This window comes from Lysinibacillus sphaericus (genome assembly GCF_006864135.1).
GTDB lineage: Bacteria > Bacillota > Bacilli > Bacillales_A > Planococcaceae > Lysinibacillus.
On sequence record NZ_SADV01000019.1, the window covers coordinates 1 to 57,671 of the forward strand.

Here is a 57,671-nt window from a genome sequence, read left to right on the forward strand (position 1 = left end):
ACGCATCGTTGCCTTGGTGAGCCGTTACCTCACCAACTAGCTAATGCGCCGCGGGCCCATCTTATAGCGACAGCCGAGACCGTCTTTCAGTATTTCACCATGAAGTGAAATAGATTATTCGGTATTAGCCCCGGTTTCCCGGAGTTATCCCAAACTATAAGGTAGGTTGCCCACGTGTTACTCACCCGTCCGCCGCTAACGTCAAAGGAGCAAGCTCCTTATCTGTTCGCTCGACTTGCATGTATTAGGCACGCCGCCAGCGTTCGTCCTGAGCCAGGATCAAACTCTCCATAAAAGAAATTTGATTAGCTCAAATTGTTTTGCTGGCATCATGTTTGATGTCCAAAATTTTGTTTCGTTCACTAACTCGAGGTTAGCTAGTAAAAACTTTATTGATTACGTTTTGCTTGTTCAGTTTTCAAGGTTCATTAATCTTTGTTTTAAGCATCACCTCTTGGCGACTCACTAATAATATCAAGAATCTAAAACCATGTCAACACTTTCTCAAAAATAATTAATAGTTTTTTAAAATCTATTATTATTCTTCTACACCACTTTGTTCAGAGGATTAGTTAGCCTTGCATCAACATTTCATTTAACCTCCTATAGAGATAAGAGACTTCTGTAGCTGACGCTTTGCTTTTGCTACAAAAGACATTGTAACTGCTGTTTCACTTACGTTACATAAAACATTTCTGAAAGAAGTTAAATTATTTCAAAGAGATCATTTTTTCTAGTTCACTTCGTTTATTTAAAATATCAATTTTCTCGTGCTTAGCTAGAGGTTAAAGTCTTTGTTGATACTTTAGTTTTATCACCATTTATCGATCGAATAAAAATAAAAAAAGGCGAACGCCAATGTTAATGGGTTGCCCTTCTAACTATTATAAATCCGTTATAATACGTGAAATATAGAAAGTACGATTTTTACCTAAATCAAATATCTCTCCTGAATGACATAATTTGATAAGTGGTCGGGTTGGTGCAAATTTATTTACAAACATTACTTCGCCTTGTTCCAGATTAGATAATTCAACTATTGTTCCTATAGGAAGGTCGGCAACAATATCTATTAGTGCACGAACTACTTTAATATCAAACTTTCCAAATTCAGATTCATTAATCATCTCTATGACTCTAAAGGAAGATTGCTTTGTTCTATACACTCGCTCACATGTCATTGCATGGAATACATCTGCAACAGCGATGATTTGAGCGAAAGTAGAAATATTTGCGATTTTTTCCCCTTTCGGATAGCCACTACCATTTAAACGCTCATGGTGCTGGAAAATAGCCTCTTTCATTGTATCCTTTAAGATCGTTAAATCTTTGACCATATTATAGCTATAAATCGGATGCTTATAAATTTCATTAAACTCTTCCTCTGTTAAGGTTGTTTTTTTATCGCGGATACGTGGATGAACTTTTGCCATTCCACAATCAGCTAGCAACCCTCCAATTGCAACTTGTATTGTAATTCCTTTATCATAGCCTAATTTTTGTGTAATTACGGAAGAAATCAATGCTGTTGCTACACAATGATGGTACAAATAGTCTTTGGGATTTGAATACTCATTTAAATCAAAAATTATTGTACGATCTTCTAAAACCATTTCTAATAATGGCAAAATAATTTTACGTGCTTTCGTAATATCTACCTTTGCACCAGCTTCCCAATTTTTAAATTCCCTTTTGAATTGTTCAATAGAATTGTCATAAATCTTTTTAAAAGATGGAATAGCCTCTATTGGAACAACTAATTCTGTTTCTTTTATCTCTGATCGAGCCTCTATACCATCTTTATAAACTGGGACTCTCGATATATTAAAAGCAAAAAAAACTGGTAAATGTTCATGGGAAATTATCGTATTTTTAAAAATTATTGGATATTGTGTATTAGCAAAAATATCTTCAGAAATTACTTTTCCAACGCGTAACTCTGAAATAGGGATATGTATAGTTTCCACGTAATTAACTCCTCTTCACTATTTCACTTATAAGGTTAATTTTATTTTATCATGGAATTCAAAATAATTACTTATTTTTCATGATTTATGCTAAAAAACCGATGAACGGCAACACTAGCTGTCGTCATCGGTCTTTTATTATTCTTCTACTTGATCATTTTCTTCATTAGATTCTTCGTTAGATTCTTCTTCTTTTTCAACCTTCGCTACAGTTGCTACAAGCTCGTCATCACCTAAACGGATTAAACGAACTCCCTGTGTACTACGACCAATTAAAGAGATATCATTCACATCCATACGGATTAGCATGCCATTAATTGTAATAAGCATTAAATCTTCTGAACCATCAACAGTTTTTACAGCTACCATTGGACCGTTTTTATCAGTGATTTGAATTGTTTTTAATCCTACACCACCACGGCTCTGTAAACGATATTCTTCTTCAGAAGTACGTTTACCGTAACCTTTTGCTGTAACAACTAAAATTTCCTCTCCTGGTTCAACGATTTCCATACCAACTACTTCGTCACCATCACGTAGTTTAATACCTCGTACACCACCTGCAGTACGGCCCATTGAACGAATATCCTCTTCTTGGAAACGTACAAGCATTCCATCACGAGTACCGATAATCACTTGTTTATCTCCATCTGTTAAACGAACAGAAATAAGATCATCGTCTTCTCGTAAACTTATAGCTATTAAGCCGTTTGTTCGGATGTTAGCAAATTGAGATACTGGTGTACGCTTTGTAATACCTGTTTTAGTAGTGAAGATAAAGTATGCATCTTCATCAAATGAACCAACACGGATCATTGCTGTTACTTTCTCACCTTTTTCAATATTGAGTAAGTTAACAATCGGTAATCCTTTCGCTGTACGGCCAAATTCCGGAATCTCATAACCTTTTGCTCTAAATACTTTTCCTTTTGTAGTGAAGAACAAAATTGTATCGTGTGTAGATGTATTCATAAGATGCTCTACAAAATCATCTTCATTTGTGCCCATACCTTGTACACCACGACCACCACGTTTTTGACTGCGATATGTATTCGCAGCTAAACGTTTGATATAGCCATTGTGCGTTAAAGTTATAACCGAATTTTCGACTGGGATTAAATCCTCGTCCTCAATCATTTCTAAGCCACCAGATGTTATTTCAGTACGGCGTATATCGTTAAAACGATCTTTTAGTTCGACTATTTCAGTACGAATAATATCAACAATTTTAGTCTCATCCGCTAAAATCGCTTTTAATTCAGCAATTAATATTTGAAGCTCTTGATATTCTGCCTCAATTTTTTCACGCTCTAATCCACTTAAACGAACTAAACGCATATCTAAAATCGCTTGCGCCTGACGTTCAGATAAATTAAATCGTTCCATTAATTGTGGTTTTGCTTCATCACCGCTTCGCGAACCACGGATAATAGCAATAATTTCGTCGATATGATCAAGGGCAATACGTAAGCCCTCTAAAATATGCGCACGATCTTCTGCTTTTCTTAAGTCAAATTCCGTACGACGGCGAATAATAACCTTTTGGTGCTCTAAATAATGATGCAGCATTTCTTTTAAGCCCATTACTTTAGGCTGACCATTTACTAATGACAGCATATTAATACCGAAGCTCGATTGCATTGCCGTTTGTTTATATAAATTATTTAAAACTACATTGGCATTTGCATCTTTGCGAACTTCGATGACTACTCGCATACCACGTCGGTCAGACTCATCGCGTAGGTTTGTAATACCATCAATTTTTTTATCGCGTACAAGCTCTGCTATTTTTTCAATAAGTTTAGCTTTATTGACCTGGTATGGTAATTCATGAATAAGAATCGTCTCTTTACCATTTGATTTCTGTTCAATCTCTACCTTTGCACGAATAATGATCGAGCCACGACCTGTTTCGTAGGCACGGCGAATACCGCTACGGCCCAAAATTAATCCACCAGTTGGGAAATCAGGTCCTGGGATAATCTCCATCAATTCTTCCGTTGTAATAGCTGGATTTTCAGAAAGTGCAATCACGGCATCTATCGTTTCACCAAGTTGATGTGGCGGAATATTTGTCGCCATACCAACCGCAATTCCTGCCGCTCCATTTACTAATAAGTTTGGATAGCGACTAGGAAGGACAATAGGTTCCTTTTCTGAACCATCATAGTTATCTGTATAGTCAATTGTGTCTTTATTTATATCGCGAAGCATTTCCATCGCTATACGAGACATACGTGATTCCGTATAACGCATCGCTGCCGCTCCGTCGCCATCAACAGATCCAAAGTTACCATGACCATCGACTAGCATGTAACGATAGCTGAAATCTTGCGCCATACGTACCATTGCATCATAGATGGATGAGTCACCATGTGGGTGGTATTTACCCATTACGTCCCCAACAATACGTGCTGATTTTTTGTACGCTTTATCTGCTGTATTCCCTAGCTCTTGCATGCCATATAAAATACGGCGATGTACAGGCTTTAATCCATCTCGTACGTCTGGTAATGCACGAGAAACGATTACACTCATCGCATAATCGAGGAAGGATGTTTCAATTTCTTTTGTTATATTAACTCCTTTAACACCGGAGCGTTCTTGTTCTGACAAAGTGTAGACCTCCTCTCAAGAAAAATTAAATATCTAAATTAGCGTATACAGCATTTTCTTCGATAAATTGACGACGCGGTTCAACTTCATCGCCCATTAAACGCTCAAATGCTTGGTTTGCTTTAATTGCATCATCTAATTCTACTTGTAACAATGTGCGGTGCTCAGGATCCATGGTAGTTTCCCAAAGCTGCTCTGCATTCATTTCCCCAAGACCTTTGTAGCGCTGTATATTTGGTTTTGGTATTTTTGGTAGTCGTTCTAAAATTTCTTTTAATGTTTCTTCATCATAGCAATATTCGACATGCTTTCCTTGCTTAACTTGATAAAGAGGTGGCTGTGCAATATAAATATAACCTGCCTCTACAAGAGGTCGAAGGAAACGGAAGAAGAATGTTAGTAGTAATGTGCGAATGTGGGCACCATCGACGTCGGCATCTGTCATAATAACAATTTTATGATAACGAGCCTTTTCTAAAGTAAACTCTTCTCCAATACCTGTGCCGAATGCTGTAATCATCGCACGAATTTCTGCATTCGATAAAATTTTATCTAAACGTGCTTTTTCGACGTTAAGGATTTTACCACGTAACGGTAAAATTGCTTGGAAGTGTCGATCACGTCCAGATTTCGCAGATCCTCCGGCAGAGTCACCCTCAACGATATAAATTTCGCATTCGGCTGGATTTGTTGAAGAACAGTCAGCTAATTTACCTGGCAAGCTTGATACTTCAAGTGCACTTTTACGACGTGTAAATTCACGTGCTTTTTTAGCAGCTACACGTGCACGAGCAGCCATTAAACCTTTTTCAACAACTTTACGAGCGACAGTTGGATTTTCTAACATAAATCGTTCAAAGCCATCTGAGAACAAGGAGTTAGTAATTTGGCTAACTTCAGAGTTACCAAGTTTTGTTTTTGTTTGTCCTTCAAATTGTGGATCAGGATGCTTAACTGAAACAATAGCTGTTAACCCTTCACGAACATCCTCACCAGTAAGGTTTGCATCTGATTCTTTTAATAACCCATTTTTTCGCGCGTAATCATTAATAACACGTGTTAGAGCCGTTTTAAAACCAGATTCATGTGTACCGCCTTCATACGTATTAATGTTATTAGCAAATGAAAAGATATTAGAAGAGAATCCAGCATTATATTGCATAGCAATTTCAACTGAAATACCATCCTTTTCTCCAAGAACATCTATTGGATCATGGATTGGCTCTTTAGTTTGATTCAAATGCTCAACATAAGAACGAATACCACCTTCATAATGATACGTAGTAGAACGTTCCTCACCTTCGCGTTCATCAGCAATTGTAATCCTAATACCGCGATTCAAATAAGCTAATTCACGAATACGATGTGCTAAAATATCAAATTCATAAACAGTCGTTTCTTTAAATATTTCAGGGTCTGCTTTAAAACGTGTAGTTGTTCCATTACGATCTGAATCACCGATAACCATTAGCTCTTGCACAGTTTTCCCACGTTCAAATTTAATTTCATGAATATGACCCTCACGATGAACTTGAACGATCGTCTCAATTGATAAAGCATTTACAACAGATGCCCCTACACCATGAAGACCACCAGAAACTTTATATCCTCCACCGCCGAACTTACCGCCAGCATGGAGCACTGTCATAATAACTTCAACAGCAGGCTTACCCATTTTCTCTTGAATACTTACTGGAATACCACGACCATTGTCTTCTACACGAATCCAATTGTCTTTTTCTATCGTTACTTTTATATCTGTACAAAATCCTGCAAGAGCTTCATCAATACTATTATCAACAATTTCCCATACTAAATGGTGAAGCCCTTTAGAGCTTGTTGAACCGATATACATCCCTGGTCTTTTACGTACCGCTTCTAAACCTTCTAATACCTGTATCTGATCGGCTTCATAAGCTTGATTTTGTAAACCTTCGTTCTCTATAGCCACGGCTTTCATCTACTCCTTCATAACATCATTGTGTGTAAATGAATGAACAGTCAACCGAGCTGACTATTACCATTCTTTTGTAATCTAAAAAACTCCCGGGCTAACTTTCTTCAATCGCGCCTTGTTTCACGTGAAACAGCTGTGCATGCTCCATCGTTTCATGGTGAATTCCATCAACACTTGTAGTCGTAACAAAGGTTTGAACTTCACCTTGAATGGTATTTAATAAATGCGATTGGCGATAATCGTCGAGTTCTGACAATACATCATCTAAAAGTAGTATGGGTGTTTCATTTGTTTCTTGTTTAATTAACTCGATCTCAGCAAGTTTTAATGAAAGAGCGGTTGTACGTTGCTGTCCTTGTGAACCATATGTCTGAACATCATAGCTATTTACCAAAAACTGCAAATCATCTCGGTGTGGACCAACTAGTGTTACACCCCGATCAAATTCACGCGGCTTAGCTTCTATTAGCTTTTTATGCAAGAAGTCTTCAATTTCACTGGAAGTATGTTCTTTTTCAATACCCGCTACTGTGCGGTATTTAATAACTAATGTTTCCTTCCCTTGTGAAATACCTGCGTGAATTGGCTCTGCCCACTCCTGCAATAAATCCATAAATTGAAATCTTTTTCGAATAATTTGGGTAGCTGCGTGAATATATTGTTCATTATAAACCTCGTACATCACGTCATCTGGCATTGCTTTCCCTTGATTCATTTTTAAAAAGTGGTTACGTTGCTTTAAAACTTTTTGGAAAGTTAATAAATCATGTAAATAAACAGGCGAAATTTGCCCAATCTCCATATCAATAAAACGTCGTCGTATTTGCGGACTTCCCTTTACGACATTTAAATCTTCGGGTGCAAACATCACGACATTCATTTGGCCAATATAATGACTTAGGCGACTTTGTTCTATGTGATTTATCTTACCTTTTTTGCCTTTTTTTGTAATCGTAAGTTCAATCGGTAAAATACCATGCCTTTTTTGAACGGCCCCTTCTATTTTACCATAGTCTGAATCCCAACGTATTAATTCTTTATCGTTCGTCGTGCGGTGGGATTTAGCCATCGCCAATACGTAAATAGATTCCATAACATTTGTTTTTCCTTGAGCATTTTCACCAATGAAAACATTAATTTTTGGAGAGAAGTTTAAAGCTAAGGCATCATAGTTACGGTAATTTGTAAGTTTTAATTGCTCTATATGCATAATCTACTGCCCAGCGGTACCAATGATACGAAATCGACCACATCCAGGAATATTTACAATGTCACCGTCACGTAATTTACGACCGCGGCGATCATCTATTTCTCCATTTACATATACATCATTTTCGTGTAAAAACCACTTGGCCATACCACCAGAGCTAATGGCATCGGTCATTTTTAAAAGTTGCCCTAATGTGACAAACTCTACATCAATTTCAATGTCCTTCATAGCTGAGTTCCCCTCCAAATACAGATCGTCTATCTCTCTATCATACCTAAAAATTCACCATAAGTAAAAAAAGATAGCCGCAATTAGCGACTATCAGTACATTTTTCAAGGTCCTTTGGGTTTGAAATGATGGAGTTTATTCTCTCCAACAAAAATTATTTACTTCTTTCACTGATTCCGGACACAATTTGGCCTCGATTTAATTGATTTTTTAATACGTACGCACAGGTAAAATCAATTGTAAAATAGCATCGTCATGAACAGAACGTAAAATAAATGGTCTCATTGCCCCTGTGAATTGAATGACTACTTCTTGACCATCAATTGCTTTTAGTGCTTCCATCATGTATTTCGCACTGAAAGAAATTTTTAAGTTCTCCCCTTCTAATGACTCAACAGGAATTTCCTCTTGTACTTTACCAATTTCTGGAGAATTAGAAGAAACTTCGACAGCTTGATTATCTAAAATCTCAAAACGTACAACATTGTTACGATCGCCACGAGCAACAAGAGATGCACGATCGATTGCTTGTAATAATGATTTACCATTAATCGTTAGATTTGTTTGGTACTCTTCTGGAATTAAACGTGATGTATCTGGGTAGTTACCTTCAAGTAAACGAGAGAAGAATAATACTTCTCCTGTTTTAAACAATACTTGCTGACTTGTTATAACAATTTGTACAAGATTTGTAGAATCCTCTAAAACTTTATTTAACTCATTTAAGCTTTTACCAGGAATGACAACACTATGTTCAACCTCAGGTAAATTTTCCAGTTGAACTTTACGTCTTGCCAAACGGTGGCTATCTGTTGCAACACAGATTAATGTTTCATTTTTTATCTGCCAGTTTACACCTGTCAACACCGGTCTACTTTCTGAAGTGGCAACAGCGAATACTGTTTCACGGATAATTGATTTTAATAGATCTGCAGGAATAGTAAATTTTTGATCTTCTGTTAATTCGGGTAATAAAGGATATTCAGTAGCATCAGAGCCAATTAAGTGGAATTCAGATTTACCTGAACGGATATGAGTTTGGAAACCAGTTGTTACTTGAATTTCAACCTCATTTGTTGGTAACTTACGTACAATTTCATTGAACATACGAGCTTGTACAACAATTGATCCTGTTTCTGTTATATGAATTATTTGTTGGCCATCTTCTTCAACTGGAATAAATGTTTGAATTGTAATATCAGCATCACTACCTGTTAAGCGAATACCCTCATCTGTTACATCAATTTTTATCCCCGTTAAAATCGGTATAGTCGTTTTTGAACTTACGGCTTTCATGACATCATTTAAACCCTCTAATAAACGGTCACGTAAAATATCAAATTTCATTCGTTTTCCCTCACATATTTATATTATTTATTTATATAAAATAAAAAGATATAGTAATAGGTCCTGTGGATTTGTGGATAAGTGCTTCCAAGTGAATAAAATCAGTCTATCCACATGTAGATAGACTGTGTATAAGTTTGTGTTTAAATGTTTGTGTTGTCCACAACATTATTTCCCTAACATGCTTCGAATTTGTTTAATATCTTGCTGTAGCTGAACGTCATTTTTCAACATAGAAGATATTTTTTCGTGAGCATGGATAACAGTAGTATGGTCACGTCCACCAAATTCTTCGCCAATTTTCGGCAGCGAAAAATCTGTTAATTCGCGAGATAAAAACATGGCGACTTGACGCGGGAAGGCAATTAACTTCGTACGTTTTTTCGCGACAAAATCTTCCAAACGAATGTTAAAGTGCTCTCCTACTGCATTTTGAATGTCTAATATCGTGACAGTTCGCGGCTTTGAATTAGGGATAATATCCTTTAATGCTTCAGCAGCCAAAGTTGCATTAATATCCTTGTTAACAAGTGATGAATAGGCAACGACGCGAATAAGCGCACCTTCAAGCTCCCGGATATTGGAGTCAATCTGGTTCGCAATATAGAGCATGACTTCATTTGGCACTTCTAGGCCATCAGCCTTTGCTTTTTTTCGAAGAATGGCGATACGAGTTTCCAAATCAGGGGGCGCAATATCTGTAATTAGTCCCCATTCGAATCGAGAACGTAAACGATCTTCCAAGGTCGGTATTTCCTTAGGAGGACGGTCACTAGAAATAACAATTTGTTTCGATTCTTCATGCAATGTATTAAAAGTATGGAAAAATTCTTCTTGAGTTGATTCTTTTCCAGCTAGAAATTGAATATCATCAATTAGCAGTACATCTACATTGCGATATTTATTGCGAAAATCAAGTGCCTTATTATCTCGAATTGAGTTAATAAATTCATTTGTAAATTTTTCAGATGATAAATATACCACCTTTGCATTTGGATTATGTTCAAGTACATAATGACCAATCGCATGCATTAAGTGTGTTTTGCCAAGCCCTACTCCCCCATAGATAAAAAATGGGTTATAAGCCTTCGCAGGCGCTTCTGCGACAGCTAGCGAGGCAGCATGTGCAAAGCGGTTACCAGAGCCAATAACAAATGTATCAAAAGTATATTTCGGGTTTAACATACCTGGTGAAATATCATGATGATCGTCATTTTTTGCTTGGATAATCGGCGCTGGTAAATCAAAATCGTCCGAATCCTGGTTTTTTTGAACAACAAACTTAATAAGCAAGTCTTCGCCTGTAAGCTCCGTTAATATACCTGTAATCAAATGAATATAATGATTTTCAAGCCAGTCTCGAGCAAACGAATTTGGCGCAGCAATTGTCACAGTAGAACCACTACCATTGTAGGAAAGTAGTTTAGTAGACTTTAGCCACGTTTCGAAGCTTGGTTTAGAAATTTTTTGTTCAACTTGAGCCAGGACATTATTCCATAGTTCTTCTAAATGTTCCAAGCTGCTAATCTCCTTTTCAGTTCAATACAATTAAAAGCGCATTTATAGAAACGGTAAATACGTTCATTTTACAACTAGTCCACAAACTCACAAGTTGTGGATAAAAGTTAACCAAAGGCTGTGATAAAAATTATCCACAGCATATTAACAGTTGTGGATAAAATTAAAGTTCATTTCAGTTTTCAACAAAGTGAAGCACAGATATCGTATCAGAAAAACAAAGCTATTTCAATAGTTTGTGAAACTTATCCACATACCTTTCATTTATGCACTTCCAAGTTGTCCACAAGGTCTGCGTATGTGAAAAAGGTGTAGATAAGTGTTGTGGATAAAAAAATATGCAAAAAATACTATACACAACTCTGTGTAAAAAAAACAAGTACTCTGTGGATAATTTATTTTTATTTAGTAGAAGATGATCGAAATAAAAAATAGACATAGATTTGCGTAAATATAGAAATTTATAAAATTCATTGACAAAATAACTAGTTACTTTATATAATATTCAAGTCTGTATGTTGAAAAATTCAACTCATCCAGGAGGTGTCTATATAAATGAAACGTACTTACCAACCAAAAAAACGTAAGCACAGCAAAGTTCACGGTTTCCGCGCACGTATGAGCACGAAAAACGGTCGCAAAGTTCTTGCTGCTCGCCGTCGTAAAGGAAGAAAAGTATTATCAGCATAAAATAAGTCCACTGAGACACATCAGTGGTCTTTTTTTTCTTTATTTTTGGTAAACCTAAAAATGAGGATCAAAGGATAATTATCGAGTAGCAGGTGAAAGTAATGAAAAAACGCCAACGAGTGAAAAAAAACGATGATTTTCAAAAGGTGTTTAAAAAGGGTAAATCTTTCGCTAATCGTCAGTTTGTCGTATATTTTTTAGAAAAAGAGGGACAAGCGGAATTTCGTATAGGATTATCGGTTAGTAAAAAGCTTGGGAATGCAGTAACACGCAACCAAATCAAACGCTATATTCGACAAAGTATTCATGAATTAAAAGATGAACTAAAGCCGAATATGGACTATGTTATTATCGCCAGACAACCGGCGGCCACGATGGATTTTCATGAAGTAAAACAAAGTTTGCAGCATGTGCTACGAATCGCAAAAGTATTGAAGAAAGCCTAATATGGATGGCAACCAAAGTGGTGAGATAGAATAGTTTAGTTTCTGCGCGAAAGTGAAGCCAATGTAAATACGTATAAGGGTATTTTAAAATTGGATTTTCACTGCAATATATGAATTATTAGTAACATTACTTAGCAAATATGTGCCCGTTGTTAGAATATTTAGTAGAGTGAAACGATATATGCATGATAAAATAACTGATAACTTTATTCAGTTGCAGGAAACTGTAATTGTCTAAAGAAGAGAATGCATATAGTTTTAGAAAAAGTGAATAGTATTTGTAGGGGGAAAAAGGTTGAAGAAACAACTTTGGGTAATTTTGTCGCTAGCATCAGTAGCATTACTACTATCTGGTTGTACAGAATTTAAAGAACCAATCTCCAAAGAAAGCACAGGCTTCTGGAATGAATTCATTGTTTGGCCTTTAGTGTCAGCGATTAAATACTTTGCTGAGTTGCTCGGTTCATATGCATGGGGGATCATTGTTGTAACGATTATCATTCGTTTAGCAATTCTTCCATTGATGATTAAACAAACAAAGAGCTCTAAGAAAATGCAAGAAATTCAGCCAAAATTGAAGGAATTGCAAAAGAAGTATGCTTCTAAGGATGCACAGACACAGCAACAGTATCAAAAAGAGATGATGCAACTTATGAGTGAGTCTGGTGTCAATCCACTTGCTGGATGTTTACCTGTATTCATTCAAATGCCAATTTTAATTGGTTTCTACCATGCGATTAGTCGTATGAATGCTACACCTGCTTTTGATTTAGGGAATTTCTTTATTTTCCCGTTAGCAGAAACTGCACCGACACTAGCAATTACGGCTGGTTTAATGCAATTTATCGTTTTACGTACGGGCCCAGCGATGGATAACCCTCAAATGAAAATAATGATGTACATTATGCCATTTATGATTATTGCTTTCGGTATGGCATTACCAGCAGCATTATCACTATACTGGGTAATCGGTAACATTATTTCGATTGCTCAAAACCTGTTTATTTACAAACCTTGGGAAAAAAATAAAACACAACCTGCTCAAAATGGAGGGGCTAAAAAGTGAAACAACATACGCAAATAGGCGCAACAACACAAGAAGCGATCTCATTGGCGTTACAGAAACTTGGCAAAACCCGTGAACAAGTAGATGTTGAAGTTTTACAAGAAGGTAAAAAAGGATTTTTAGGTTTTGGTGCACGATCTGCAGAAGTTCGTGTAACAGTAAAGGAAGTACAGGTTCGATCAACAATTGAAGTAGAAGAAGCTGAACAGCAAAATACGACTCAATTTGTCGAACCAACAGTAATAGATGATGTTGAAACAATAAGTTCACAAGTTTCTGAACAACCAAGTGATATCGAAACTGTTCAACAAATCGTAGAGGAACAAAAAGAGGAAGAAGAAACCTCGATAAACCCAATTGAAGATGCAAAGACTTATTTAGTAAATATTGCTGAACAATTGGGTATTCATGATCTTGAGATTGAAACGACACGTGAAGGGAAATATGTATTATTTCAACTGAAAAGCGAGAAAGCTGCACTGCTTATAGGGAAACGTGGTCAAACATTAAATTCCCTACAGCAATTAACACATCTTGTGTTAAATAAAAGTGCCAAGCAGTTCTTAATGGTGAAATTAGACGTAGAAAACTATCGTGAACGTCGTCAAGAAGCTTTAGAATTACTAGCAGATCGTATGGCGGATAAAGCACTTCGCTTAAATCAGCGTGTGACATTTGAGCCAATGCAGTCGTACGAAAGAAAAATTATTCATAATCAATTGGCAAATCGCCTTGATATTGAAACATATTCAGAAGGAACGGAGCCTAATCGTTATTTAGTTATTGAACCTGTAAAGAACGGCTAAACTTCGTAAAAAACATACAGACAAAAATAAAAAGTCATTTTATCGTCATGATAAAATGACTTTTTTTATGTTGTTGAAAAACTAGATGGTTAAGGGATTTTTATGAATGTTGTGGTGCCTTAGATAAGGGTAATTTCCATTCCAGGTTACTTGCTTGTCGCTGACGCTTCGCTTTCGCAAAGATAAACAATGCTGAAGTTTTCGTTTTATTACTATAAATTTTGAGTGACCTGCCAGAAGATATCTGCCAGGAGAAGTAGTTGATTGGAGTGGAGACTAAGCGTCTCCTCGGATGCCCCCAGGAAAGCGCTCAGTCGGAACGGAAATCAACCCCTCATTTTGCCGAAAAGCATACTTTATTCATTTGCACGATATTTTTAAAATCAAGTGTGAACGCTTTAGCATTTGTAGCCTTTGTCGAAATACGTGCTATAATGTAGAGCTTTCTGATTATCCACAATTGGAAATTATCCTTACTTTAGATTTTGCAGAAAATATGTTAGTCTAAGGTGTTAGTAAGTATTGGTCGGTTTTATTTATCCACATGTGGATAACGTTAAGGAGGTCATTAAATGGAGTTCGATACAATTGCTGCGATATCCACACCTATGGGTGAAGGAGCTATTGCTATTGTTCGTTTAAGTGGGGACGAAGCAGTCGCGATTGCAGATAAAATATTCAGATCGCCTGGTGGTAAAAGTTTAACAACGAAGGCTTCACATACAATTCATTACGGACATTTGGTTGATCCAAAAACAGATGAGATTGTAGAGGAAGTAATGCTGTCATTAATGCGTGGGCCTAAAACATTCACTCGTGAGGATGTAATAGAAATTAACTGTCACGGGGGACTAGTTTCGGTGAACCGTGTATTAAAGCTAGCATTAACAAATGGAGCAAGACTCGCAGAGCCAGGTGAATTTACAAAACGCGCATTCTTAAATGGACGTATCGATTTATCACAGGCTGAGGCAGTGATGGATTTAATAAGAGCAAAAACTGATAGAGCGATGAATGTTGCGTTGGGACAAATGGATGGCAAATTATCGCGTTTAATTGGTGACTTACGCCAAGCATTACTAGAGACATTAGCACAAGTAGAGGTTAATATAGATTATCCGGAGTATGATGATGTAGAAGAGATGACGGTACCAGTATTAGTAGAAAAATGTACATGGGTACGAAATGAAATTATTAAACTTTTGCAAACATCTTCTCAGGGAAAAATATTACGAGAGGGTCTATCAACTGTTATTTTAGGCCGCCCAAACGTTGGGAAATCTTCTCTTTTAAATAGCTTAGTACAGGAGAACAAGGCTATTGTGACAGATATAGCTGGTACAACTCGTGATATTATAGAAGAGTACGTGAATGTACGTGGTGTTCCGCTTCGTTTAGTCGATACAGCTGGTATTCGAGAGACAGAGGATATCGTCGAGCGAATTGGTGTTGAACGTTCACGTGAGGCGTTGCGTGGCGCAGATTTAATTTTATTTGTTTTAAACTACGCAGAGGAATTGACTGCCGAGGATGAACGTCTATTCGAAACAATTCAAGCGATGGATTACATCGTTATTGTCAATAAAACAGATCTACCGCAAAAAATAGATATAGCTCGTGTCAAAGAGCTAGCAGGCAATCATCGCGTTGTGACAACTTCTCTTTTACAGGAAGAGGGCATCGCAGAGCTAGAGGAAGCAATTGCCGCGCTATTCTTTGAAGGGCAAATTGAAGCGGGCGATTTAACATATGTTTCAAATGCAAGACATATAGCATTACTTCATCAAGCACAAGCAACGGTCGAGGATGCATTAGCTGGAGCACAAGCTGGTGTACCTGTTGATATGGTGCAAATAGATGTTACTAGAACTTGGGAAATACTTGGGGAAATTATCGGCGACACAGTACAAGAAAGCCTAATCAATCAGTTATTTTCACAGTTCTGCTTAGGAAAATAATTTTACTAAAGAAAGGAAGATACGAGCTATGCCAACAAATTATGAGGCAGGCACGTTTGATGTTATCGTAATTGGCGCAGGTCACGCAGGTTCTGAAGCTGCACATGCTGCTGCCAAAATGGGTGCTAACACACTGATGTTAACAATCAATGTAGATATGATTGCATTTATGCCATGCAATCCTTCCATTGGTGGTCCTGCCAAAGGAATCGTAGTACGAGAAATTGACGCATTAGGTGGCGTCATGGGGAAAGTTATTGATAAAACGCATATTCAAATGCGGATGTTAAATACAGGGAAAGGCCCTGCTGTGCGTGCATTACGTGCACAAGCGGACAAAGTTTTATACCAACAAGAAATGAAACGTGTGTTGGAGGAAACTGAAAATTTAACAATTCACCAAGGAATGGTGGAAGAGCTAATCATTGAAAACGGGGAAGTAAAAGGTGTTATTACACAAATTGGTGCTATTTATCGCGCTAAAACAGTTGTTATCACAACAGGTACATTCCTTCGTGGTGAAATCATTATTGGTGACGTAAAATATTCAAGTGGTCCTAATAACCAACAACCGTCAATTCGTTTAGCTGATAACTTAAAAGAGCTTGGTTTTGACCTTGTGCGTTTTAAAACAGGTACACCACCACGAGTGAATAACCGAACAATTGATTATGATAAAACAGAGATTCAACCAGGGGATGATGTTCCACGTGCTTTCAGCTTTGAAACAACTGAATTCATCATGGATCAGCTACCTTGCTGGTTAACTTATACAAGCCTAGAAACACATGAAATTATCGAGGAGAACTTACATCTTTCACCGATGTATTCAGGGATGATTAAAGGTACGGGTCCACGTTATTGCCCTTCTATTGAAGACAAGGTTGTGCGATTTAACGATAAACCGCGCCACCAAATTTTCTTAGAGCCAGAAGGTCGCAATACACGTGAAGTATATGTACAAGGTTTATCAACTAGCTTACCAGAGCATGTGCAAACGCGTTTACTAAAATCAATTCCAGGCTTAGAAAAAGCAGAAATGATGCGTGCTGGCTATGCTATTGAGTACGATGCAATTGTGCCAACACAATTGTGGCCAACTTTAGAAACAAAACGTATTAAAGGTTTATATACAGCTGGTCAAATTAATGGAACATCAGGTTACGAGGAAGCGGCTGCTCAAGGCTTAATGGCTGGGGTAAATGCTGCTGCTAATGTGCTTGGTAAACAAGAATTAATTTTAAGCCGCTCGGATGCTTATATTGGCGTATTAATTGATGATTTAGTAACTAAAGGAACAAATGAACCGTATCGCTTATTAACATCTCGTGCGGAATATCGTTTACTACTTCGTCATGATAACGCTGATTTACGTTTGGTAGAGCTAGGTTATAATATAGGAATGATTACTGAAGGAAGATATGCAGCATTCAATGAGAAAAAAGAGCTGATTGAAAACGAAATTGCACGTCTCCGTGAAGTGATTATTAAACCAAATGAAGCAACACAAGCTACTATTCGCTCTGTAGGTGGTAGTGAGCTAAAAGATGGTATCCGTGGAGCAGATTTATTAAAACGTACAGAAATGCATTATGCGTTAATTTCTTCGTTAATTCCAGCAGACATAGAGTTTTCGGATGAAGTGAAGGAACAAATTGAAATTCAGCTTAAGTATGAAGGTTATATTGAAAAAGCATTGCAACAAGTTGAGAAGCTTCATAAAATGGAAAATAAAAAAATCCCTGAAAATATTGATTATGACGCTATTTCAGGTCTAGCAACAGAAGCTAGACAAAAATTAAAACAAGTTATACCACTTTCCATTGCCCAAGCATCGCGAATCTCTGGTGTAAACCCAGCAGATATTTCAATATTACTTGTTTATATAGAGCAAGGTAAAATTGCACGTGTCAGCGGCGAATAATTAACAACAGTAAAGTGAATAAGAGGCGGGCATACCTTTGTGCCCGCTTCCTATTTTTAAGGCTAGTCTTATTTTTATATAGTTGATTTGTAAATGGGAACGAGTACATGCTTACAAATCAAAAATAGGGATAGTAAAGCCAGTTAGAAAAAGGAGACTTTACATGAACGAACAACAATTTATCGAGGATCTGAAGGAAAAGGGCATTGAACTCTCTGAAAAGCAGATGGCTCAATTCAAAAAATACTTTGAGTTACTTGTTGAGTGGAATGAAAAGATGAACTTAACTGCTATTACGGATTTAGAAGGAGTTTATTTAAAGCACTTTTATGATTCGATTAGTGCCTCTTTTTATTTTGATTTTTCAAAAGTGACGACAGTTTGTGATGTTGGAGCAGGTGCTGGTTTCCCAAGTATTCCAATTAAAATCTGCTTCCCACATTTACATGTAACAATTGTCGATTCTTTAAATAAAAGAATTACATTTTTAAATCATTTAAGTGATGAGTTACAATTAGATAATATGAATTTCGTACATGCCCGTGCAGAGGAATTTGCACAAAATGCGAAATATCGTGAACAGTTTGATGTTGTAACAGCTCGTGCGGTAGCCCGATTATCAGTCTTATCGGAGTTATGTGTACCACTAGCGAAGCAAGGTGGCTATTTTGTTGCTTTAAAAGCGGCTGCTGGTGCGGAAGAATTAAAAGATGCAAAAAAAGCATTGGCCACATTAGGGGTTGCACTAAAAGAAGAATTTTCTTTCCTACTACCTGTTGAAGAAAGTGACCGCATGTTATATATCTTTGATAAAATAAAAGGAACACCGAAAAAATACCCGCGAAAACCAGGTGTACCAAATAAAACACCAATTCAATAATTAGTGTTTCATGTGAAACTTCTCAAAGTAGAAAATATTTTTTCTATTTTGAGCATACATACTAGTTATGGATGGTTCACGCAAATGACATCTACGAACTATATACATTTTAAGAAATATAATAAATAATAATAGAATGAAACAGAGCAAGATAGTTACTTAAAGGTGGTGCCACTTGGATGAAAAGTCCTTTTTCACGTTTTTTTGGAGGCGGAAATAAAACTGAGCCTATTGTGAAAAATGAAGTAGAACAAGCAGAGACGGTTCATGCAGCAGAAGAAGTTATAAAGCTGCCTATTGATCAAATTGTACCTAACCGTTTTCAGCCACGTACTATTTTTGATGATGAAAAAATTGAAGAATTATCAAGAACCATTCATACACATGGTGTAATTCAGCCAATTGTTGTACGTAAAACAGCAGAAAATCAATATGAAATCATTGCTGGTGAGCGTCGCTATCGAGCAATGAAAAAGCTACAATGGACAGAAGTCCCGGCAATTATAAGAAATTTAACTGATAAGGAAACGGCCTCTATCGCGTTAATCGAGAACCTACAGCGTGAGGAATTAACAGCAATTGAAGAAGCTGTTGCCTATCAAAAATTATTAGAGCTTCATGAGCTGACACAAGAGGCTCTGGCCCAACGACTTGGAAAAGGACAATCCACGGTAGCCAATAAATTACGTTTACTAAAGCTTCCTGAAGAAGTGCAGCAAGCTATTTTGAAGCGTGAAATCTCTGAACGACATGCACGTGCATTAATTGCAATTAAAGATCGGCCATTACAGTTAGAAGTTTTACAACAAACGATTGAAAATGATTGGAATGTTCGCCAGTTAGAAGAACAGATTTATGTTTTATTACATCCGGAGGTAGTAGCTCAAGAAGAAGCGGAGCCAAAGAAAGTAAAGCCGAAACGTAAGGCCATTAGTAAAGACGTACGCATTGCTTTAAATACGATTAAACAATCGTTATCTATGGTAACAAAGAGCGGTATAACAGTTAAGACCGAAGAAGAAGACACAGAGGAATATTATCAAATTACAGTGAAAATACCTAAAAAGAAAAAGTCTTAAGTAGTGATTGAAGTTATATTAGAAAAATAAAGAATTGGCTTTTATAGCATCATCAAAGGATGATATTTCTATAAGTTGATTGGAGTGGAGGATAAACGCCCCCAGGGAAGTATCCAGTCGGAACGAAATTCAACCTCGTGATATGATGATGAACTACTTATATATCTCTGTAAGGAGGAGGCATCTCAGTAATAATTCTGGGAGATGTCTCCTTTTTTGCATATATTCTTAATATTTTATACAACTATTTTCTGTTTTTTTGATAGAATGAAAGTTAGATAGAGATATTTAACTTCTTTGGAGCAAGTGTTTTTTGTCACGAAAGTGAAACGGCAGTTACAGAAGTCTCTCACCTCTATAAGTGGTAAGATGAATGCGGGTCTAAGTTATTTTTCGCGGGTGGGGTGTCCAACCATCCGCTGAAATAGAGGAACTCAGTCTAAGAACGCCACGTCCTGTGGCAACGACTGAGAGACCAACATCTTGCTGCTGACGCTGCGTTAGCACTACGCTTTCGCGCAAAAAACATCTGTTGGCCCAAAACCTCCGGCGGATGTCACGGATTCGGAAAGGAGTTAATAAAGGATGTTAGCCTAAAATCATCGCATCTATGCGAAAACGGCTAACTGACAAAGCCGAATCCGGACACAATTATGCCGAGGCATAATTGATCAGTGATTTTACAAATGATTTGTCAAAGTGAACCTTTGATAGATGAAAGCAGGTGCTTTTAAATGGGTAGAATTATAGCAATCGCCAATCAAAAGGGTGGCGTAGGAAAAACAACGACATCGGTCAATTTGAGCGCTTGTCTAGCATACTTAGGGAAGAAAGTGCTCTTAATCGATACTGATCCACAAGGAAATACAACAAGTGGACTTGGTGTAAATAAAGGAGAACTTCAAGGCTGCATTTATGATGTATTAATTGATGATGAAAACGTTGAAAATGTCATTCAACAAACAAATGTCGAAAACTTAGCAATTGTTCCAGCAACCATTTCACTAGCAGGAGCAGAAATTGAATTAGTTTCGACAATTTCCAGAGAAGTACGTTTAAAGCACGCACTTCAAGATGTAAAAGAAAACTATGATTATATTATTATTGATTGCCCGCCTTCGTTAGGGCTACTAACAATTAATGCTTTAACTGCTTCGGATGCGCTTATTATTCCTGTACAATGCGAATATTACGCATTAGAGGGGTTAAGTCAGTTGTTATCAACTGTCCGTTTAGTGCAAAAACATTTAAATCAGCAATTATACATTGATGGCGTATTGTTGACGATGCTTGATGCACGAACAAACCTAGGCTTACAAGTTATTGATGAAGTAAAAAAGTATTTCCAAGATAAAGTATACAAAACAATTATTCCTCGTAATGTGCGATTAAGTGAGGCTCCAAGTCATGGGCAGCCAATTATCATTTATGATGCAAAATCAAGAGGTGCAGAAGTGTATTTAGAGATGGCGAGGGAAGTGATTAAAAATGGCTAAAGGTCTAGGAAGAGGCATAGGTGCATTATTTCCTGGAGAGTCTATAGAACAAAGTGGGCAAGTGGAAGAAATACAATTAGAGCTTATCATCGCAAACCCATTTCAGCCTCGTAAAATTTTTGATGAAGAAACTTTACAAGAATTAGCTGACTCTATACAGGAACATGGTATTTTACAGCCAATTGCTGTACGTAAAAAAGGGCGTAAATATGAAATCGTTGCCGGAGAACGCCGTTATAGAGCGACTCAATTAGCAGGTTTAGAGGTTATTCCAGCTATTATAAAAGAGCTATCAGATGCGCAAATGATGGAACTAGCTATTTTAGAAAATCTACAGCGTGAAGATTTGACAGTTATTGAAGAGGCTGAGGCATATCAAAGCTTAATGGAAAGCTTACATTTAACGCAGGAGGAGCTATCCAAAAGATTAGGGAAAAGTAGACCGCATATTGCCAATCATGTTCGTTTACTTGCATTACCAGAGGATGTTCGTGAGTTTATGAATGATGGAACACTATCGATGGGGCAAGGACGAGCGTTACTTGGATTGAAAAATAAAAGAAGAATAGTAGAAGTGGCAAATAAGGTCATCAAACAAGGTTTAAACGTACGGCAAGTTGAAATGTTAGTACACAATTTGAATGAAGAAGTTTCACGTGAAACAACTCAACTAAAGAAAAAAGATATATTCGTGGCAGCTAAGGAAACACAGTTACGTGATTACTTTGGAACAAATGTACAAATTAGAAAATCTAATAATAAAGGGAAAATTGAAATTGAATTTTACTCTGAAGATGATTTAGAACGTATTTTAGAAATATTAAATTTACAGGAAGAGGAAGAATAAGAGAAATATCAATAACGTGATCAGAGCGCCGAACTACAAGGCGCTCTCTATTTTTCTAGAGAGAAGGAAGGTTTGGACGTGGTATTACTAGGGGCATTAATTAACGCTTTGCTTATTATGACGGGTGCATTAGTAGGACGTATCTTTAAAAATATTCCTGAATCGATGAAATCTACTGTATTATCGATTATTGGTTTAGCAGTTGCACTTTTAGGGATTAAAATGGGCTTTGAAAGTGATAATTTTATTATTTTAATGATTAGTTTAGTGGTAGGTACAGTAATTGGCGAGTGGTTAGATTTAGATAAGCAAATGAATAGACTTGGGAAATGGGTAGAATCTTTATTTAGTAAAAATCGAACTGATAATAATCAAATTGGCATAGCAGAAGGTTTTGTAACGGCATCTTTAATATTTGTAGTTGGCTCTATGGGCGTCATTGGTGCACTCGATAGTGGTCTGCGTAACGATCATAATATACTTATTACGAAAGGACTAATCGATGGATTTATATCGATAATCTTAACATCTACATTAGGTATTGGCGTGCTATTATCTGCAGTACCTGTATTCGTCTATCAAGGATTAATTGCACTTTTTGCAGGCGTTATTAGCTCTTTTATATCAGATGCTGCACTACAAATGTTTATTCAAGAAATGACTGCAGTAGGTGGTGTTATGATTTTTGCCATTGGTTTAAATATAGCAGGCTTAACTAAGATCAAGGCCGCTAACTTGTTGCCAGGTCTCATCATTGTCGGTATTGTGGTTGCTATCTTCTATATTTTTTAGTGAGTAACGATGTGTAGCGAGCAATAGAGCCCTTGAAAGTTTTTCCGCCATTGCATAAGAAATATGAAGTCTTGTATTTTGTAAAACAAGCATTTCCATAAAGCCTCCAACATTGACTATTCCTTTAATGGAAATATCGCCGATGGGAGGTAATTGTTTTTTTACAGCTTTCCCCGGAAAAATAGGTCCATTCTGTACAGAAATATGTCCAACGTTTTGTTCACTTCCAAGACATGCATCAATCGCAATAATGAATGGTTTTATAGTATGATTGTGTAGCTGTTGCATAGTAGTATCTAAATTAAGAGCATGCAAAGGATTGTCTAAAGAGCCTACAATTTCATATGGAAAACTAACAGACTTTTTTAGAAAGCTACCTGTTAATGGTCCAAGTGTATCACCTGTACAACGGTCACTTCCAATACAACAGAAAATAAGGCGTTCATGATGAAAGGGTATATGTTCTAAAAATAATGTACTCAACTGCCAAACGATATTTTTACTTTCATGATGAAGAGAATAAGGAAGTAACAATTTTGGTATAGTATTCATAAAAAAACTCACTTTCCTTTTTATTTGTAAGAAGTGCTCGATTTTTATGCAGTATACGCAAATTTTTAGCAAGTTATTCAAGAGGTGGTAATAATGGATTGGTTTAGTGAAAGGGTATTAAAAAACGGTTTGGATAAGCTGATGTCAGAGGAACTCTGGATAAATATAACAAAAGTTTCGGTTAAGATTACTATTATCTTGATTGCATCGTGGCTAGCTGTACGATTAGGAAAGAAGTTTATTAAAAAAGTGTTTTTAATGCGTATGCGTTCACCATTAGATCATTCAGAACGTCGACAAACAACAATTTCAAGATTATTACAAAGTGTCATTTCCTATGTTGTTTATTTTTCAGCAATCGTTGCTATTCTCTCTATCTTAGAGATTAAGATAGCAGGGTTATTGGCAGGAGCAGGGATTGTCGGTTTAGCAATTGGTTTTGGTGCGCAAAGTTTAGTAAAAGATGTCATTACTGGATTCTTTATTATTTTTGAAGATCAATTTGGTGTTGGCGATTATATAAAAATAAATGCTGCTGAAGGAACTGTTGTAGAAATCGGTTTACGTACGACAAAGATTAATGGTTCTACAGGAGAGCAGTTTATTATTCCGAATGGTTCGATTGGTGAGGTTGTCAATTACTCTGTCAACAACTCTAAAATTTATATAGATTTACAAATGACGACCGATGCCAATTTTGACAGAGCTGAATCTATTATTAAAAAGTATTTAAATACTTTACCTGAAATTCATAAGGAGCTTGTAGCAGTACCTGTCTTTTTAGGTGTACAAAATGTTAAGGGGACAGAGGTAACGATTCGTATAGCCGCAGAAACATTACCACAGCAACAACATGGAGTGGCTCGTACGATTCGTCGTGATGTTACAAAACTCTTTGAAGAAAATAATATACCAATGGCTCAACCGAAAATGATGTTCTATGGTGTTAATGAAGAGGGGAGAAGTGAGTAATATGGAAGCAAAGAAATTTTGTTTAAACGATATTGTTGAAATGAAAAAGCAGCACCCATGCGGTACAAATGAATGGAAAATTATTCGGATGGGGGCGGATGTACGCATTAAATGTGAAGGCTGTCAGCATAGTGTCATGATTCCGCGCCGCGAATTTGAGAAAAAAATGAAAAAGGTTATCATTTCGGCTAGTGAGGACTAGTTTTTATCTTCAATCAGTAGGTGTTCTGACACCCACTGAATAAAGATAAAGCCTCCGGCGGATGTCATGGATTTTGAAAGGAATGAATTGTGCGGGCACAATTCAAAATCCGGACGCAATTATGCCAAGACGAAATTGATGTGTATTAGACTTTTTAGAAGTGAATCAATATAATAGATAGGGTTATACAGTGATGAATCAGTGAGGATTTCTGTAACCTCACAGTATCCGTTATTAAGAGCAAATTTGAACAGATCATAGAAAGGTTGTGTCTATACATGGCATTAACAGCTGGAATCGTTGGTTTACCTAACGTTGGAAAATCAACATTATTTAACGCAATTACAAAAGCGGGCGCATTGGCTGCAAACTATCCATTCGCAACAATCGATCCGAACGTCGGTATTGTTGAAGTACCAGATGCACGTTTAGATAAATTAACAGAATTAGTAACACCTAAAAAAACAGTACCAACAGCATTTGAGTTTACAGATATTGCTGGGATCGTAAAAGGCGCTTCAAAGGGTGAAGGGTTAGGGAACAAATTCCTTGCTCATATTCGTGAAGTAGATGCAATTTGCCAAGTTGTACGTTGTTTTGTTGATGAAAATATTACGCACGTATCAGGTGGAGTTGATCCGATTGACGATATTGAGGTCATTAATTTAGAGCTTGCACTTGCTGATTTAGAATCTGTTGATAAGCGATTACAACGTGTTAGCAAAATGGCTAAGCAAAAAGACAAAGAAGCCATGATCGAAGAACCAATTCTTGTGAAAGTTAAAGAACAATTAGAAAACGGTCGACCAGCACGCGCTGCAGAGCTTTCAGAAGACGAGCTAAAGGTTATTAAAGGACTTCATCTTTTAACAATTAAACCTATGCTTTATGTGGCAAACGTTTCAGAAGATGAAGTAGCTGATGCAGATAATAACGAATATGTGCAAAAGGTACGTGAGTATGCAGCTGCTGAAGGAGCTCAAGTTATCACAATTTGTGCAAAAATTGAGGAAGAAATTTCTGAGCTTGATGATGAAGAAAAATCAATGTTCTTAGAAGAACTAGGTATTAAAGAATCTGGTTTAGACCAGTTAATCCGTACTTCATATGATTTATTAGGGCTAGCAACTTATTTCACTGCCGGGGTACAAGAGGTACGTGCATGGACATTCCGTAAAGGTATGAAGGCACCACAATGTGCAGGAATCATCCATACAGACTTTGAACGTGGATTTATTCGTGCAGAAACAGTTGCTTTCGAAGATTTAGTAGAAGCCGGTTCTCAACCTGCTGCTAAAGAAGCTGGGAAAGTACGTCTTGAAGGTAAAGAGTATGTTGTACAAGACGGCGATATTATGTTATTCCGTTTCAATGTGTAAAAAACGCCAGGGGCAATCTTTCAAAAGATTGCCTTTTTTTGTATATAATTTTATCTGAATTTTCAATTAGGAGGATTAGTATGAACATATTACAAATAAAAGATCGTGGTTTAGAAATGGAGGAGTTAGGTAAATTACCAGAAGACATATTAGATCTTATTTATGAGCATCAATTGTTTAAGCTATTCACCGCAAAGGAATTAGGCGGTAAAGATTTAGATCTACTAGAGGGTATTAAAGTATTTCAGCAGATGTCTGCACTTGATGGTAACTTTGGCTGGCTTGTCACAATAGGAACAGGGGGTAACGTGTTTATTCCAACATTGAACAAAGGGGTTGTTGGAAAAATGTTTTCACCAAGAAATGCAGTCATAGCAGGCAGTGGCTATCCTACTGGCGTAGCAGTAAAAATAGATGGGGGCTATCGTGTCACTGGTCAATGGAGGTATTGTAGTGGATCAGATTATGCTACAACTTTTACGATGAATTGCTTTGTCGAGGATGAAGGTAATAGAACAGATGAAATAATTAGTTGTTCAGTAAATCGTGATCAAATAGAGATTCTTAATGATTGGCGAGCAATGGGCTTAAAAGCGACAGCTAGCCATACGATCCGTGTGCAAAATGTTTGGGTACCACAAGAGGAAACATTCCAATTGGGTATAATTAAAAACAAGTATGGAAGTGCGGTACATAGTTTTCCGTTTGGAACATTTGCAGAAGCCTCATTTCTAAGTGTTTGTCTTGGGATAACAGAAAATTTCTTAGAAGAGGCGTCTATTTTAGTAAAGCAAAGAAAGCATGATCCAAGCCGTACCGAACGTATGGGTGCAATACAATTTTTATTGATGCAGCAACAGAAGAACTTTAGACAGCTTGAAGAGCGATATTATTTACTGTTGAACGAATACTGGCAAAAACATAAAGAAGGTCATGAGTTGACTGAAGAACAACTCCAACAATTTTCACGAATAAGTAAAGATAGTGCAGCGGCTTGTGTAGACATTGCCAATAGCTTACTACGTAGACTTGGCATGGATGCAATTACGGAGACATCTTCCATTAATCGTATTTGGAGAAATTTATATACAGCTGCACAGCATAGTTTTTTAACGCCATAAATTTGTGTTAAAAAATAGAACCTGCTTGGGGACAAGCAGATTCTATTTGTCACGTGACACTCAGCAAAGTTATTTCTTTTCCTCGGGCAAATATACATAAAGCTTAGGTAAATGAGGATCATCTTGTATTAACGCATTTTTTGGGTATTTACGTAATTCTGTATACATGGAAAAATCACCGACTGCTCCAGCGATTAAAAAAGCACCTACTAATACTAAAACAGTACTGTTAACGTAGAAACCAGCAATTGTCGGGAGAACGCCAGTTGTCCAAAATGGAAGTAATAAAGCTTTTTTCATTGCATGATTCGGTAACGGTTGTTCAGTTGTTGCGTACGCTATGCCAAGTTCTAAATTCAGACCATATTTTAACGATTTAAAGGGTACGCCTCCAAAGACCATAAAGCCAATTAAATGAAAGGCTTCATGTAAGACAATGAAAATAATATACAGAATAACAAAAAGGATAGATCCAATAATCATATTCCAAAATGAAAAATCAAAATCTTTAAAGCAAATAGCTTGAATAGCTACAAATAATATGACGAGACCACTTGTACCAACAATATTATCCATCATTAGTTTTTTTATATCCAACTCGATTACGATAGGTTCTTTATCTGGTAGCATGAAGATCCTCCTCTCATTCATGAATTAAGTTCATTATATAGAAAGAATTGTTTGGTTGCGACTTGAAAGACATGTATCTATATGTTACAATTCATTGATGTGAGTAATAATTATTACTTGCTCCTTGCTCCCTGTATACAGGAGAGCCTCAGTCCATAAGGAGGTGTAAACAGATGAGAAAATACGAATTAATGTACATCGTACGTCCGAACATTGAAGACGAAGCGAAGAAAGCTTTAGTTGAACGTTTCAACGAAATCTTAACTTCTAACGGTGCAGAAGTCATCGAATCAAAAGAGTGGGGCAAACGCCGCTTAGCTTATGAAATTCAAGACTTCCGCGAAGGTTTCTACCAAATCGTGAAAGTAAACGCTACTTCAGAAGCAATTAACGAATACACACGTCTTGCTAACATTAGCGAAGATATCATTCGTCACATTGCGGTTCGCCAAGAAGCATAATCATTTAACAAAATGCTGAAAAGGAGGTTGCATTTCTGATGATAAACCGTGTCGTATTAGTTGGAAGACTAACAAAAGATCCTGAGCTACGCTATACGCCTAATGGTGTTGCGTCTACAAGATTTACAGTTGCTGTGAATCGAACATTCTCAAACCAACAAGGTGATCGCGAAGCTGATTTCATTAGCTGTGTTGCATGGCGCAAACAGGCTGAAAACTTAGCAAACTTCATGCGAAAAGGAAGTTTGATTGGAGTGGAAGGTCGCATTCAAACAGGCAGCTATGAAGGACAAGATGGTAAACGAGTATACACAACAGATGTAGTGGCAGATAGCGTACAGTTTTTAGAGCCTCGTAATACTAGCGGTGCTCCTGCTCCTCAATATGGTGGGCAGAATACTTACGGTAATAATCAACCGTCATATGGCGGTGGACAACCACAGCAACAGTTTGGTGGTGCTATGCCAGGGCAGGGTTCATTTGGCGGCGATGCTTATCAGCAAAATCAACCACCTATGAATCAGCCGAATTATACACGTGTAGATGAGGATCCATTTGCTAATAGCAAAGGACCGATAGAAGTATCTGAGGATGACTTACCATTCTAATGCTTCTAAAATAAAAAATGATAAGGAGGAGACATACTATGGCACCACGTCGCGGAGGCCGCAAACGCCGTAAAGTTTGCTACTTCACTGCTAATAACATTACGAATATCGACTATAAAGATGTGGATTTACTTAAAAAATTCATCTCTGAGCGCGGTAAAATCTTACCACGTCGCGTAACTGGCACTAGCGCTAAGTACCAACGTAAATTAACTTCAGCTATCAAAGTTTCTCGTATCATGGGATTACTTCCATTCGTAGCAGAAGACAAATAAGATAATAAAGGCACAACGAGGTTTAATTAACTTTAGTTGTGCCTTTTTATTTATAAAACTGGAGTTGCTGATCTTGTCATCTCTAATACTATAGAGATGACCTTATTTTACCTCAGTAATTACTCTATATATTACCATTTGCCATTAGTATAAGAATTTATTACACTTTTAAGAGACATGAATAACGAAAAAATGAATGTTAGAGATTGAGAAACAAATTGCTAAAACGTATGAATGAGAAGAACAATCGACTAAGTAACATTTTTAAAAACAAACGGCTTATAATCATTTCGATTAAAAGCCTTTTTTCATGCAGTAGTAACGGTCGTATGCATCGTTGAAAAATTTCAACAATATATATAAGAACATAAATAATGAATTTGTTATGCCTTTTCGGTAAAAAATCTCCCTATATAGCTATTTATTTCACGCTTTAGTCATTGGTTCTACAAAATTAATGGCAAAGCATTCAGTTGTTCTTAGCGTTTTTTGTTCAATAACCTAAAAAAATGGTACAATAAAGGTCAGTAAGATTGACTGAAAAAAGGAAGGTTTTCAATGCCGAATAATCAAACAAAGGCGCTTTTACATGGCTCAATGATGGTCGCAATCTTTACGTTTCTTATGCTTATTTCTGCATATGTACCATTCATTCTTATAGTAAGTCTATTATTTGCCCCATTACCGATTGCTTGGTATAGCGCAAATTATAAGCGTTCATCATCAGTATTTGTAGCAGTAGTAGGCTGTATTTTAACCACTCTAACAACTGGCTTAATTATGTTACCATTTGCCTTTGTATTGGCATTACTTGGTGTCGTAATAGGAAATGCAATTAATCAAAAGAAGAGCAAACTTTACCTATTCATGTCATCTGGGGTTGCTGTTCTTCTATCAATGACAATTGTCTATGTAGCCTATGTTCAATTTACTGGTATCAATATGATTAACATAAGCATGGAGTTGTTCCGTGAAAGTTATGAGCAATCAAATGAACTGACAAAAACTATGACAGGTCAAGAAGCGTTTCAGCCAGAGCTAATTGAGGCTCTGTTAAAAACAGCTGAACTGACAATACCTGCATTAGTAACACTCTCTGCATTTATGACAGCATTTATTGTCATGACGTTCAATTTACCTGTATTAAAACGTCTTGGTTTAGACGTACCGAAATTTGCCCCGTTCCAACATATGCGTCTACCACGATCTATTTTATGGTATTACATGATTGTTTTATGCATTAACTTATTTCTGCGTCCAGAAGCTGGATCTACATTAGATGTTATTGTTTTAAATGTTTCTTATGTTTTATGGATATTATTAATCCTGCAGGGGATTTCCTTTATACATTTCCTTATTTCTAAAAAGGGAATGCCGAATGCTGTAAAATGGATAGCTACTTTGTTAGCCTTACCACTATCATCTTTTATGATATTGCTAGGCATCGTAGATTTAGGTTTCGACGTACGTTCACTTGTGAAGGGAAAAACTAAAGAATAAGGGGCTGATGTAATGGGGACTTTTAGAAAACGACCAATCCGCTATCCGCTTTTTGTTCTTTCCATTTTTGGCATTGTGACGTTCGTGCTTCTATGTATTTGGAATATCGGGATAGGTGTCGGTTATGGAGTAGGTTTTGTACTATTAATGGTCTATACGTGGAAGGTAGAAAAGATTACCTTTGATGAAACAGAAAGGCATATTGAATCCATTTCTTTCCGCATGAAAAAAGTAGGGGAAGAGGCATTGCTTGAAATGCCAATTGGGATTTTACTTGTCAATGATCAATATGAAATAGAATGGTCGAATCCATATATGCAAGGCGTTTTAAATATGGAGAATTTAGTAGGTGAAGGAATCGTTAATATATCTGACGACATTTACGTGCTAATGAAAAGCGAAGAGACAAACGAAGATACGATTACGCTCCGTGATCGTAAATATCGAGTTTATTATAAAAAAGAAGAGAATTTACTCTATTTCTTTGACATAACGGAGCAGATAGCTATTGAAAAACAATACTATGCAGATCGTACAGTTATCGCCATTTTATTTGTTGATAATTATGACGAAATTACGCAAGCAATGGATGACCAGCCACGTAGTTTAACGAATACGATGGTGACATCAATTGTTAATGATTGGGCAGCTGAGCAAGGGATATTTGTCAAACGAATATCATCCGATCGTTTTTTAGCTGTATTAAACGAATCCATTTTAATGGAGCTTGAGAAGAAAAAATTTGCCATTTTAGATACAATTCGAGAAAAAACAGCGCAAAAAAATATGTCATTAACATTAAGTATTGGTGTTGGCGCAGGATCATCTTCATTAGTAGAGCTTGGTGAACTAGCACAATCAAGTTTAGATCTTGTTTTAGGTCGTGGTGGTGATCAGGTTGCCATCAAGCAACCTACAGGGAAACTGAAATTCTATGGTGGGAAAACGAACCCTGTTGAGAAACGTACACGCGTTAGAGCACGTGTTATTTCCCATGCACTACGTGATTTAATTCAGGATAGTGACCAAGTATTTGTTATGGGACATAAAAACCCTGATATGGACTCTATTGGTGCCTCTGTTGGTGTACGTAAAATGGCACAGATGAATGATGTGAAGGGCTATGTGATCGTGAATTTCGAAGAATTAAACGGAAGTGTAACACGTTTAATGAATGAAATAGAGAGTAAATCGGATTTCTATGAAAATTTCCTAACGCCAGAGGAAGCTGCAGCAAGAATGACAGAAAAATCTTTACTCGTTATAGTCGATACGCATAAACCAGATTTAGTCATCGAATCACAGCTATTAAAGCTGGCAGAAAAAGTTGTGGTGATTGATCACCATCGTCGCAGTGAGGATTTTATAGAAAATCCAACGCTTGTTTATATGGAGCCATATGCATCGTCCACAGCTGAGCTTATAACAGAGTTACTCGAGTACCAACCAAAACGTGCGAAGATTAATATGCTAGAGGCTACGGCATTGCTGGCGGGAATTATAGTCGATACAAAGAGTTTTACACTGCGCACAGGAGCCCGTACGTTTGAAGCGGCTTCTTATTTACGGACAAATGGTGCCGATACAGTGCTAGTACAGCGATTATTAAAAGAAGATGTCGATACGTATATTGAGCGTTCTAAAATAGTGCAAACTGTTAAGTTCGTGAAGCCTGGTATTGCTATTGCTGTAGGTGAGGAAGCGAAAGTGTATGATTCTGTACTAATTGCGCAAACAGCAGATATTTTACTAACAATGAAGGATGTTGGTGCTTCCTTTGTCATTGCACATCGTTCAGATGGCAAAATCGGCATAAGTGCAAGATCACTTGGCGAAGTAAACGTGCAGCTTGTTATGGAAAAGCTAGGCGGCGGTGGGCATTTAACGAATGCAGCTTGCCAAGTCGAAGCAAGTTCCATTGCTGGAGTAAAAAAATATTTAGAAGAGGCCATAAATGAGGTACTCGAAGGGAGTTCTGAATCATGAAAGTAGTATTTTTAAAAGATGTTAAAGGAAAAGGGAAAAAAGGGGAAATAAAAAATGTAGCTGACGGCTATGCACAAAACTTCTTGATTAAAAATGGCTATGCTGCTGAAGCAAATGCACAAGCATTAAGTCAATTAGATGGTCAAAAGAAATTAGAAGCTAAAAATGCCGCTGCAGAATTAGCTGAAGCGAAAGCGTTAAAAGAAAAATTAGAAGCTTTAACAGTAGAATTAAAAGCAAAATCAGGTGAAGGTGGTCGCCTATTTGGTTCAGTATCTACAAAGCAAATTGCTGATGGGCTTCAAAAAACGCATGGCATAAAAATTGATAAACGTAAAATGACTTTAAGTGATGGAATTCGTGCGCTAGGCTTTACAAATGTACCTGTAAAACTACATCATGAAGTATCTGCAACATTAAAAGTTCATGTAACGGAAGAGTAAGGGGCGACGAACCATGAACGAACCGATGATGGACCGCGTCCCACCGCATAACCGGGAAGCGGAGCAATCGGTTATCGGTGCAATTTTCCTTGATCCTCAATCGTTAATCACGGCATCTGAAATTTTACTAGCAGATGATTTTTATCATAATGCACATAAAACAATTTTCGAAACGATGCTACGTTTAAGTGATCAAGGAAAAGCGATAGATGTTGTAACAGTTACGGAAGAATTATCAGCTAAAAAGGAAATTGAGGATGTTGGCGGGCTATCTTATTTACTAGAGCTCGCCAATGCTGTCCCTACAGCTGCTAACGTCGCACACTATGCGAAAATTGTCGAAGAAAAGGCATTATTACGTCGTTTAATTCGTGTTGCTACTAAAATAGTAGAAGATGGCTATACTCGTGAGGATGAGGTAGAGGCATTACTAGGTGAAGCAGAGAAGAAAATGATGGAGGTAGCCAATCGTAAAAATGCGGGGGACTTTAAGCATGTTAAAGACGTATTGGTGGAAACCTTTGATAACATCGAAAAGCTTCAATCACAAAAAGGTGATGTTACAGGTATCCCGACAGGCTTCCGTGATTTAGATAATATAACAGCTGGCTTCCAGCGCAACGATTTAATTATTGTAGCGGCACGTCCTTCTGTAGGGAAAACAGCCTTTGCGTTGAATGTTGCGCAAAGTGTTGCCGTTCAAGCACGTGAAAATGTCGCGATCTTCTCTCTAGAGATGGGTGCTGAGCAGCTAGTTATGCGTATGCTTTGTGCGGAGGGAAATATAGATGCACAAGTTTTACGTACAGGTGCTTTAACAACGGAAGATTGGGGTAAACTAACTATGGCAATGGGAAGTTTATCGAATTCCGGAATTTTTATTGATGATACACCAGGTGTACGTATTAATGAAATTCGAGCAAAATGTCGACGTTTAGCACAGGAGCATGGCCTCGGTATGATTTTGATCGATTATTTACAGCTTATTCAAGGTAGTGGTAAGCCAGGTGAGAACCGTCAGCAAGAGGTATCTGAGATTTCACGTTCTTTAAAAGGTTTAGCGCGTGAGTTAAAGGTTCCGGTCATTGCATTATCACAGCTATCTCGTGGCGTTGAGCAACGTCAAGATAAGCGGCCTATGATGAGTGACTTACGTGAATCGGGAAGTATTGAGCAAGATGCTGATATTGTTGCCTTCTTATATCGTGATGATTATTACGATAAAGAGTCCGAGAGTAAAAATATGATTGAGATTATTATTGCTAAACAGCGTAACGGTCCAACGGGTACAGTTACACTTGCTTTTAAAAAAGAATTCAATAAATTCATTAATGTGGATTGGTCGCAAATGCCGCCACCACCTCCACGTGAGTAAATATTTATCTTCATTCATAAGAAAAATTTCCTTCTTTTAGAGGAACTCAACGTTGGAGATTACACCAAGACGGAATTAATCTGAATGTTAGATAATATTCATACCATTCTGTTATTAAACACGAACGTTGAATCATATTTTTTGATTTTATGTTCGTGTTTTTAAGTATTTTTGTTGACTAGGCGTTTCTATCATTGATACAATAATTAACGGCTTAAAAATTGAGATACAAATGGTATCTAACGGAGGTGCTGACTATGACATCAGTTGTAGTTGTAGGAACACAGTGGGGAGACGAAGGAAAAGGTAAAATTACAGATTTCCTTTCACAAAAAGCTGATGCAATCGCTCGTTTTGCAGGCGGTGATAATGCAGGACATACAATTAAATTTGATGGTGAAACTTATAAGTTACATTTAATTCCATCAGGTATTTTCTATAAAGAGAAAACTTCAGTAATCGGAAATGGTTTGGTTGTTAATCCAAAGTCATTAGTTACTGAGCTTAGAGGCTTACAAGAGCGTGGCATTGATACAGAAAATTTACGAATTTCTAATCGTGCGCATGTTATTTTGCCATATCATATTAAGCAAGATATCGCCGATGAGGAAAGCCGTGGCGATAAAAAAATTGGTACGACTTGTAAAGGGATTGGACCATGCTATCAAGATAAAGTAGCACGTATCGGTATCCGTATGGCTGATTTACTAGACAAGGATGTATTTGAAGAAAAACTACGTCAAAATTTAGCAATTAAGAATAAGTTATTTGAGAAATTTTACGAAGTTGAAGGCGTAACATTCGAAGAAATTTTCGAAGAATACTACGGCTATGGACAAGAAATCGCAAAATATGTAACTGATACGTCTAAAATCTTAAATGATGTACTAGATGAAGGCGGCAAAGTGTTATTTGAAGGAGCACAAGGTATTTTACTTGATGTCGATCAAGGTACGTATCCATTTGTAACATCTTCAAATCCTGTTGCTGGTGGAGTAGCGATTGGTGCTGGTGTTGGTCCTTCACGAGTTACAAGTGTTATTGGTGTATCTAAAGCCTATACGTCTCGTGTTGGCGATGGACCGTTCCCAACTGAATTATTTGATGAAGTAGGTCAACAAATTCGTGAAGTTGGTCGTGAATACGGTACAACAACTGGCCGCCCACGTCGTGTAGGTTGGTTTGATACGGTAGTTGTGCGCCACTCACGCCGAGTAAGTGGTATTACGCATCTTGCGCTTAACTCTATCGATGTTTTATCTGGTTTAGAAACAGTTAAAATTTGTACAGCGTATAAATATAAAGATGAAACGATTACTGAGTATCCAGCAAATCTTCATATTATTGAACAATGTGAACCAATTTATGAAGAGCTTCCAGGCTGGTCAGAAGATGTTACAGGCTGCAAAACATTAGAAGAGCTACCTGAGAATGCACGTCGTTATGTAGAACGCGTGAGTGAATTAACTGGTATTGAAATTGCTACTTTCTCTGTTGGTCCTGCACGTGAACAAACAAACGTTTTAGTGGATGTTTGGGAAGCAAAATAAATATAAATCAAAAAAGGGCGTACCATATGCGGTACGTCCTTTTTTATACCTCTTTCCTTACTTTGAATTTTGGGGCGAGACGCAATTATTGTCCTATATTTTATGTATTCAAAATTAGTAAGACTCTTCGGCAAAACGAGGGGTTGATTTCCGTTCCGACTGAGCGCTTTCCTGGGGGCGTCCGATGAGCCGCTTCACTCGCGCTGCTCGCTCCAGGGTCTCGGGCCAACACGATGTTGGTCACGAAGGCGTTATCACAGGATGTGATGCTTTTAGCCTTCGTTCCTCTATTGCTGATCCCCAAGGAGTCGCTCAGTCTCCACTCCAATCAGCCACTTCACTTAGCGTATATTTTCTGGCATATTACTCTAAATTTATAGTGATAATATGTGAAAATATAGTGGTAGTAATAGATGTCTTTTGTGTGAAAGCGAAGCAGCAATAGATTCTTTTTACAAAGTGTAGCTACACAAAATGTAAAATAGCGTCACTGTAATAAGCCTATTCAATTTGATTATGGTAAGTAGCCATAATATTCACTTTCATAGATGTATTTCAACAACATTAAAAGGACGTGCCATATGCGGTACGTCCTTTTTTCACTAGTGAATATCTCTCTTCTTGAAGCGGCCACCTCTAACCTCTGCAATATTACCAATTGCTAGGAATGCATGATCATCAATTTCTGCGACGATTGATTTAAGCTTGGATTCCTCTAATCGGGTAATGACGGTAAAAATAACTTTTTTATCGTTACCTGTATAAGCCCCCTCACCATGAAGGAAGGTTACACCTCGACCTAGTCGGTCCATAATCGTTTGCCCAATTTCATCAATTTCATCACTAATGATATAAACGGATTTTGATTCCTCCATCCCTTGAATGACGATATCAATCATTTTATAAGCAATATAGTATGCCAGGATAGAGTACATGGCTTGTTCCCATGTGAACACAAACCCCGCTACTGCAAAGATGAGTAAATTGCAGAACATAATAATTTCACCAACGGAAAACGGTGTTTTACTATTAAATAAAATAGCTAAAATTTCAGTCCCATCTAATGAGCCACCATAACGAATGACAATGCCGACACCAATACCTAAAATCATGCCACCAAAAACTGTGGCCAATAGCGTATCTTGAGTGAACGGGTTTAGATTATGTAAGAAAAGAGTTGTTAATGAGAGTACTGTAATTCCGAGCCCTGTGGAAAGTGCAAAGGTTTTACCGATTTGTTTATAGCCTAAAAAGATGAAAGGTAAGTTTAAAATGAAGATGAAAATACCAAGAGGTAAATTTAATAAATGAGAAGTAATAATGGAAACACCTACGATTCCACCATCCATAATGTGGTTTGGTACTAAAAATAGCTCTAGCCCCAGTGCCATAATGACTGCACCTAATGCCACCATAATGGTCCTAATGATAAGTTTTCGAACGGGATTTTTACATTGAGGCTTTCTTACTTTAGGGGTTATTTCAGATGTTTGTAAAACATTCAAATTAATCGCTCCATTCAACTAATGTATCTAATCTTTATTTTATCAGAATATTTAAAAAGCAAAAAGTGATAAGTTTAAAATTATAGTAAAAATAAATGGAATACTAGCGGCTTTATTCAAAGAACTCAGCTAATCGCTTGGAGTAGAGGTTGAGCGGCTTGGGGTCTAGATATCTCATGAAAAGTACAAGACAGGAACAAAATCTAATTCTGAAACTATACTTTTTAATAGCTATAAGAAAGGAATGATGTAACAATTAGTAGAGAATTAATACATTTACATTACAAAAAGGTGAAAACAGTTAAACTGTATTTTCTTTATGGTACAGTATATTGGTGCAAAAAATATTTGTGGGTAATTAATACTACTATAGAAAAGGTGGAAGGTGCTTTACGGTCACCTAACATCAATTAAAGCGCAAAGTTAGGACAAGTAAGTAGTAGGGGAAATCTGTTAGGGGAATTATAGGCACTACTAGAAATCCATCAGGTACACATCTACACTTTGAAGTTAAGAAAAAGGGTTCGTTAGAAAACCTATTATCATATGCAGGGCGTTAATCAATTCGAATAGAAGGCAGTCCAAAATAGGGCTGTCTTTTTATATACTTCGTATGTAAATCTATGTTATTTCCCGAGAAATATTTGTCGAAATATATTTTAACTTTTATTAGCAACTTTTTTCTGTAGTGAAAGCAAAGCGACAGGTACAGAAGTCATCCGCCTCTATAGGTGATGAGATGAATGCGATTTTAAGTCAATTTTCAGAGAGTATCCAAATATCTAAGAACGCTGTGTCCTGTGGCAACGGCTGAGTGACTAACTTTGTACTGTTGCCGCTGTCGCATAGACAAAACACTGTGCTGACGCTGCGTTAGCACTACGCTTTCGCGCAAAAAACATCTGTTGGCCTAAAGCCTCCGGCGGATGTCACGGGTTCGGAAAGGAGCTTTTTTATAGGAAGTTAGCCTAAAACCATCGCATCCATGCGATAACGGCTAACTGACCTGCATCACGCAGGCCTAAGCACAAAGGCCAATTCCGGAAGCAATTTGTTGAGGCATAATTGATTATAACAATATCGTAAAATGTCTTAGGATTTAGAATAATGCATAGAAGTTAAAAGCATGGTAGAGTTAGAGTAGTGACTTTAAAAATACAATCGTTTAAAAATAGATAAAAAGCGAAAGGGAGAAAAAATATGGACAAGACCATTTTAGTTGTTGACGATGAAAAACCAATCGCAGATATTTTACAGTTTAATTTAATAAAAGAAGGCTACAAAGTTATTTGTGCTTATGATGGAGATGAGGCACTAGAGAAGGTTGAGGAAGAACAACCAGATTTAATGCTTTTAGATATAATGTTACCTAAGCGTGATGGGATGGAAGTATGTCGAGAAGTACGAAAAAAATATGATTTCCCTATCATTATGCTAACTGCAAAAGGGTCTGAAATTGATAAAGTATTAGGACTAGAAATGGGCGCGGATGATTATGTGACAAAGCCATTTAGTACACGTGAGCTCATTGCACGTGTAAAGGCAAATATGCGTCGCTTACAGGTAGTAGCCCCTACTGCCGAAGAGGTTGAAGAAGAGTCCAATGAAATTGTAGTAGGCTCGCTTGTTATTCAGCCAGATGCTTACTTAGTATTGAAACGTGATGAAGCAATTGAACTAACACACAGAGAGTTTGAACTATTACATTACTTAGGGAAGCATATCGGACAAGTAATGACGCGTGAGCATTTACTACAAACTGTGTGGGGCTATGACTATTTCGGTGATGTACGAACAGTAGATGTAACAATTCGTCGTTTACGAGAAAAAATAGAGGACAATCCTAGTCATCCGGCTTGGATTGTAACACGCCGTGGTGTAGGTTATTATTTACGAAATCCTGAACAGGAGTAAAAAGGAATGCAGAAAGTTAGCTTCTTTAAATCAATTCATGTCAAGCTAGTACTAATTTACATTTTGCTAATCCTACTTGCTTTGCAAATAATAGGAATTTATTTTGCGCGTGAATTAGAGCAAAATTTAAAAGATAACTTCCGACAATCCATTTTTCAACGTGTCGATTTAATGCAATATAGCATTCGTGAAGAAATGTTAAAAGAGCGCGATGAAAGTATGCCAACTCTTGAAGAGAGCTTGAAAACGATTGTTATGGAATTTTCCACAGGGTTGAAGGACCTTTCTAAAGGAGATATTTTAGAAATCCGTGTCATCGATAATAGGCAGCGTATTCGCGCCACATCTGAGATAGACAATCAAAGTTTGATTGGACAGCGCTCGAATAATGACCTCGTACGCCGTGCTATCTCTGCAGAAACATTATTTGAAAACATTAAACTTGATAATAAAACAAGAAATCGAGTGTGGGTGTTAGCTTCGCCAATTCGAGATGGTGCAGGACCTGATGATGAAATCATAGGGGTACTCTATATTGAGGCAAATATTGAATCTGTTTTTGAACAAGTGAATGACATTAACCGTATTTTCCTTGGTGGTACAGCGGTGTCCTTAGTAATTACTATCTTTTTAGGTATCTTAGTGGCACGAACAATTACACAGCCAATTTCAGATATGCGTAAGCAGGCACAGGCGATGGCAAAGGGTAACTATTCTCGAAAAGTGCGGGTTTATGGTACAGATGAGATAGGGCAGCTTGCTATAACCTTTAATCATTTAACAAATCGCTTGCAGGAGGCGCAATCTACTACTGAGGCGGAACGACGAAAGCTCGATTCGGTCCTTAGTAATATGACGGATGGCGTTATTGCAACAGATCGAAAAGGGCGTATCATTCTTATTAATGACCCCGCACTAGAGCTGCTGCATATTTCAAGAGATATTACATTAGGCCGACCGATTGCATCTGTTTTAGGAATTGACCAAGAGTATAGTTTTGAGGATTTAATTCACATGAATGATGCGGTGAATTTAAATTTTAGTACAGCAGACGCACCGTATATTTTACGTGCGAATTTCTCTGTTATTCAAAAAGAAACGGGCTTTATTAATGGTCTAATTACCGTACTGCACGATATTACGGAACAGGAAAAAATAGAGATGGATCGCAGGGAATTTGTATCAAATGTGTCACATGAATTAAGGACACCGTTAACGACGATGCGCAGTTATTTAGAGGCGTTAGCAGATGGTGCATGGAAAGATGAAAATATTGCTCCAACATTTTTGAATGTCACACAAACAGAGACAGAGCGTATGATCCGCTTAGTGAATGACTTATTGCAGTTATCAAGAATGGATAGTTCAGATTATGAACTGAATCAAGACATTGTTCTATTTAATTCATTCTTTAACCGTATTATCGATCGTTTTGAAATGTCTAAGTCAGATAAAGTGATGTTTGAACGTTTATTCCCAGAGGCATCTTATTATGTAGAAATCGATACGGATAAGGTGACACAAGTTATCGATAATATTATTTCTAATGCTATTAAGTATTCACCCGATGGCGGTAATATTCGCTTTGGCTTTACAGCGCAAGGAGATATGCTAAAGGTTATGATTTCCGATGATGGTATGGGAATTCCTAAGGAAAATGTAGGACGTATTTTTGAGCGTTTCTATCGAGTAGATCGAGCTCGAGCTCGTTCTATGGGAGGCACAGGTCTAGGTCTAGCTATTGCCAGGGAAATGATTGAAGCTCATGGCGGTAAAATATGGGCTGAAAGTGAAGAAGGGCATGGAACAACGGTTTTCTTCACATTACCACTTAATTTAGATGATTTTGACGAGGCAGGTGAGTGGGAATGAAATATATAGAACCAGTTAAATCAGTTGTTTTATTCCTACTTGTTGTGCTAAGTGTTGTTTTAACCTTTATAATTTGGACATACACGCCAGATTATAAATTTATTGAAAAGACTGAAGGAAAAGAAATTCTAATCGGACCACAAAAAAAAACGGAGGATGTAATTCGTCCTTATAAAGCTATTTACCGTTTTGATAAAGAATTTACCGGAACAGTATCTAATGGTGCAATGGTAGATATTATGGACGCATTTCATGGGTGGAATATCCTGGATTTAATGCCCGTTGACAATAATCTTAAGGCGGACTCTGTAAACGATATGATTCGTTCTAACAATTATATGACTGTCTTTTTCCCTGGTGAGATTCCTTACTCTGCCTTTAACACGATTTTTCAATTCGCCGATAAGGAGCTACCTGAAACAACCTTCAATCGTATGATTATAGATTGGAGCAATTATAATAGCAAAGTAATACAGGTATTTTTCATTAGTGGCAATAATGAACTATTAATGCGTTCACGTGTAAGTCTAGAAAATGCTAATCAATTTGTAAGAGCTATTATTGAGCCAGCGAAAACATACGGCACTTTTAAAGAAGTGGAGCGAGAGGGCTTTACCTCACTATATATTGCAAATGATAAAATTGAATCTGCAAAATATACGTATTTTACCGAAGAGAAACCTGAATTATTTAAAAATGTGGTATTTACAAATCTAAACAATGTCGTGCGCACTGATGAAAGTGCAACTACTGAAAAATATCACGATGGAATGTCACGGATGGTGATTGATTCGAAGGTGAAATCATTAACCTATGTATATCCAGCTGCAGAAAGTAGTGTAAGAATAGAGCCTTCCAAGCTCTTTACGGATAGCTTTGAATTTATCAATGAACACGGAGGTTTTACAGATGATTATCGCTTAGCCTCAACAAGTACAAGCAATAATCAATTGGATTATCAGCTATATTTACATGGATTACCGATTTATAGTGATCAGGCTATAAACCGAATTACAACCGTTTGGGGAGAAAATCGTATTTTCCGCTACAAACGTCCATACTTTTCTTTTGAGAAAGATATTCCGTCCGAAAAAGAGATGAAGGAACTTCCATCAGGATCGGAAATCGTTGAAAAGATTAAAAAGCTAAATAACATTGCTTTATCAGATATAGATGATATTGTTGTGGGTTTCTATTTAACCTATGATCAAAGCACAATAGTGACATTAGAGCCATGCTGGTTTGTTATTCGTAATGGTATATCGACAAAACTGACGCCTGACATATTAGGGGGTGTCAAAAATGGATTGGAATAGAACAAAGTCTATTTTTATATTCGTTTTTTTAATCTTAAATATCTTCTTGTATTGGTTATATTTAAATCGCTATAATGAAGCGCAGAGCGTAGAAATACTAGGTGAAAAAACAATAGAAGCCCGTTTGAAAGATGATAATATTACGTATGGACCACTGCCGAATAGTAATGAATCAGCTTCTTACATTACAGGAAAAGTGCATAATTTTAAAAATATTGTTAACGATGACAATCAGCGAGTAAGTTTCACTGATGAGAAACATGCACATATACGTGTTAATTTTATTAACCCTGTGAAATTACGAAATATTAGTGATGATGCAAGCTTTACCGATTTTGTCCATTTAAACGTTAAAGATGGAGATTTTTATGCATTATGGAAGGTAGATCGTGAGGAACGAGTCGCAATCTTCTTCCAAAAGAAAAATAATCGAATGTTCTATTACAATGATAGTGCCTTATTAAAAGTACAGTGGAATTTAGATAACGAAGTGACAATGTATGAGCAGACAATGATTGATAATATCGAAGAGATGGAGCAACAGGAGACGGTCATACCACCACTTCAAATTTTCCAGACACTTTATAATAAAGGGCTATTAAAATCAGAATCGCGTATTAAGCATGTGAAGTTAGGTTACTCGACATTTAGTAATTTAACGCAAACGCAAGTGTTGATACCAACATGGGAAGTACAAGTGGAATTACCGGACGGAGAAATAGAAGAGTACTTCGTGGATGCTATTGATGGAAAAATTATTGAAATCCAAGGAGACAAGCAAAAGGCTGAAGAGGAAGACTGGGGAGTTGAATAATGCGATTTAGTGTTTTAGCAAGTGGCAGTACAGGAAATTCGATTTATGTAGAGAATGATGAGCATGCATTTATTGTCGATGCGGGTCTTAGTGGCAAAAAAATGGAGCAACTATTTACAAAAGTCGACCGCAATATGAAACAGCTAAGTGGCATTTTCGTTACACATGAGCATAGTGATCATATTAAAGGAATAGGTGTATTGGCACGAAAATATAATGTACCTGTTTATGCTAACGCCAAAACGTGGCAGGCGATGGACGGGCTAGTTGGTGATATACCGTTAGAGCAACGTTTTGAATTTGAAATGGATACTGTAAAGCATTTTGATTCATTGGCTGTTGAATCTTTTGCAGTATCACATGATGCAGCAGATCCAATGTTTTATAGCTTTCATGAAAATGGGCGTAAGCTTGTTGTTATTACGGATACAGGCTATGTCAGTGACCGTATGAAAGGGATTATTCGTGGTGCTGATTCCTTTGTATTTGAAAGTAACCACGATGTGAATATGCTGCAAATGGGACGTTATCCATGGTCTATAAAACGTCGTATTTTAAGTGATGTAGGGCACGTTTCAAATGAGGATGCAGCTATCGCAATGAGTGAAGTAGTATTTGAAAAGCCAACAAATATATATTTATCACATTTAAGTAAAGATAATAATATGAAAGAGCTTGCACGCATGAGTGTTACACAAACTTTGCAATCTTGCGGCATTATTGTCGGTGAGTATTTAAATTTATTTGATACAGATGCAGAAGAGCCGACGAAGTTAGTAACCGTTTAATGATAAAATATCAAAGCTTTAATGAGGCTGTTCAATGGCATTTATAGAAAATGCATTGAACAGCCATTTTTATGTCCATTTTATTTATTTTTCATCTGATTTTAATGTTTGAATTGTAATATTAGGGTAACAACTAGCAAATACTTAATAAAGGAAAGGATGAGGTAAATGGGCTATTTTCAAGATGATGATAAAAATAATGATTTATTAAAAAATGATGAAATACAAAAGTCACCTCTTCAGGAGCGACTCGAACAAGAGGAGCGAGAAACACAAGAGAAGCGTCATAAAAAGAAAGGCGGTGGCGGAGGTAAAGGTGGTTATTTATTTACCGGTTTTATCGGCGTTATCATAGGCGCTTTACTCGTTTGGCTCATGATGCCTGGACTTGTCAATCAAATGCCAGGTACAACAACAAGTAGCGCAGGTAATAAAAGTGAAACAACCATTAATCAAGTAGCAACAGAAGTGACAACTGACGTTACAAAAGCAGTAGATAAGGCTTCAGGGGCTGTTGTAGGGATTACAAATATTCAAGAAGTGTCAAGTGGCGGATTCTGGAGTCCACGATCCTCATCAGAACAGCCTGCGGGAAGCGGTTCAGGTGTTATTTACAAAGTTGAAGGTGATAAAGCCTTTATCGTGACAAATAACCATGTTATTGAAGGTGCAAAGCAGTTAGAAGTAACAATGCCTGATGGAACGAAAGAAGTAGCACAATTAGTTGGTCACGATGTTTGGACAGACTTAGCAGTCATTTCAATCAGCTCTAAAGATGTTAAGACAGTAGCGACATTTGGTAACTCAGATGTATTAAAACAAGGTGAAACAGTAATTGCGATTGGTAATCCACTTGGCTTAGAATTCTATGGCTCAGTTACTACAGGTGTTGTTTCTGGTAAGGATCGTTCTGTACCAGTTGACATAAACGGTGATGGTACTATAGATTGGCAGCAAGAAGTATTACAAACAGACGCAGCTATCAATCCTGGTAATAGTGGTGGTGCACTTGTAAATCTTGCTGGTGAATTAGTCGGCATTAACTCCATGAAAATTGCACAATCCTCTGTTGAGGGTTTAGGCTTCTCAATTCCGATTAACTCAGCAATTCCAATTATCGAGGAATTAGAGAAAAATGGTGAAATGAAGCGTCCAACAATGGGTATTTCATTAGTAGACTTAACGGATGTTCCGTCATTCTACCAACAAGAAACGTTAAAATTACCAAAAGACGTAACAACAGGTGTTGTTATTACAGATGTTGTGTCGAACTCTCCAGCTTCAAAAGCAGGCGTTAAACAATACGATGTTATTGTTGAAATGGATGGCCAAAAAATCGAAACAGCAATCGATTTACGCAAACATTTATATAACCACAAAAAAATTGGTGATAAATTAACGATGAAAGTATACCGCCAAGGTAAATTAGTGGATCTATCACTAACATTAACAAATAGCGATTCGTTGTAAATTAAAAATCAGTGGGGATGATATGATCTCCACTGATTTTTTTGTTGTTGAGTCAATGATAGTAAGGTGGTATAGTTCTTCAGCAAAACAAGAGGTTGGTTATGTGTGAAAGCGACAACAGCAATATATGTACAATTGCATCACGGTTATAAGTCTATTTTGCTTAAGTTTGGTGAGTAGTGAGAACGAGTAATCTCTGAGTTGAAAGTCACCTCGTCGCAACGTTCACTGAATTATTTAGAAAATATTGTGGATAACTAGAAAATTGTGAATAATAATATATACAGTGCGAGTGGCGGTAGAAAGCCTATTCTTCCATACTCGCCTGACCTTTGTTACAATAGATTGTGGATAACATAGACTAAATTGTGAATAAGTTTGTGGAAATTTCGGAAAATAAGAAGAGGTGCAAAAATGGAAAAATACAGCTGTGAAAACCATATAGAACACGCTTTAGACATGTTTGTGGCTGAGCAAAAAGAGTTTCCAATTATGGATAAAATCGAAGAGGATGAAAAGTTATCCACAAAATGTAGCTACTGTGAACGACCTGCAGAATATCTTGTATCAAGTAAATAACTTTACACAAGATATAGGAATCGCTTGTGGATATGTTGATAACTTTTGTGGATAATTTGTTTGTAAATGAAATGTAAAGGTGGATAACGTGTGAATATAACGATTGTATCAGTCGGAAAACTAAAAGAAAAGTACTTAAAAATGGGAATAGATGAATACGTAAAACGCCTCGGTGGCTACGCAAAAATGGATTTAATCGAAGTACCAGATGAAAAAGCACCCGAGCAGCTTAGCGAAGCAGAGATGGAAATTGTAAAGAAAAAAGAGGGTGAACGTATTCTATCTAAAATCAGCCCAGATACATACGTTATCGCCTTAGCCATTAATGGCAAAATGAAAACCTCTGAACAAATGGCGGCAGATCTTGAATCCCTCATGACCTACGGCAAAAGTAAAATCGCATTCGTCATCGGTGGCTCCCTTGGTTTACACGATGATGTGTTGAAACGTGCTGATGAGAAACAATCCTTTGGAAAAATGACATTACCGCATCAGCTAATGAAGCTTGTTTTGGTGGAGCAGATTTATAGAAGTTTTAGGATTATAAAGGGTGAACCGTATCATAAATAAGTGCGGTTATAAAAAAAAGCTATCTACATCGTTGACATATCAACGTTCTAGATAGTTTTTTATTTTATAGATGATTTTCTTTTTTCCAATCACGATATTTCCACCATTCTAAAATTAATTCAACAAAAACCACTGATAATGTGGGAACTATATAGTGTTTTGGAGGACTTATTATTTCGGAAAAACGGACTGATTTTTACTTACTCTTAAATTAGGTAAATATAATTTAATTGATGATAAATTTCTAGGATATGCAGCAGCTACGCTGGTTGTACCAACAGCTCTCGCTTTTACTTATGACCAAACTGAAGGAGTAGTATACAAATAATTTAAAAAGTGACTATCAATGACGATAAGATGGGTATTGAGGACATTGTAAGGAAATATCATAATTTAGATTCAAAAGAAGTAATTAATAATCAAAGTTAAATAGAAGGTGTAATGAAAATGGGTTTTCCCTTGATTGGAAGAAAAAAAATATTAAATACCAGGAGGACAACTAAGCGCTCTAAAAAAGCGAATTCTAGAAGTTTAGTATTTACGAGCTCGTTATTTCTCTCCGCTCTCATAATTATCGTTATCGGATTAATGATTTCCCTGTCCATCCGCGAACAACGTGGGGCGTACTTTCGCCAATTTGATGAATATGGAAAAGTATTTAAATCCATAACTCAACAAAATGAACCTCTTGTTGCCGAAGCAACGAAGACAATTCTTGAGCATCAACCATTGGAGGGAAAACCATTCGAGGAACTCCCCAATATTTTGAATTCTATGAAATCCAATCATATGGTAGTGGATGTCTATTTATTAACACCGGACATTATCAAGAAGGATGGCAAAGAATACTTATATAACTCAGAATATGGTCGGGATCCAGTTGAATATGCTGAAGAGTTAGGTACGTTATATGAATTAGATTCGGAATTTCTTAAAAGTTACGAAGATACAATGAGAAACGGTAGCACCTTAACTGATGTTTACACTGATGAAGGTGGAACTTTCATCTCGTATTTAGCGCCGATTAATGACGGAAGCGGGAAACCAGTTGCGTTGCTCGGTGTCGATTTCGATTATGGGATTGTTAAAAAGGAACTCCAACGAATTCTATGGACGAATATCACGGTTGGTATTTTTTTTGTACTTATGTTAATCGCGTTGGTTGTATTCATTCTTCGTAAAATGTTGCGTCCGCTTGCACGTTTAGCTGAAGTGTCTGAACATGCTTCGAAAGGCGATTTAACCGTTGAAATTCCTGTACTGAACCATAATGAGATTGGTAAGGCTGCAAGTTCATTTAATCAGATGATTAGCGGACTTAGGATATTGACCCATAACATACAAAATTCTTCGAATGAAGTTGCAGTATCTTCTTCTCAATTACAAGAAAGCGCTGCCCAGACCGAAGCAGCTACGCAAGAAATCACAGGTGCCATTCAAAACATTGCTGTTGGTCTCGATGAACAACTTCGTCATACTAATGAGTGTCAACAATCAATGAAGGAAATGGGAGTGGGTATTCATAGAATCGTAGATGCATCCTCTGTCGTCTCAGAATTGGCTTCGGTTACAGCAGATAGCGCAAATGCAGGAATGAAGGATATAGAAACAACAGTTGCTCAAATGAGCACAATTGAACAAAACTTGAAAACATCGGTCGAAGCAATCCATGGACTGAAGAAATTAAGCGATCAAGTTAGTGAAATGGTTACATTAATAGGTAGCATTGCTAATCAGACCAATTTGCTTGCACTTAACGCATCGATTGAGGCATCGCGAGCAGGTGAGCATGGTAAAGGTTTTGCCGTTGTGGCTCAAGAAATTCGTATACTCGCTGAACGATCTAAAACCTCTTCGGAGAAAATAACTGACATACTCCAAGGTATCAGCGATCACACGAGTAAAACAGTGGTTTCTTTGGATAAATCAATGACAGAAGCCCAGGCAGGTACACACATTGCGAATAAGGCAGGGCAAACATTTAGTTCGATCGTGGAGTCGATTCAGAAAGTGTCTGATCAGATTGATGAAGTATCTGCAGCTTCGGAACAACTGTCATCAGGAAGTGAGTTAGTTGCGGCTTCACTAACAGTGCTGGAGGGTATCGCAAATTCATCTTCAGCCGACTCCGCTCACGTCGCCGCCTCATCAGAAGAACAACTTGCAGCCATGCAAGAGGTAGCCAGTTTTGCAGCTATGCTTTATGGGCTGGCGGATGAATTGAAACAGAGTGTTGACCGTTTCCATGTAAAGTAGGTTACTGGTTAAAACCGCACTTACATTAGTTACGGAGAACCGTATCATAAGTAAGTGCAGTTTATGAAAAGAACCACCTAGAACGTTTTGAGTGTCAGCGTTTTAGGTGGTTTTCATTTATCCAAATTCAATAATGTCAGTTTTAATAAATGAGGGTAGTAACTTTTGTACATTTTCTAATGTTGAAAAGCGATTTTCGTTTGAAAAAATATCTGTACCTTTGAAGTCATGACTAAATAAAAAAGCGGTTGTTGGTTCGTTAAAATGAATGCAAATGGTCTCCTCTATCGAAGCATCTATCCCATCCGTACGTTTCGCGTCCCAAATTTTGCTCTCTATCATAAACGTGTCTTTTCGATTTGACCAAATAGAGCACATATTATAATTATGCTGCCAAATCATGATAGGAATTAGGCGCATTAGTTCTTGATGATTTATGACAGTAATCATTAAATAAGTGTTCTTTTTTGATTGATAAAATACTTCAAATGGTAGCTGTGCATCATGTAATTCTTGTTTAATCTCTTCAATAATTTTTCTATTATTCTGCTCGAATAAATAATAAAGTGGAAATGGGGCTAAGCTTTCTGTAAATAAAGCAAGTTGTTCGTCTGTATAGTCTGGATAATACATCTCGCCAATATTAATGGCATATTGAATGCCTTCATTTATAGAAAAGTAATAGCCCCCAGTTGAAGGTGCATTTTCATAATACTTTTTGGGTAAAAAGCCAATTCCTAAATTCATTACAATCACATCCTTAGATTATAGTATAAATCTGATTGGAAAAAAAACGCACTTATACATGTTACGGAGAGCCCTACCATAAGTAGATGAGTTTTATTCAAAAAGAATTATGGGGTGATTACCGAAGGCAATTAAGTTCCTATTCAAAAAGAGACTTTCAGCGTTAGCAATTAGGTAAAGTCCAATTTCCAAAGAGCATATAAAGAACATTGGACTTCTCTTTAGTGAGGCAATCGGATACTTACATTTATAGTAATCTATAACGATTAATAAGAGTAGTCGCAGTTAAAATGAGCATTAAATATGAGGAAGAATACCGTTTATAGCATTGAATCATCAAAAAATAAGCATGACTGTTAATAAAATCATACAGAATGCGAAGAGAACTTGCTGCATTCCTTATCTTTTTTCTCAAAAAATTGCCCTGCGTTAGATAGATCTTAAGAGATTATCAGTATTGTTAATACGTTAAGAAATGAGGGAAAAAACATTTGGAATCTGGTATACCAGATTCCAATGGGACATTGGCCGTATCTTTTCTTTTTTTTAGCTAGGCTTTACAATGACATTGAAATAATACATGTAACATCGTTCAACAGAAGATGTTTCAAAGAGAGGAATTTGTCTATGGAAAAATACGTCGTGGGGCGAGTTTTGCAAGAAAGGTTAGAAAAGCATAAAATGGTGGCAGCGGTAAAGGATCCAAAGTATATTGAACGAGCTATTAAGTATAAAGAAAATTTAAGCGCTGTATTATTAATGACGGGAACGATTTTAACAGTAAAGAGATATGTGGATTTCATACAGTCTGAGGGGCTTCCAGTTATTTTACATGTTGAAAAAATAGGTGGATTAGAAATGGATCGTGCTGGAATTGAATTTATAAAAAGAAATGTTCAGCCGTCCGCAATCGTCACAACGAGGACTGGAATTATAAAAAAGGCAAAATCAAGCGGACTTTTTGTGATTCAGCGAATCTTTTTAATTGATACGGATGTTTATAATAACTTAGTGGAGGATGCTAGTCAGATTCGCTCAGATATCATTGAGATTATGCCCAGTCGAGCACCAGAATATATAAAAAAGTTAACAAATGTGTTGTCAGTCCCTATTATCACAGGTGGATTATTAAACCAACCTGAACATGCTAAGGAAGCACTCGAGAATGGTGCCGTTGCGATTTCGACGTCAAACTCAGAAATGTGGAAAATGAACTTAAATGAATTATAAACAAAATTTACATATCATTAATACTTACTTAATACACACCGTCTATATTATAACTATAAAGTGAATAGACAAATGGTGCGGGCAGAGAGACCTCAAATACATGTATATGAATATATACATATATTTGAGGTCTCTCTTTTTTGTTACGCTTTGCATTTTCTATAATCATGAACAAAGGAGTTTGCCATGTGGAAAAATAACATCAAGGTATTGATTTTTGATATGGATGGAACGCTCTATCAAGAAGATTCCTTTTTAGAAAGATACATAACTTATATGTTAGATGATCGATATAGCGACAAGGAAATCGAGCGGGTCATTAACGAAGTTTATGACATCTTAAACGGCAAGCATAGCGTCTCTTTAGGTCATTACTACGATTTTGCAACAAATAGTATTTTTACGCATTCGGAATTAGTCCCAAATTGTGCTTTCGATTGGGATGGTCAGAAACTGAATCATCATTTTTCTAGAGAAAGCCAATTGTTTTATATTGGAGATCCATGGTGTATAGCCTATTTGTTTGGAGAGAAGTTAGGAATCAGTGAAGAAACTAGAACCAATGCTTATAGCCGAGTGAGGGCTGAAATGTTAACGGCTGACTATGAGATTCCAAAAAGTGAGTCTTTGGTCGAAGTGTTAAAGAATATCGATGTGGAGATGAAAGTGCTTCTTACGAATGCTCCCTTTGAGTCAGGAGAGGTATTTTTAGAATATTTAGAGGTGCTCCCTTATTTTGATCAAGCCATTTATGATGGAAAAAAACCGAATGGTATGGAGCAAGTTCTAAAAATGTTAATGGAAAAAGGATATAAACCAGAAGAAATTCTTTCTATTGGCGATAATCCCATTAATGATTTATACCCGGCTCGTAAATTAGGAGCTAGGACAATTTTTATTTCGGATTATCGACAAGTAGATCAGACTCCTTGGGATCATAAGGTTCATACTATTGATGAATTGGTCTCATTTTTACAACAATTTAAGAAAAGAGAGTTATAAACAAATAGTAAAAGGAAAGAAGGAGATTATTAAATGGCGCACGCTGAACTGGTTAATCTTTCAAAATCATATGATGAAAAGTCCCATGTATTAAGTGAAATAAACCTTTCAATTAATAAGGGGGAGTTCTTTGTTTTAGTCGGACCTTCGGGTTGTGGGAAAAGTACTTTATTAAGAATGATTGCGGGATTAGAAGAAATAACTGGGGGTGTACTAAAGATCAATGATAAAGTAGCCAATCATCTGTCTCCTAAACATAGAAATTTATCGATGGTTTTCCAAAATTATGCACTCTATCCTCATTTAACAGTCGAACAAAATATTCTTTTTGGTTTAGATATTAAAAAAGTTGATAAAAGAGAACAACAAAGAAAACTCCAAGAAACGGCAGAAATGATTGGATTAAGTGAATTATTGAAAAGAAAACCGAGGGAACTATCAGGTGGTCAAAGACAAAGGGTGGCCCTAGCTAGAGCAGTTGTAAGTGAAGCGCCACTTTGCTTAATGGATGAACCGCTTTCTAATTTAGATGCTAAATTGCGTGCACATATGCGTGTTGAGATTCGCAAATTACAAAGAGAATTGGGACTTACGATGATTTATGTGACCCATGACCAAGTTGAAGCCATGACGATGGGCGACAGAATTATGGTGTTAAATGACGGGGAAATTCAGCAAGTTGGGAAACCGATTACGTTATATAACGAACCGGCCAATACATTTGTCGCCTCTTTTATCGGTTCTCCAAAGATGAATATGGGAAAAGCTGAACTATCCGTTGAAAAACAACAAATTATGGTTGAAGGTAAGCTTACGTTTAAATTAAGTCCATCAGACTTAAGAAATATACCATCAGCCAAAAAGACAATGATTGGAATTAGAGCAGAACATATTTTTCCGGCAGCTGAACACGAAGCAACGCATAAGTTGAATGTTGTAGGTGTAGAGCAACTAGGAAATGAAACGATGATCGTCTTTGAAGAATTAGGCGGCCAATTATGGAATGCTAAATGGCCAGGGCAATGGATGATTTATCCGGGTGATAAAGTTCCAGTTAAACTATCCGTTCAACATTTTTGTTTCTTTGATTTCGAAACCGGTCAATTATTACAAGCTGCATATAAAGAGCAGAAACAAGAGGTCGTTGCACAATGAATCACGAAGCGGCATTGATGGTTAAACATAATCAAGTTCATTATGAGAGGGTAAAAAAACAACAACGTAGGAAAAACTTTGTAAAGGGGCTTCTATTCTTATTACCATCCATCTTTTTATTTAGTGTTTTTATCTTTTATCCAATGATTCGTACAATCTATTTAAGTTTCTTTTTAACCAATCAAGCGGGTGCCACAACGGTTTTTGTCGGCATACAAAATTATCTAGATCTCTTTACATCTCCGATTTTTATGAAAAGTTTGGGATCAACCTTTTTATTTGTTCTATACACCTTGCCAGGTACGATTATCATAAGCTTATTTTTGGCCGTTATGGCCAATGAAAAGTTAAAAGGTATTGGCATTTTTCGAATGATTTTCTCATCTACAATGGGAGTTTCTGTAGCCGCTGCGTCTGTATTTTGGTTGTTCTTATTTCATCCTAGTATTGGATTCTTTAATAAATTATTAGTGACATTTGGTTTTGACAAAATTGCTTGGTTAACAGATTCGTCGTGGGCACTCCTTTCTGTTTCATTACCTACGGTTTGGATGAATATCGGCTTTACCTTTTTAATTTTACTTGGCGGTTTGCAATCTATCGATTCTCACCTTTATGAAAGTGCCGATATTGATGGCGCCAGTTATTTTTACAAATTGCGTCGGATTACGATTCCTATGCTTTCTCCGACCCTATTCTTTGTGACGACTGTGTCCATCATCAATGCCTTTCAAACCTTTGGTCAAATCGATATGTTGACTAAAGGGGGACCAAGTAATGAAACGAACCTAATCGTTTACTCGATTTATCGTGAAGCCTTTGTGAATTATCAGTACGGGTCAGCCAGTGCACAAGCGGTAATCCTATTTATTATTATTTTAATTATGACCGTGATTCAGTTTAAGCTCGGAGAAAGGAAGGTCCACTATCAATGAGGATGTCTCTTTCCAAAAAAATTATCTTATACATATTGCTCACAATTTCAGCGCTGATCATCTTTCTACCTATCATTTTGGCTTTTTTAATGAGCTTTATGAACAATCAAGATGTCATGTTAGGTAAAATCATACCTTCTACTTGGACAATAGAGAATTATGTGAAGGCATTTGAACGCTTACCATTGCTGAAATTTTTATTGAACAGTTTTATTAGTTCCCTGTTGATCATGATTGGTCAGTTAGTTTTATCTAGTTTAGCAGCTTACGCTTTTGTGTTTCTAAAATTTAAAGGTAGAGATGTGATATTCTACTTGTTTATTGCAACGATGATGATTCCATTTGAAGCATCCATCATCCCGAACTTTCAAACGATTAAAGGGATGAATTTAATTGATACGTATCCAGGACTAGCCTTACCCTTTTTGGCTACAGCATTTGGTACATTTTTATTAAGACAAACCTTTAAACAAATTCCAAAAGAACTGAAAGAAGCGAGTGAAGTTGCAGGTATGGGTGATTTTAAATTTTATTTAACTGTCGTTTTACCTGTCGCAAAAACAAGCTTAGTTACCTTAGGGATTTATGGCTTCTTATCGGCTTGGAATATGTACTTATGGCCGCTTCTATCCACAACAAATGATACAGTACGAACCGTTCAAATTGGCTTAAAGCAATTACAATCACAGGAAACAGTCAATCAATGGGGAGTTGTTATGGCAGGTGCCATGATTGTGGCTATCCCTACGTTGCTTTTATTATTCTTTGGTCAGAAGAAACTGCAAAAAGGATTAGCTGAAGGTGCGCTTAAATAATTGGCTTTGTTAATGAATGAATCAATCAATCAATCAATCAACACTCCTATTTAACAAAGTCCAATAATTATCGGTTTTAACAATATCAATAGATAAATAATCTAAAGGAGAGATGATCATGAAGAAAAAGCTTTTATCCTTATCTATGGCAAGTTTATTATTGATCGCAGCAGGATGTAGTTCAAGTAATGAGGCTGCAACAAAGACGAAGGAACAAACAGTCGTAACATTTTGGCATTCGATGAATGGTGTACCTCAAGAAACATTAAATAGTATTGTTGAAGAATATAATAACGCTCAAGATAAAATTCAAGTGAATGCAGAGTTCCAAGGAACCTATGAAGAGTCATTACCGAAGTTTCATAGTGTTGCTGGAACAAAAGATGCACCTACAATGATTCAAGTGCAAGAAATCGGGACAATGTCAATGATTAATAGTGGTAAAGTGGAACCGATTCAAAAATTTATCGACGCTGAAAACTATGATATGAGTGGACTTGAAAAAAACATCATAAATTATTATAAAGTGGATGGTCAATTCTACTCCATGCCATTTAACTCATCAACACCAGTCATGTACTACAATAAAGATGCTTTTAAAAAGGCAGGGTTAGATCCTGAAAAAGCTCCACAAACGTTTGAAGAAGTGGAAGCAGCAAGTAAGAAAATCGTTGCAAGTAATGATCATATGAAAGGGTTCGCCTTACAAGCATATGGCTGGTTATTTGAAGAATTATTAGCCAATCAAGGTGGCTTGCTTATGAATAACGACAATGGCCGCTCCAAAACACCTACAGCAGTAGCATTTGATAATGAAAAAGGGAAATCAATCTTTGAATGGGCGAAAAGAATGAATGACGATGGAACTTTCGCCAATTATGGAACAAACTCTGATAATATGGTTTCAGGTTTCTTAGCAGGCGATGTTGCTATGTTCTTACAATCTTCAGCTTCTTCAAGAGATGTTATAGATAACGCACCATTTAAAGTAGGTGTAGCATTCCTCCCTCACCCTGAAAGTCAAGAACGCCAAGGTGTAGCAATTGGAGGAGCAAGTTTATGGATGTCAGGTGGTAAAGATGAGGAAGAACAAAAGGCAGCATGGGCATTTATGAAATATTTGCAAACTCCAGAAGTACAAGCTAAATGGCATGTAGGTACAGGTTATTTCGCCATCAACCCAGCTGCTTATGATCAGCAAGTCGTTAAAGATGCTTATAAAAAAATGCCGCAATTACAAGTTTCTGTACAACAACTTCAAGCAACAAAACCATCTTATGCGACACAAGGAGCATTAATGGATATGATTCCTCAAGAACGTAAAATCATGGAAACGGCACTTGAAACAGTTTATAACGGTGGAGGCGTAGACGAAACCTTTGATAATGCGGTTAAACAAGTGAATGCAGCCATCGAACAATCAAACGCAGCAAGAGGTAAATAAATTTCCATAATAAAAGATTAAGGTAATAGACGTAGAGAATGAAGTGATAATATATGCTTTGTTCTCTATCTCCTTTTCCAAGAAAGGATGCTATAGCTTATGAATCATACGAAAATTTTTGGTCACCGAGGGAGTATGGGGACTATGCCAGAAAACACATTATTAGGATTCCGTCATGCATTGGATTTAGGTGTGGACGGTATTGAGCTTGATGTGCAATTAACAAAAGATGGGGAATTAGTCGTGATTCACGATGAACAAATTGATCGAACGACAGATGGTTCAGGCTATGTCAAAGACTATACTTTAGCCCAATTAAAACAGTTTAGTACAGGTATTAAATTTTCCCACTTAGCATTGTTTGATAAAAATGTTTGGAGTAAAGAGAGGATACCGACACTAGAAGAAGTTTTAGAATTAATTGTCCCCTATCAGATTGAGTTAAACATAGAATTGAAAACGAATATTTTTCCGTACGATGGTATTCAAGAAAAAGTGATAGCTATAGTTAATCAATTTGACTATGCTGATAAAGTAGTTTACTCATCATTTCATTTACCTTCTATTGTAAAATTGAAACAAATGGAACCAAGTGCAAAAATCGCCTGGTTATTAGAATATGAGCTGAGCCGCCCTTCTGAATACGTTAAAAGTTTATATTTAGAAGGACTACATCTTCATAAGGATTTATTATTAAATGGGGTATATGATAAAAAAAGTGGCGCTGATTTTAATATCCGAGTGTGGACTGTTAATAATGGAAAAGAAATGGAACAACTATTAAAAATGAATAACGTAGAAACCATTGTAACAGATTTTCCGAGGGAAGCTATTTCTTTAAGAACTGATCAATAAGTACATATCGAAATAAGTGATGACAAACAGGCAATGACTTTTCCTGTAGCTTATTTGGCTCCTGAAAGTAGATACGTTTTTTTATTAAGTCCTCTATATGTCGTTACTTGTAGTCTATTTAAAATTTTTGATCGATTTAAAGAAAAACGAAAAAATATAAAACTATTGGTTAGCCTGATCTGAAAAGCGCTATTTTACACCAATTGCTAAGCAGTTATCGCCCAATTTGTTTTAAAATAATTTTTATCAATTTCTCACAATGGCCATCTATAGAGATGAAGATCTTATAGGGAAGTATAATATAAACGAAAAAATAAGCTGTATAGAAAGTTAAATTTCAATAACTTCTGTACAGCTTATTTTTTAATTAATATGCCTTAAAGCATACGTCTCACTCTATCAACACTCTTGAAAAATTGATCATGTATGCCTTAAATTTGCATGAGGCATAAACATAATCAAGAGGCATAGTAAGAACTATTCGTTAACTTTTTATAGCTAGGCCACTAAAAGAAATCGGTC

51 protein-coding genes and 1 rRNA gene (1 of these 52 running past the window's edge) are annotated in these 57,671 nt (G+C 36.8%); 39 read left to right on the forward strand and 13 right to left on the reverse strand.

Annotated features, from left to right (window positions below; translation table 11 throughout):
* From C7Y47_RS17990 to dnaA, 8 genes are all read right to left on the reverse strand, one after another.
* Positions 1–295, reverse strand: a 16S ribosomal RNA gene (locus tag C7Y47_RS17990); the annotation flags it as partial.
* A 589-nt stretch (positions 296–884) separates the two neighbouring features.
* Positions 885–1,967 carry an HD-GYP domain-containing protein gene (locus tag C7Y47_RS17995; protein WP_142510011.1) on the reverse strand — a complete coding sequence of 361 codons (1,083 nt, stop codon included), beginning with the start codon at positions 1,965–1,967 and terminating at the stop codon, positions 885–887.
* A 138-nt stretch (positions 1,968–2,105) separates the two neighbouring features.
* The gene (gene gyrA / locus C7Y47_RS18000) at positions 2,106–4,583 is read right to left on the reverse strand and encodes a DNA gyrase subunit A (protein WP_142510012.1); all 2,478 of its coding nucleotides are present in this window, start codon (positions 4,581–4,583) and stop codon (positions 2,106–2,108) included.
* Positions 4,584–4,608: 25 nt separating this feature from the next.
* Positions 4,609–6,543: a DNA topoisomerase (ATP-hydrolyzing) subunit B gene (gyrB, locus tag C7Y47_RS18005; protein ID WP_142510013.1), complete on the reverse strand. Its 1,935-nt coding sequence runs from the start codon at positions 6,541–6,543 to the stop codon at positions 4,609–4,611.
* Between the two features lie 91 nt (positions 6,544–6,634).
* Complete coding sequence (gene recF / locus C7Y47_RS18010; RefSeq protein ID WP_142510014.1) at positions 6,635–7,750, reverse strand: DNA replication/repair protein RecF; 1,116 nt, start codon at positions 7,748–7,750, stop codon at positions 6,635–6,637.
* A gap of 3 nt (positions 7,751–7,753) precedes the next feature.
* Positions 7,754–7,978, reverse strand: a complete 225-nt coding sequence (gene yaaA / locus C7Y47_RS18015) for a S4 domain-containing protein YaaA (RefSeq protein ID WP_142510015.1) — start codon at positions 7,976–7,978, stop codon at positions 7,754–7,756.
* Positions 7,979–8,189: 211 nt separating this feature from the next.
* Positions 8,190–9,326 (reverse strand): DNA polymerase III subunit beta, encoded by a 1,137-nt coding sequence (gene dnaN, locus C7Y47_RS18020; protein ID WP_142510016.1) that lies wholly within the window; start codon positions 9,324–9,326, stop codon positions 8,190–8,192.
* A gap of 168 nt (positions 9,327–9,494) precedes the next feature.
* Positions 9,495–10,844 (reverse strand): chromosomal replication initiator protein DnaA, encoded by a 1,350-nt coding sequence (gene dnaA / locus C7Y47_RS18025; protein WP_142510017.1) that lies wholly within the window; start codon positions 10,842–10,844, stop codon positions 9,495–9,497.
* 555 nt (positions 10,845–11,399) lie between these two features.
* Here dnaA and rpmH point away from each other — a divergent pair.
* The 11 genes from rpmH (at position 11,400) to C7Y47_RS18080 (ending at position 22,828) form a co-directional block, all read left to right on the forward strand.
* The gene (gene rpmH, locus C7Y47_RS18030; RefSeq protein ID WP_004233310.1) at positions 11,400–11,534 is read left to right on the forward strand and encodes a 50S ribosomal protein L34; all 135 of its coding nucleotides are present in this window, start codon (positions 11,400–11,402) and stop codon (positions 11,532–11,534) included.
* A 101-nt stretch (positions 11,535–11,635) separates the two neighbouring features.
* Positions 11,636–11,980 (forward strand): ribonuclease P protein component, encoded by a 345-nt coding sequence (gene rnpA, locus C7Y47_RS18035; protein WP_132362481.1) that lies wholly within the window; start codon positions 11,636–11,638, stop codon positions 11,978–11,980.
* Positions 11,981–12,275: 295 nt separating this feature from the next.
* Positions 12,276–13,046 (forward strand): membrane protein insertase YidC, encoded by a 771-nt coding sequence (yidC, locus tag C7Y47_RS18040; RefSeq protein ID WP_142510018.1) that lies wholly within the window; start codon positions 12,276–12,278, stop codon positions 13,044–13,046.
* Entirely contained in the window at positions 13,043–13,852 is an 810-nt protein-coding gene (gene jag / locus C7Y47_RS18045; protein WP_142510019.1) for an RNA-binding cell elongation regulator Jag/EloR, read from the forward strand. Before yidC ends, jag begins: the two co-directional genes overlap by 4 nt.
* A gap of 572 nt (positions 13,853–14,424) precedes the next feature.
* Entirely contained in the window at positions 14,425–15,810 is a 1,386-nt protein-coding gene (mnmE, locus tag C7Y47_RS18050; protein ID WP_142510020.1) for a tRNA uridine-5-carboxymethylaminomethyl(34) synthesis GTPase MnmE, read from the forward strand.
* A 28-nt stretch (positions 15,811–15,838) separates the two neighbouring features.
* On the forward strand, positions 15,839–17,734 hold the full coding sequence (gene mnmG, locus C7Y47_RS18055; protein WP_142510021.1) for a tRNA uridine-5-carboxymethylaminomethyl(34) synthesis enzyme MnmG: 1,896 nt from the start codon (positions 15,839–15,841) through the stop codon (positions 17,732–17,734).
* 163 nt (positions 17,735–17,897) lie between these two features.
* Positions 17,898–18,614, forward strand: a complete 717-nt coding sequence (gene rsmG / locus C7Y47_RS18060; protein ID WP_142510022.1) for a 16S rRNA (guanine(527)-N(7))-methyltransferase RsmG — start codon at positions 17,898–17,900, stop codon at positions 18,612–18,614.
* Between the two features lie 179 nt (positions 18,615–18,793).
* Positions 18,794–19,693: a nucleoid occlusion protein gene (gene noc, locus C7Y47_RS18065; protein ID WP_142510023.1), complete on the forward strand. Its 900-nt coding sequence runs from the start codon at positions 18,794–18,796 to the stop codon at positions 19,691–19,693.
* Between the two features lie 734 nt (positions 19,694–20,427).
* On the forward strand, positions 20,428–21,189 hold the full coding sequence (locus C7Y47_RS18070) for a ParA family protein (protein WP_142510024.1): 762 nt from the start codon (positions 20,428–20,430) through the stop codon (positions 21,187–21,189).
* Positions 21,182–22,036 carry a ParB/RepB/Spo0J family partition protein gene (locus C7Y47_RS18075; protein WP_142510025.1) on the forward strand — a complete coding sequence of 285 codons (855 nt, stop codon included), beginning with the start codon at positions 21,182–21,184 and terminating at the stop codon, positions 22,034–22,036. Before C7Y47_RS18070 ends, C7Y47_RS18075 begins: the two co-directional genes overlap by 8 nt.
* A 78-nt stretch (positions 22,037–22,114) precedes the next feature.
* A complete protein-coding gene (locus tag C7Y47_RS18080; RefSeq protein WP_142510026.1) occupies positions 22,115–22,828 on the forward strand; it encodes a DUF554 domain-containing protein in 714 nt (237 codons plus the stop codon).
* Here C7Y47_RS18080 and yyaC read toward each other — a convergent pair.
* A complete protein-coding gene (yyaC, locus tag C7Y47_RS18085) occupies positions 22,748–23,380 on the reverse strand; it encodes a spore protease YyaC (protein WP_142510027.1) in 633 nt (210 codons plus the stop codon). The genes C7Y47_RS18080 and yyaC overlap by 81 nt on opposite strands.
* A gap of 93 nt (positions 23,381–23,473) precedes the next feature.
* Here yyaC and C7Y47_RS18090 point away from each other — a divergent pair, with 93 nt between their 5' ends.
* The 4 genes from C7Y47_RS18090 to C7Y47_RS18105 all read left to right on the forward strand — a co-directional run bounded on the left by C7Y47_RS18090 (position 23,474) and on the right by C7Y47_RS18105 (position 27,054).
* Positions 23,474–24,352 carry a mechanosensitive ion channel family protein gene (locus tag C7Y47_RS18090; protein WP_142510028.1) on the forward strand — a complete coding sequence of 293 codons (879 nt, stop codon included), beginning with the start codon at positions 23,474–23,476 and terminating at the stop codon, positions 24,350–24,352.
* Between the two features lies 1 nt (position 24,353).
* Complete coding sequence (locus C7Y47_RS18095; protein WP_142510080.1) at positions 24,354–24,554, forward strand: DUF951 domain-containing protein; 201 nt, start codon at positions 24,354–24,356, stop codon at positions 24,552–24,554.
* A gap of 278 nt (positions 24,555–24,832) precedes the next feature.
* Positions 24,833–25,933, forward strand: a complete 1,101-nt coding sequence (gene ychF, locus C7Y47_RS18100; RefSeq protein WP_132362505.1) for a redox-regulated ATPase YchF — start codon at positions 24,833–24,835, stop codon at positions 25,931–25,933.
* A gap of 80 nt (positions 25,934–26,013) precedes the next feature.
* Complete coding sequence (locus C7Y47_RS18105) at positions 26,014–27,054, forward strand: acyl-CoA dehydrogenase (RefSeq protein ID WP_142510029.1); 1,041 nt, start codon at positions 26,014–26,016, stop codon at positions 27,052–27,054.
* Positions 27,055–27,123: 69 nt separating this feature from the next.
* Here the strand turns inward: C7Y47_RS18105 and C7Y47_RS18110 are convergent, their stop codons facing one another.
* Positions 27,124–27,684, reverse strand: coding sequence for a DUF3267 domain-containing protein (locus C7Y47_RS18110; protein ID WP_142510030.1), 561 nt, complete (start codon positions 27,682–27,684; stop codon positions 27,124–27,126).
* A 173-nt stretch (positions 27,685–27,857) separates the two neighbouring features.
* Between C7Y47_RS18110 and rpsF the strand changes: the two genes are divergently transcribed.
* From rpsF to C7Y47_RS18150, 8 genes are all read left to right on the forward strand, one after another.
* Complete coding sequence (rpsF, locus tag C7Y47_RS18115) at positions 27,858–28,145, forward strand: 30S ribosomal protein S6 (RefSeq protein ID WP_053482932.1); 288 nt, start codon at positions 27,858–27,860, stop codon at positions 28,143–28,145.
* 38 nt (positions 28,146–28,183) lie between these two features.
* A complete protein-coding gene (gene ssb, locus C7Y47_RS18120; protein WP_142510031.1) occupies positions 28,184–28,753 on the forward strand; it encodes a single-stranded DNA-binding protein in 570 nt (189 codons plus the stop codon).
* Positions 28,754–28,791: 38 nt separating this feature from the next.
* Complete coding sequence (rpsR, locus tag C7Y47_RS18125; protein ID WP_049662616.1) at positions 28,792–29,028, forward strand: 30S ribosomal protein S18; 237 nt, start codon at positions 28,792–28,794, stop codon at positions 29,026–29,028.
* A gap of 558 nt (positions 29,029–29,586) precedes the next feature.
* Entirely contained in the window at positions 29,587–30,528 is a 942-nt protein-coding gene (locus C7Y47_RS18130; RefSeq protein ID WP_142510032.1) for a YybS family protein, read from the forward strand.
* Positions 30,529–30,540: 12 nt separating this feature from the next.
* Positions 30,541–32,514: a DHH family phosphoesterase gene (locus C7Y47_RS18135; protein WP_142510033.1), complete on the forward strand. Its 1,974-nt coding sequence runs from the start codon at positions 30,541–30,543 to the stop codon at positions 32,512–32,514.
* Complete coding sequence (rplI, locus tag C7Y47_RS18140; protein ID WP_142510034.1) at positions 32,511–32,957, forward strand: 50S ribosomal protein L9; 447 nt, start codon at positions 32,511–32,513, stop codon at positions 32,955–32,957. Before C7Y47_RS18135 ends, rplI begins: the two co-directional genes overlap by 4 nt.
* A 13-nt stretch (positions 32,958–32,970) precedes the next feature.
* On the forward strand, positions 32,971–34,332 hold the full coding sequence (dnaB, locus tag C7Y47_RS18145; protein WP_132362519.1) for a replicative DNA helicase: 1,362 nt from the start codon (positions 32,971–32,973) through the stop codon (positions 34,330–34,332).
* Positions 34,333–34,589: 257 nt separating this feature from the next.
* Complete coding sequence (locus C7Y47_RS18150) at positions 34,590–35,882, forward strand: adenylosuccinate synthase (RefSeq protein ID WP_142510035.1); 1,293 nt, start codon at positions 34,590–34,592, stop codon at positions 35,880–35,882.
* A 602-nt stretch (positions 35,883–36,484) separates the two neighbouring features.
* Here C7Y47_RS18150 and C7Y47_RS18155 read toward each other — a convergent pair.
* Positions 36,485–37,297, reverse strand: a complete 813-nt coding sequence (locus C7Y47_RS18155; RefSeq protein WP_255505247.1) for a YitT family protein — start codon at positions 37,295–37,297, stop codon at positions 36,485–36,487.
* A gap of 1,290 nt (positions 37,298–38,587) precedes the next feature.
* Between C7Y47_RS18155 and yycF the strand changes: the two genes are divergently transcribed.
* From yycF to C7Y47_RS18200, 9 genes are all read left to right on the forward strand, one after another.
* Entirely contained in the window at positions 38,588–39,301 is a 714-nt protein-coding gene (yycF, locus tag C7Y47_RS18160) for a response regulator YycF (protein ID WP_049662630.1), read from the forward strand.
* Between the two features lie 6 nt (positions 39,302–39,307).
* Entirely contained in the window at positions 39,308–41,173 is a 1,866-nt protein-coding gene (walK, locus tag C7Y47_RS18165; RefSeq protein ID WP_142510037.1) for a cell wall metabolism sensor histidine kinase WalK, read from the forward strand.
* Entirely contained in the window at positions 41,170–42,489 is a 1,320-nt protein-coding gene (locus C7Y47_RS18170; protein ID WP_142510038.1) for a YycH family regulatory protein, read from the forward strand. Before walK ends, C7Y47_RS18170 begins: the two co-directional genes overlap by 4 nt.
* Positions 42,476–43,303, forward strand: coding sequence for a two-component system regulatory protein YycI (locus C7Y47_RS18175; protein ID WP_142510039.1), 828 nt, complete (start codon positions 42,476–42,478; stop codon positions 43,301–43,303). The genes C7Y47_RS18170 and C7Y47_RS18175 overlap by 14 nt, the downstream gene beginning before the upstream one ends.
* The gene (locus C7Y47_RS18180; protein ID WP_142510040.1) at positions 43,303–44,091 is read left to right on the forward strand and encodes an MBL fold metallo-hydrolase; all 789 of its coding nucleotides are present in this window, start codon (positions 43,303–43,305) and stop codon (positions 44,089–44,091) included. Before C7Y47_RS18175 ends, C7Y47_RS18180 begins: the two co-directional genes overlap by 1 nt.
* Before the next feature lie 168 nt (positions 44,092–44,259).
* Positions 44,260–45,561 (forward strand): S1C family serine protease, encoded by a 1,302-nt coding sequence (locus C7Y47_RS18185; protein ID WP_142510041.1) that lies wholly within the window; start codon positions 44,260–44,262, stop codon positions 45,559–45,561.
* A gap of 414 nt (positions 45,562–45,975) precedes the next feature.
* Positions 45,976–46,140, forward strand: coding sequence for a CxxH/CxxC protein (locus C7Y47_RS18190; protein WP_132362535.1), 165 nt, complete (start codon positions 45,976–45,978; stop codon positions 46,138–46,140).
* 90 nt (positions 46,141–46,230) lie between these two features.
* Positions 46,231–46,710 carry a 23S rRNA (pseudouridine(1915)-N(3))-methyltransferase RlmH gene (gene rlmH, locus C7Y47_RS18195; protein WP_142510042.1) on the forward strand — a complete coding sequence of 160 codons (480 nt, stop codon included), beginning with the start codon at positions 46,231–46,233 and terminating at the stop codon, positions 46,708–46,710.
* Positions 46,711–47,151: 441 nt separating this feature from the next.
* Positions 47,152–48,966 (forward strand): methyl-accepting chemotaxis protein, encoded by a 1,815-nt coding sequence (locus C7Y47_RS18200; RefSeq protein ID WP_142510043.1) that lies wholly within the window; start codon positions 47,152–47,154, stop codon positions 48,964–48,966.
* 117 nt (positions 48,967–49,083) lie between these two features.
* Here the strand turns inward: C7Y47_RS18200 and C7Y47_RS18205 are convergent, their stop codons facing one another.
* The gene (locus C7Y47_RS18205) at positions 49,084–49,713 is read right to left on the reverse strand and encodes a hypothetical protein (RefSeq protein ID WP_142510044.1); all 630 of its coding nucleotides are present in this window, start codon (positions 49,711–49,713) and stop codon (positions 49,084–49,086) included.
* 627 nt (positions 49,714–50,340) lie between these two features.
* Here C7Y47_RS18205 and C7Y47_RS18210 point away from each other — a divergent pair.
* The 7 genes from C7Y47_RS18210 (at position 50,341) to C7Y47_RS18240 (ending at position 57,149) form a co-directional block, all read left to right on the forward strand.
* Entirely contained in the window at positions 50,341–50,943 is a 603-nt protein-coding gene (locus tag C7Y47_RS18210) for a glycerol-3-phosphate responsive antiterminator (protein WP_255505245.1), read from the forward strand.
* A 186-nt stretch (positions 50,944–51,129) separates the two neighbouring features.
* Entirely contained in the window at positions 51,130–51,945 is an 816-nt protein-coding gene (locus C7Y47_RS18215; protein ID WP_142510045.1) for an HAD family hydrolase, read from the forward strand.
* 33 nt (positions 51,946–51,978) lie between these two features.
* Positions 51,979–53,100 carry an ABC transporter ATP-binding protein gene (locus tag C7Y47_RS18220; RefSeq protein ID WP_142510046.1) on the forward strand — a complete coding sequence of 374 codons (1,122 nt, stop codon included), beginning with the start codon at positions 51,979–51,981 and terminating at the stop codon, positions 53,098–53,100.
* The gene (locus C7Y47_RS18225) at positions 53,097–54,035 is read left to right on the forward strand and encodes a carbohydrate ABC transporter permease (RefSeq protein ID WP_142510047.1); all 939 of its coding nucleotides are present in this window, start codon (positions 53,097–53,099) and stop codon (positions 54,033–54,035) included. The genes C7Y47_RS18220 and C7Y47_RS18225 overlap by 4 nt, the downstream gene beginning before the upstream one ends.
* A gap of 2 nt (positions 54,036–54,037) precedes the next feature.
* Positions 54,038–54,850, forward strand: a complete 813-nt coding sequence (locus C7Y47_RS18230; protein WP_400937709.1) for a carbohydrate ABC transporter permease — start codon at positions 54,038–54,040, stop codon at positions 54,848–54,850.
* Positions 54,851–54,968: 118 nt separating this feature from the next.
* Positions 54,969–56,294 carry an ABC transporter substrate-binding protein gene (locus C7Y47_RS18235; protein WP_436970118.1) on the forward strand — a complete coding sequence of 442 codons (1,326 nt, stop codon included), beginning with the start codon at positions 54,969–54,971 and terminating at the stop codon, positions 56,292–56,294.
* A 99-nt stretch (positions 56,295–56,393) separates the two neighbouring features.
* Positions 56,394–57,149 (forward strand): glycerophosphodiester phosphodiesterase, encoded by a 756-nt coding sequence (locus C7Y47_RS18240; RefSeq protein ID WP_142510050.1) that lies wholly within the window; start codon positions 56,394–56,396, stop codon positions 57,147–57,149.
* Between the two features lie 484 nt (positions 57,150–57,633).
* On the opposite strand, the gene C7Y47_RS18245 is transcribed toward C7Y47_RS18240, so the two are convergent.
* Positions 57,634–57,671, reverse strand: the 3' portion of a protein-coding gene (locus C7Y47_RS18245) for an exosporium protein C (RefSeq protein WP_142510051.1). 385 nt of this gene lie beyond the right edge of the window; only the last 38 of its 423 coding nucleotides appear in the window; its start codon lies off the right edge, out of view; the stop codon is at positions 57,634–57,636.

What these genes read in the sequence shown, in the direction of transcription:
- C7Y47_RS18155 (WP_255505247.1), bottom strand. Translation starts at nt 37,297, where the DNA reads ATGGTGGCATTAGGTGCAGTCATTATGGCACTGGGGCTAGAGCTATTT.
- C7Y47_RS18235 (WP_436970118.1), top strand. Translation starts at nt 54,969, where the DNA reads ATGAAGAAAAAGCTTTTATCCTTATCTATGGCAAGTTTATTATTGATC.
- C7Y47_RS18110 (WP_142510030.1), bottom strand. Translation starts at nt 27,684, where the DNA reads ATGCTACCAGATAAAGAACCTATCGTAATCGAGTTGGATATAAAAAAA.
- C7Y47_RS18230 (WP_400937709.1), top strand. Translation starts at nt 54,038, where the DNA reads ATGTCTCTTTCCAAAAAAATTATCTTATACATATTGCTCACAATTTCA.
- C7Y47_RS18215 (WP_142510045.1), top strand. Translation starts at nt 51,130, where the DNA reads ATGTGGAAAAATAACATCAAGGTATTGATTTTTGATATGGATGGAACG.
- yycF (WP_049662630.1), top strand. Translation starts at nt 38,588, where the DNA reads ATGGACAAGACCATTTTAGTTGTTGACGATGAAAAACCAATCGCAGAT.
- C7Y47_RS18090 (WP_142510028.1), top strand. Translation starts at nt 23,474, where the DNA reads ATGGATTGGTTTAGTGAAAGGGTATTAAAAAACGGTTTGGATAAGCTG.
- dnaB (WP_132362519.1), top strand. Translation starts at nt 32,971, where the DNA reads ATGAACGAACCGATGATGGACCGCGTCCCACCGCATAACCGGGAAGCG.
- C7Y47_RS18205 (WP_142510044.1), bottom strand. Translation starts at nt 49,713, where the DNA reads ATGAATTTAGGAATTGGCTTTTTACCCAAAAAGTATTATGAAAATGCA.
- mnmG (WP_142510021.1), top strand. Translation starts at nt 15,839, where the DNA reads ATGCCAACAAATTATGAGGCAGGCACGTTTGATGTTATCGTAATTGGC.
- ssb (WP_142510031.1), top strand. Translation starts at nt 28,184, where the DNA reads ATGATAAACCGTGTCGTATTAGTTGGAAGACTAACAAAAGATCCTGAG.
- C7Y47_RS18175 (WP_142510039.1), top strand. Translation starts at nt 42,476, where the DNA reads ATGGATTGGAATAGAACAAAGTCTATTTTTATATTCGTTTTTTTAATC.
- C7Y47_RS18135 (WP_142510033.1), top strand. Translation starts at nt 30,541, where the DNA reads ATGGGGACTTTTAGAAAACGACCAATCCGCTATCCGCTTTTTGTTCTT.
- rpmH (WP_004233310.1), top strand. Translation starts at nt 11,400, where the DNA reads ATGAAACGTACTTACCAACCAAAAAAACGTAAGCACAGCAAAGTTCAC.
- C7Y47_RS18240 (WP_142510050.1), top strand. Translation starts at nt 56,394, where the DNA reads ATGAATCATACGAAAATTTTTGGTCACCGAGGGAGTATGGGGACTATG.
- C7Y47_RS18130 (WP_142510032.1), top strand. Translation starts at nt 29,587, where the DNA reads ATGCCGAATAATCAAACAAAGGCGCTTTTACATGGCTCAATGATGGTC.
- walK (WP_142510037.1), top strand. Translation starts at nt 39,308, where the DNA reads ATGCAGAAAGTTAGCTTCTTTAAATCAATTCATGTCAAGCTAGTACTA.
- C7Y47_RS18095 (WP_142510080.1), top strand. Translation starts at nt 24,354, where the DNA reads ATGGAAGCAAAGAAATTTTGTTTAAACGATATTGTTGAAATGAAAAAG.
- rpsR (WP_049662616.1), top strand. Translation starts at nt 28,792, where the DNA reads ATGGCACCACGTCGCGGAGGCCGCAAACGCCGTAAAGTTTGCTACTTC.
- C7Y47_RS18190 (WP_132362535.1), top strand. Translation starts at nt 45,976, where the DNA reads ATGGAAAAATACAGCTGTGAAAACCATATAGAACACGCTTTAGACATG.
- rsmG (WP_142510022.1), top strand. Translation starts at nt 17,898, where the DNA reads ATGAACGAACAACAATTTATCGAGGATCTGAAGGAAAAGGGCATTGAA.
- yyaC (WP_142510027.1), bottom strand. Translation starts at nt 23,380, where the DNA reads ATGAATACTATACCAAAATTGTTACTTCCTTATTCTCTTCATCATGAA.
- rpsF (WP_053482932.1), top strand. Translation starts at nt 27,858, where the DNA reads ATGAGAAAATACGAATTAATGTACATCGTACGTCCGAACATTGAAGAC.
- ychF (WP_132362505.1), top strand. Translation starts at nt 24,833, where the DNA reads ATGGCATTAACAGCTGGAATCGTTGGTTTACCTAACGTTGGAAAATCA.
- recF (WP_142510014.1), bottom strand. Translation starts at nt 7,750, where the DNA reads ATGCATATAGAGCAATTAAAACTTACAAATTACCGTAACTATGATGCC.
- C7Y47_RS18105 (WP_142510029.1), top strand. Translation starts at nt 26,014, where the DNA reads ATGAACATATTACAAATAAAAGATCGTGGTTTAGAAATGGAGGAGTTA.
- C7Y47_RS18210 (WP_255505245.1), top strand. Translation starts at nt 50,341, where the DNA reads ATGGAAAAATACGTCGTGGGGCGAGTTTTGCAAGAAAGGTTAGAAAAG.
- C7Y47_RS18070 (WP_142510024.1), top strand. Translation starts at nt 20,428, where the DNA reads ATGGGTAGAATTATAGCAATCGCCAATCAAAAGGGTGGCGTAGGAAAA.
- C7Y47_RS18150 (WP_142510035.1), top strand. Translation starts at nt 34,590, where the DNA reads ATGACATCAGTTGTAGTTGTAGGAACACAGTGGGGAGACGAAGGAAAA.
- C7Y47_RS18220 (WP_142510046.1), top strand. Translation starts at nt 51,979, where the DNA reads ATGGCGCACGCTGAACTGGTTAATCTTTCAAAATCATATGATGAAAAG.
- mnmE (WP_142510020.1), top strand. Translation starts at nt 14,425, where the DNA reads ATGGAGTTCGATACAATTGCTGCGATATCCACACCTATGGGTGAAGGA.
- gyrB (WP_142510013.1), bottom strand. Translation starts at nt 6,543, where the DNA reads ATGAAAGCCGTGGCTATAGAGAACGAAGGTTTACAAAATCAAGCTTAT.
- C7Y47_RS18075 (WP_142510025.1), top strand. Translation starts at nt 21,182, where the DNA reads ATGGCTAAAGGTCTAGGAAGAGGCATAGGTGCATTATTTCCTGGAGAG.
- dnaN (WP_142510016.1), bottom strand. Translation starts at nt 9,326, where the DNA reads ATGAAATTTGATATTTTACGTGACCGTTTATTAGAGGGTTTAAATGAT.
- yaaA (WP_142510015.1), bottom strand. Translation starts at nt 7,978, where the DNA reads ATGAAGGACATTGAAATTGATGTAGAGTTTGTCACATTAGGGCAACTT.
- rplI (WP_142510034.1), top strand. Translation starts at nt 32,511, where the DNA reads ATGAAAGTAGTATTTTTAAAAGATGTTAAAGGAAAAGGGAAAAAAGGG.
- C7Y47_RS18170 (WP_142510038.1), top strand. Translation starts at nt 41,170, where the DNA reads ATGAAATATATAGAACCAGTTAAATCAGTTGTTTTATTCCTACTTGTT.
- rnpA (WP_132362481.1), top strand. Translation starts at nt 11,636, where the DNA reads ATGAAAAAACGCCAACGAGTGAAAAAAAACGATGATTTTCAAAAGGTG.
- C7Y47_RS18200 (WP_142510043.1), top strand. Translation starts at nt 47,152, where the DNA reads ATGAAAATGGGTTTTCCCTTGATTGGAAGAAAAAAAATATTAAATACC.
- C7Y47_RS18185 (WP_142510041.1), top strand. Translation starts at nt 44,260, where the DNA reads ATGGGCTATTTTCAAGATGATGATAAAAATAATGATTTATTAAAAAAT.
- C7Y47_RS18225 (WP_142510047.1), top strand. Translation starts at nt 53,097, where the DNA reads ATGAATCACGAAGCGGCATTGATGGTTAAACATAATCAAGTTCATTAT.
- C7Y47_RS18180 (WP_142510040.1), top strand. Translation starts at nt 43,303, where the DNA reads ATGCGATTTAGTGTTTTAGCAAGTGGCAGTACAGGAAATTCGATTTAT.
- noc (WP_142510023.1), top strand. Translation starts at nt 18,794, where the DNA reads ATGAAAAGTCCTTTTTCACGTTTTTTTGGAGGCGGAAATAAAACTGAG.